This is a genomic window from Bacillus sp. EB106-07-01-XG149 (genome assembly GCF_058791555.1).
Genome location: NZ_JBYTDP010000007.1, coordinates 57,672 through 115,342 on the forward strand (window position 1 = coordinate 57,672; position 57,671 = coordinate 115,342).

At 34.8% G+C, this 57,671-nt stretch carries 53 protein-coding genes and 8 pseudogenes (2 of these 61 cut by a window edge); 45 read left to right on the top strand and 16 right to left on the bottom strand.

The genetic code is table 11. The features are described 5' to 3' along the window. On the bottom strand, positions 1-179 hold the 5' portion of the coding sequence (locus AC3WTA_RS23260) for an FtsX-like permease family protein (protein ID WP_000522535.1). The gene continues 1,792 nt to the left of window position 1, outside the view; the window shows 179 of its 1,971 coding nt (coding positions 1-179); the start codon lies at positions 177-179; its stop codon lies beyond the left edge, outside the window. Positions 180-202: 23 nt separating this feature from the next. Continuing rightward, positions 203-958 carry an ABC transporter ATP-binding protein gene (locus AC3WTA_RS23265; protein WP_078183324.1) on the bottom strand — a complete coding sequence of 252 codons (756 nt, stop codon included), beginning with the start codon at positions 956-958 and terminating at the stop codon, positions 203-205. A gap of 347 nt (positions 959-1,305) precedes the next feature. On the opposite strand from AC3WTA_RS23265, the gene AC3WTA_RS23270 reads away from it, so the two are divergent. Then, positions 1,306-2,313, top strand: a complete 1,008-nt coding sequence (locus AC3WTA_RS23270) for a CgeB family protein (protein WP_000654565.1) — start codon at positions 1,306-1,308, stop codon at positions 2,311-2,313. Next, positions 2,310-2,418: pseudogene (locus AC3WTA_RS23275) on the top strand (alpha/beta hydrolase); the annotation flags it as partial. The gene AC3WTA_RS23270 and the pseudogene AC3WTA_RS23275, both read left to right, overlap by 4 nt. A 289-nt stretch (positions 2,419-2,707) precedes the next feature. Here the strand turns inward: AC3WTA_RS23275 and AC3WTA_RS23280 are convergent. After that, entirely contained in the window at positions 2,708-4,063 is a 1,356-nt protein-coding gene (locus AC3WTA_RS23280; protein ID WP_000101439.1) for an RNA-guided endonuclease TnpB family protein, read from the bottom strand. 329 nt (positions 4,064-4,392) lie between these two features. Here AC3WTA_RS23280 and AC3WTA_RS23285 point away from each other — a divergent pair. From AC3WTA_RS23285 to AC3WTA_RS23295, 3 genes and pseudogenes are all read left to right on the top strand, one after another. Beyond that, positions 4,393-4,602, top strand: a pseudogene (locus AC3WTA_RS23285) (alpha/beta fold hydrolase); the annotation flags it as partial. 195 nt (positions 4,603-4,797) lie between these two features. Next, the gene (menA, locus tag AC3WTA_RS23290) at positions 4,798-5,709 is read left to right on the top strand and encodes a 1,4-dihydroxy-2-naphthoate polyprenyltransferase (RefSeq protein ID WP_000536390.1); all 912 of its coding nucleotides are present in this window, start codon (positions 4,798-4,800) and stop codon (positions 5,707-5,709) included. Positions 5,710-5,872: 163 nt separating this feature from the next. Then, a pseudogene (locus AC3WTA_RS23295) lies at positions 5,873-6,439 on the top strand (FMN-binding negative transcriptional regulator). A 180-nt stretch (positions 6,440-6,619) separates the two neighbouring features. Here AC3WTA_RS23295 and AC3WTA_RS23300 read toward each other — a convergent pair. Continuing rightward, positions 6,620-7,570, bottom strand: a complete 951-nt coding sequence (locus tag AC3WTA_RS23300) for a nucleoside hydrolase (protein WP_001170289.1) — start codon at positions 7,568-7,570, stop codon at positions 6,620-6,622. A gap of 228 nt (positions 7,571-7,798) precedes the next feature. On the opposite strand from AC3WTA_RS23300, the pseudogene AC3WTA_RS23305 reads away from it, so the two are divergent. The 5 genes and pseudogenes from AC3WTA_RS23305 to AC3WTA_RS23325 all read left to right on the top strand — a co-directional run. Beyond that, positions 7,799-8,747, top strand: a pseudogene (locus tag AC3WTA_RS23305) (MFS transporter); the annotation flags it as partial. A 421-nt stretch (positions 8,748-9,168) separates the two neighbouring features. After that, positions 9,169-10,761 (top strand): spore germination protein, encoded by a 1,593-nt coding sequence (locus AC3WTA_RS23310; protein WP_033657649.1) that lies wholly within the window; start codon positions 9,169-9,171, stop codon positions 10,759-10,761. Further along, the gene (locus AC3WTA_RS23315; protein ID WP_000052119.1) at positions 10,758-11,945 is read left to right on the top strand and encodes a Ger(x)C family spore germination protein; all 1,188 of its coding nucleotides are present in this window, start codon (positions 10,758-10,760) and stop codon (positions 11,943-11,945) included. Before AC3WTA_RS23310 ends, AC3WTA_RS23315 begins: the two co-directional genes overlap by 4 nt. Before the next feature lie 27 nt (positions 11,946-11,972). Continuing rightward, positions 11,973-13,061, top strand: a complete 1,089-nt coding sequence (locus AC3WTA_RS23320) for a GerAB/ArcD/ProY family transporter (protein ID WP_033659202.1) — start codon at positions 11,973-11,975, stop codon at positions 13,059-13,061. A 442-nt stretch (positions 13,062-13,503) separates the two neighbouring features. Then, entirely contained in the window at positions 13,504-14,214 is a 711-nt protein-coding gene (locus AC3WTA_RS23325) for an alpha/beta hydrolase (RefSeq protein WP_000758811.1), read from the top strand. Positions 14,215-14,317: 103 nt separating this feature from the next. Here AC3WTA_RS23325 and AC3WTA_RS23330 read toward each other — a convergent pair whose 3' ends face one another. Then, positions 14,318-14,683, bottom strand: a complete 366-nt coding sequence (locus tag AC3WTA_RS23330; RefSeq protein ID WP_000714942.1) for a YxeA family protein — start codon at positions 14,681-14,683, stop codon at positions 14,318-14,320. A gap of 394 nt (positions 14,684-15,077) precedes the next feature. Further along, a pseudogene (locus tag AC3WTA_RS23335) lies at positions 15,078-15,182 on the bottom strand (acyl dehydratase); the annotation flags it as partial. Positions 15,183-15,293: 111 nt separating this feature from the next. Here AC3WTA_RS23335 and AC3WTA_RS23340 point away from each other — a divergent pair. From AC3WTA_RS23340 to AC3WTA_RS23355, 4 genes are all read left to right on the top strand, one after another. Continuing rightward, on the top strand, positions 15,294-15,680 hold the full coding sequence (locus AC3WTA_RS23340) for a YflT domain-containing protein (protein ID WP_000549435.1): 387 nt from the start codon (positions 15,294-15,296) through the stop codon (positions 15,678-15,680). A gap of 85 nt (positions 15,681-15,765) precedes the next feature. Then, entirely contained in the window at positions 15,766-16,167 is a 402-nt protein-coding gene (locus AC3WTA_RS23345) for a hypothetical protein (RefSeq protein ID WP_000683229.1), read from the top strand. A gap of 35 nt (positions 16,168-16,202) precedes the next feature. Then, positions 16,203-17,228: a ParM/StbA family protein gene (locus tag AC3WTA_RS23350; protein ID WP_000839473.1), complete on the top strand. Its 1,026-nt coding sequence runs from the start codon at positions 16,203-16,205 to the stop codon at positions 17,226-17,228. A gap of 297 nt (positions 17,229-17,525) precedes the next feature. Continuing rightward, positions 17,526-18,476, top strand: a complete 951-nt coding sequence (locus tag AC3WTA_RS23355) for a magnesium transporter CorA family protein (protein WP_088107330.1) — start codon at positions 17,526-17,528, stop codon at positions 18,474-18,476. Positions 18,477-18,723: 247 nt separating this feature from the next. Here AC3WTA_RS23355 and AC3WTA_RS23360 read toward each other — a convergent pair whose 3' ends face one another. After that, positions 18,724-19,056: a DUF1904 family protein gene (locus AC3WTA_RS23360; RefSeq protein ID WP_001120967.1), complete on the bottom strand. Its 333-nt coding sequence runs from the start codon at positions 19,054-19,056 to the stop codon at positions 18,724-18,726. Between the two features lie 677 nt (positions 19,057-19,733). Between AC3WTA_RS23360 and AC3WTA_RS23365 the strand changes: the two genes are divergently transcribed. Together AC3WTA_RS23365 and AC3WTA_RS23370 are read left to right on the top strand one after the other, a co-directional pair. Continuing rightward, complete coding sequence (locus tag AC3WTA_RS23365) at positions 19,734-20,036, top strand: antibiotic biosynthesis monooxygenase family protein (protein ID WP_000599695.1); 303 nt, start codon at positions 19,734-19,736, stop codon at positions 20,034-20,036. 274 nt (positions 20,037-20,310) lie between these two features. After that, complete coding sequence (locus AC3WTA_RS23370) at positions 20,311-20,550, top strand: hypothetical protein (RefSeq protein WP_050822695.1); 240 nt, start codon at positions 20,311-20,313, stop codon at positions 20,548-20,550. A 101-nt stretch (positions 20,551-20,651) separates the two neighbouring features. Here AC3WTA_RS23370 and AC3WTA_RS23375 read toward each other — a convergent pair whose 3' ends face one another. The 4 genes from AC3WTA_RS23375 to AC3WTA_RS23390 all read right to left on the bottom strand — a co-directional run bounded on the left by AC3WTA_RS23375 (position 20,652) and on the right by AC3WTA_RS23390 (position 23,435). Continuing rightward, a complete protein-coding gene (locus AC3WTA_RS23375; RefSeq protein ID WP_000974756.1) occupies positions 20,652-21,092 on the bottom strand; it encodes a DMT family transporter in 441 nt (146 codons plus the stop codon). 168 nt (positions 21,093-21,260) lie between these two features. Continuing rightward, positions 21,261-21,974 (bottom strand): alanyl-tRNA editing protein, encoded by a 714-nt coding sequence (locus AC3WTA_RS23380; protein WP_078183329.1) that lies wholly within the window; start codon positions 21,972-21,974, stop codon positions 21,261-21,263. 15 nt (positions 21,975-21,989) lie between these two features. Next, positions 21,990-22,613: a LysE family transporter gene (locus AC3WTA_RS23385; RefSeq protein ID WP_078183330.1), complete on the bottom strand. Its 624-nt coding sequence runs from the start codon at positions 22,611-22,613 to the stop codon at positions 21,990-21,992. A 12-nt stretch (positions 22,614-22,625) separates the two neighbouring features. Then, positions 22,626-23,435: a TrmB family transcriptional regulator gene (locus AC3WTA_RS23390; protein ID WP_492333040.1), complete on the bottom strand. Its 810-nt coding sequence runs from the start codon at positions 23,433-23,435 to the stop codon at positions 22,626-22,628. Positions 23,436-23,830: 395 nt separating this feature from the next. Between AC3WTA_RS23390 and AC3WTA_RS23395 the strand changes: the two are divergent. The 7 genes and pseudogenes from AC3WTA_RS23395 to AC3WTA_RS23425 form a co-directional block, all read left to right on the top strand. Beyond that, positions 23,831-23,991, top strand: a pseudogene (locus tag AC3WTA_RS23395) (ribonuclease FAU-1 family protein); the annotation flags it as partial. Positions 23,992-24,102: 111 nt separating this feature from the next. Continuing rightward, the gene (locus AC3WTA_RS23400; protein ID WP_078183332.1) at positions 24,103-25,533 is read left to right on the top strand and encodes an IS4 family transposase; all 1,431 of its coding nucleotides are present in this window, start codon (positions 24,103-24,105) and stop codon (positions 25,531-25,533) included. A 374-nt stretch (positions 25,534-25,907) separates the two neighbouring features. Further along, positions 25,908-27,497: a bifunctional metallophosphatase/5'-nucleotidase gene (locus AC3WTA_RS23405; RefSeq protein ID WP_000913763.1), complete on the top strand. Its 1,590-nt coding sequence runs from the start codon at positions 25,908-25,910 to the stop codon at positions 27,495-27,497. Between the two features lie 438 nt (positions 27,498-27,935). After that, a complete protein-coding gene (locus AC3WTA_RS23410) occupies positions 27,936-29,267 on the top strand; it encodes an erythromycin esterase family protein (protein WP_000728375.1) in 1,332 nt (443 codons plus the stop codon). A gap of 498 nt (positions 29,268-29,765) precedes the next feature. Then, a complete protein-coding gene (locus tag AC3WTA_RS23415; protein ID WP_002096487.1) occupies positions 29,766-30,923 on the top strand; it encodes a serine hydrolase domain-containing protein in 1,158 nt (385 codons plus the stop codon). Between the two features lie 726 nt (positions 30,924-31,649). Further along, positions 31,650-32,915: a Y-family DNA polymerase gene (locus AC3WTA_RS23420; RefSeq protein ID WP_000272617.1), complete on the top strand. Its 1,266-nt coding sequence runs from the start codon at positions 31,650-31,652 to the stop codon at positions 32,913-32,915. Next, the gene (locus AC3WTA_RS23425) at positions 32,912-33,253 is read left to right on the top strand and encodes a YolD-like family protein (protein ID WP_001243173.1); all 342 of its coding nucleotides are present in this window, start codon (positions 32,912-32,914) and stop codon (positions 33,251-33,253) included. The genes AC3WTA_RS23420 and AC3WTA_RS23425 overlap by 4 nt, the downstream gene beginning before the upstream one ends. A gap of 463 nt (positions 33,254-33,716) precedes the next feature. On the opposite strand, the gene AC3WTA_RS23430 is transcribed toward AC3WTA_RS23425, so the two are convergent. Next, positions 33,717-34,370, bottom strand: coding sequence for a CPBP family intramembrane glutamic endopeptidase (locus tag AC3WTA_RS23430; RefSeq protein WP_000448284.1), 654 nt, complete (start codon positions 34,368-34,370; stop codon positions 33,717-33,719). Between the two features lie 188 nt (positions 34,371-34,558). Here AC3WTA_RS23430 and AC3WTA_RS23435 point away from each other — a divergent pair. Both AC3WTA_RS23435 and ppsA read left to right on the top strand, forming a co-directional pair. Next, a pseudogene (locus AC3WTA_RS23435) lies at positions 34,559-34,843 on the top strand (YolD-like family protein). A 122-nt stretch (positions 34,844-34,965) separates the two neighbouring features. Continuing rightward, positions 34,966-37,572, top strand: a complete 2,607-nt coding sequence (gene ppsA, locus AC3WTA_RS23440) for a phosphoenolpyruvate synthase (RefSeq protein ID WP_000094224.1) — start codon at positions 34,966-34,968, stop codon at positions 37,570-37,572. 55 nt (positions 37,573-37,627) lie between these two features. Here the strand turns inward: ppsA and AC3WTA_RS23445 are convergent, their stop codons facing one another. Beyond that, complete coding sequence (locus AC3WTA_RS23445) at positions 37,628-38,245, bottom strand: TetR/AcrR family transcriptional regulator (RefSeq protein ID WP_001205679.1); 618 nt, start codon at positions 38,243-38,245, stop codon at positions 37,628-37,630. Positions 38,246-38,415: 170 nt separating this feature from the next. Between AC3WTA_RS23445 and AC3WTA_RS23450 the strand changes: the two genes are divergently transcribed. The 8 genes from AC3WTA_RS23450 to AC3WTA_RS23485 all read left to right on the top strand — a co-directional run bounded on the left by AC3WTA_RS23450 (position 38,416) and on the right by AC3WTA_RS23485 (position 46,533). Then, a complete protein-coding gene (locus tag AC3WTA_RS23450; RefSeq protein ID WP_000475874.1) occupies positions 38,416-39,597 on the top strand; it encodes a YhgE/Pip domain-containing protein in 1,182 nt (393 codons plus the stop codon). Between the two features lie 181 nt (positions 39,598-39,778). Continuing rightward, positions 39,779-40,213, top strand: coding sequence for a ferritin-like domain-containing protein (locus AC3WTA_RS23455; RefSeq protein WP_492333041.1), 435 nt, complete (start codon positions 39,779-39,781; stop codon positions 40,211-40,213). A 166-nt stretch (positions 40,214-40,379) separates the two neighbouring features. Continuing rightward, positions 40,380-40,916 carry a GNAT family N-acetyltransferase gene (locus AC3WTA_RS23460; protein ID WP_000440848.1) on the top strand — a complete coding sequence of 179 codons (537 nt, stop codon included), beginning with the start codon at positions 40,380-40,382 and terminating at the stop codon, positions 40,914-40,916. After that, complete coding sequence (locus tag AC3WTA_RS23465; RefSeq protein WP_001071798.1) at positions 40,897-41,775, top strand: aminoglycoside phosphotransferase family protein; 879 nt, start codon at positions 40,897-40,899, stop codon at positions 41,773-41,775. Before AC3WTA_RS23460 ends, AC3WTA_RS23465 begins: the two co-directional genes overlap by 20 nt. A 112-nt stretch (positions 41,776-41,887) precedes the next feature. Beyond that, positions 41,888-43,216: a YjiH family protein gene (locus AC3WTA_RS23470; RefSeq protein ID WP_492333042.1), complete on the top strand. Its 1,329-nt coding sequence runs from the start codon at positions 41,888-41,890 to the stop codon at positions 43,214-43,216. Positions 43,217-43,678: 462 nt separating this feature from the next. Then, positions 43,679-44,266 carry a GNAT family N-acetyltransferase gene (locus AC3WTA_RS23475; RefSeq protein ID WP_098655023.1) on the top strand — a complete coding sequence of 196 codons (588 nt, stop codon included), beginning with the start codon at positions 43,679-43,681 and terminating at the stop codon, positions 44,264-44,266. A gap of 331 nt (positions 44,267-44,597) precedes the next feature. Then, positions 44,598-45,230, top strand: a complete 633-nt coding sequence (locus AC3WTA_RS23480; RefSeq protein ID WP_492333043.1) for a YdcF family protein — start codon at positions 44,598-44,600, stop codon at positions 45,228-45,230. Positions 45,231-45,384: 154 nt separating this feature from the next. Beyond that, on the top strand, positions 45,385-46,533 hold the full coding sequence (locus tag AC3WTA_RS23485; protein WP_001218346.1) for an acyl-CoA dehydrogenase family protein: 1,149 nt from the start codon (positions 45,385-45,387) through the stop codon (positions 46,531-46,533). A 136-nt stretch (positions 46,534-46,669) separates the two neighbouring features. On the opposite strand, the gene AC3WTA_RS23490 is transcribed toward AC3WTA_RS23485, so the two are convergent. Together AC3WTA_RS23490 and AC3WTA_RS23495 are read right to left on the bottom strand one after the other, a co-directional pair. Next, entirely contained in the window at positions 46,670-47,029 is a 360-nt protein-coding gene (locus tag AC3WTA_RS23490) for a nuclear transport factor 2 family protein (RefSeq protein WP_000716630.1), read from the bottom strand. 139 nt (positions 47,030-47,168) lie between these two features. Next, entirely contained in the window at positions 47,169-47,639 is a 471-nt protein-coding gene (locus AC3WTA_RS23495; protein ID WP_000991267.1) for a DinB family protein, read from the bottom strand. Positions 47,640-47,708: 69 nt separating this feature from the next. Between AC3WTA_RS23495 and AC3WTA_RS23500 the strand changes: the two genes are divergently transcribed. From AC3WTA_RS23500 to lepB, 4 genes are all read left to right on the top strand, one after another. Continuing rightward, positions 47,709-48,437, top strand: a complete 729-nt coding sequence (locus AC3WTA_RS23500; RefSeq protein WP_001103793.1) for an ArsR/SmtB family transcription factor — start codon at positions 47,709-47,711, stop codon at positions 48,435-48,437. Between the two features lie 218 nt (positions 48,438-48,655). Further along, positions 48,656-49,801, top strand: a complete 1,146-nt coding sequence (locus AC3WTA_RS23505) for a stage II sporulation protein P (RefSeq protein WP_098098134.1) — start codon at positions 48,656-48,658, stop codon at positions 49,799-49,801. 195 nt (positions 49,802-49,996) lie between these two features. After that, positions 49,997-50,674, top strand: a complete 678-nt coding sequence (locus AC3WTA_RS23510) for a copper homeostasis protein CutC (protein WP_078183334.1) — start codon at positions 49,997-49,999, stop codon at positions 50,672-50,674. A gap of 23 nt (positions 50,675-50,697) precedes the next feature. Continuing rightward, positions 50,698-51,249 (top strand): signal peptidase I, encoded by a 552-nt coding sequence (gene lepB / locus AC3WTA_RS23515; RefSeq protein ID WP_000662491.1) that lies wholly within the window; start codon positions 50,698-50,700, stop codon positions 51,247-51,249. Positions 51,250-51,298: 49 nt separating this feature from the next. Here the strand turns inward: lepB and AC3WTA_RS23520 are convergent. Next, positions 51,299-51,712 (bottom strand): annotated as a pseudogene (locus AC3WTA_RS23520) (hypothetical protein). A gap of 252 nt (positions 51,713-51,964) precedes the next feature. Between AC3WTA_RS23520 and AC3WTA_RS23525 the strand changes: the two are divergent. The 8 genes from AC3WTA_RS23525 to AC3WTA_RS23560 all read left to right on the top strand — a co-directional run. Next, positions 51,965-52,717, top strand: coding sequence for an IclR family transcriptional regulator (locus AC3WTA_RS23525; RefSeq protein ID WP_000026378.1), 753 nt, complete (start codon positions 51,965-51,967; stop codon positions 52,715-52,717). A gap of 14 nt (positions 52,718-52,731) precedes the next feature. Then, complete coding sequence (pxpB, locus tag AC3WTA_RS23530) at positions 52,732-53,445, top strand: 5-oxoprolinase subunit PxpB (protein WP_000672246.1); 714 nt, start codon at positions 52,732-52,734, stop codon at positions 53,443-53,445. Further along, positions 53,436-54,425, top strand: coding sequence for a 5-oxoprolinase subunit C family protein (locus tag AC3WTA_RS23535; RefSeq protein WP_000382206.1), 990 nt, complete (start codon positions 53,436-53,438; stop codon positions 54,423-54,425). The genes pxpB and AC3WTA_RS23535 overlap by 10 nt, the downstream gene beginning before the upstream one ends. An 18-nt stretch (positions 54,426-54,443) precedes the next feature. Continuing rightward, a complete protein-coding gene (gene pxpA, locus AC3WTA_RS23540; protein WP_000207347.1) occupies positions 54,444-55,205 on the top strand; it encodes a 5-oxoprolinase subunit PxpA in 762 nt (253 codons plus the stop codon). 21 nt (positions 55,206-55,226) lie between these two features. Then, positions 55,227-55,922 carry a DUF969 domain-containing protein gene (locus AC3WTA_RS23545; RefSeq protein ID WP_000593397.1) on the top strand — a complete coding sequence of 232 codons (696 nt, stop codon included), beginning with the start codon at positions 55,227-55,229 and terminating at the stop codon, positions 55,920-55,922. Position 55,923: 1 nt separating this feature from the next. After that, positions 55,924-56,886 carry a DUF979 domain-containing protein gene (locus tag AC3WTA_RS23550; RefSeq protein ID WP_001021676.1) on the top strand — a complete coding sequence of 321 codons (963 nt, stop codon included), beginning with the start codon at positions 55,924-55,926 and terminating at the stop codon, positions 56,884-56,886. 15 nt (positions 56,887-56,901) lie between these two features. Next, on the top strand, positions 56,902-57,549 hold the full coding sequence (pcp, locus tag AC3WTA_RS23555; RefSeq protein WP_000859718.1) for a pyroglutamyl-peptidase I: 648 nt from the start codon (positions 56,902-56,904) through the stop codon (positions 57,547-57,549). 75 nt (positions 57,550-57,624) lie between these two features. Continuing rightward, positions 57,625-57,671: the 5' portion of an NAD-dependent protein deacylase gene (locus tag AC3WTA_RS23560; protein WP_001183796.1), read on the top strand. Its footprint extends 682 nt past the window's final position; only the first 47 of its 729 coding nucleotides appear in the window; the start codon lies at positions 57,625-57,627; its stop codon lies off the right edge, out of view.

Genomic DNA, 57,671 nt, shown 5'->3' on the forward strand with positions numbered 1-57,671 from the left:
GTTTTTGACATTGTTTCTACTCTACCGTCAGACGAAATTTTTTCCATAACAATGTCGTTCATGGAAAAAGAGATAAAGGAGAAAAATACCATCAGTACAAAAGCTACTGAAATAAAATAGAATGAATAGAAGGAGAAGTTATTTTTTAAATTCTTTTTTGCGATTGTAAATAAGCCCACAGTTCAATCTTCCTTTCATATTTCTAGTTATATCGATGTTCATCAATTTTAGAGATTTCTTTTAATATTTCTTCAAAAAATTCTTTTCTATTTTGCTTATTTTTCTTTAATTCTTTTATAATGTTCCCGTCTTTGAATATTAAAATTCTACTAGAAAAACTAGCTGCATAGGCATCGTGAGTTACCATTAAAATTGTAGTTTGAAGCTCCTCGTTTACCTCTTTTAATTTTTGAAGTAGTTCTGTTGCAGAATTTGAATCTAATGCGCCTGTTGGCTCATCTGCAAATAAAATACTAGGTTGCTTCGCAAGGGCTCTTGCAGCTGCAACTCTTTGTTTTTGTCCACCCGACAGTTGACTAGGATACTTGTTTAATTGCTCAAATATACCAAAACGCCGTGCTAAACTTTCTATTGTTGATTCAATTTCCTTTGGTGATTTTTTTAACAGAGTAAGGGGAACCGCAATATTTTCCTTTACTGTTAAGCTATTAAGTAAAAAATACTCCTGAAAAATAAAACCTAAATAATCTTTCCTAAAATCAGCAGATTTATTATTGTTAAGCGTTTGGATATTGACCCCGTTTATAAAAACATCGCCATCTGTAGGTGTATCGATAGTGGATAAAATATTTAATAAAGTCGTTTTTCCAGATCCAGAGGCCCCCATGATACCTACAAATTCGCCCGCTTTAATATCAAATGAAACTTTATTAAGTCCAGGTAATTGGTTTTTGTTATAAATCTTTGTTACATCCCTTGCAGATACTAATGCATTCATTTGATTTACTCCTTTTCGTCTATTTATATATAAAGTGTATCTTTTGATATATATAGAAGCATGAGTAAAAAGCGCAACTTTGTATTACGAAATGGTGTAACTGATAATAAGTGGAGAAAAATAATTTTGTTTTGTCTTTTATGAAGTTGTATAAGTAATAAAAAATAATAGATACATCATGATAAGGATATGAATAAAAGAAGTATGGTCATTAGCCTGTGAAAAGAGGGAAGTGCAACATAATGGACATAAACGTTGCTTATACATGTAAAGTAAGATGTCATAAAAATGAATAAAGACTGCTAATTTTCCTGCACTTTGATTATGTAGAAATAGGGGGGGATGACATGAAAGACAATACGCCTAAGAAAATCTTATTTATTCAATCAGGCATTCCTTTTTATTATCCAATGATTGAAGAAGCAATTTTGAATAGTTTACAAAAGGTAAACAGTAATACAATTATGGTGAACCCAGAACGAGCGATAGAAACCGCATTAAAAATGAAACCGGATTTTATTTTGGTACTCAGTGGTTTAAGCGAGGGATTTATTAGTGTCATGCCAGTACTAAAGAGTGCCGGTTTTACTACTGGACTTTGGCTGACAGATGATCCGTATTATACGGATGTAACACAACATCTTGTGCCGTATTATGATTACATATTTACGCAAGATTTAAATTGTATCAAATTTTATAGAGGGTTAGGATGTAACAATGTATTTCATCTTCCGTTAGCAGCAAATCAAGATGTGTTTAAACCTTCTCATAAAGGGGATACATATAAGTATGATCTTAGTTTTATAGGTACAGCATTTGAAAATAGACTTACCTTTGTTGATTCTATTTCAGAGTATTTAGCAGAAAAAAACATAAAAATTGTGGGGTTCGGTTGGGAGAAATTAAAGAATTATGAGAGATTAAAGGATAAAATACAACTCTTGCCACTTGCGAAGTATGAAGATGCGTTACAATTTTACGTATCGACTAAAATTAATATAAATTTACACCGTTCACCAAATGATCAGGAATTGAATTGTAATGCTGCAAATATTCAAGCCTATTCAGTAAATAATAGGACATTTGAAATTAATGCCGTAGGTTCTTTTCAACTAACTGATATACGCCCAGATGTAGCAAAGCATTACATACCAGGCGTTGAAATAGAAACGTTTAATAGTGCACCGGAGTTTATACAAAAAGCGGAGTATTATTTGGAACATGTACAAGAGAGAAAACAAATAGCAAAAAATGGGCTGAATAGAACTTTGAAGAATCACACATATGATAGACGTATATTACAATTATTAAACTATATTAATTTCATAGGCGTGAAGATGCAGTCTAATCATTAATAGAACATGCGGTTTATGATTTAATGAGAGAAGAAGATAATTAAAGTGAAATGGCATGCTACTGACGATACCGATAGAAGTGTAATTAAGTTTCAATATACGGTGTGTCAACTACCCCCACTGAGATGAAACGTTTCAGTAGGGGCTTGAGTTCGAACGCTAGGTCTTTTCGTCTATCGCTAGACAGTCTGACGCTCTAACATTCATGCCACCTTACGGTAACACCCCAAGTATGTTTTTGGTTGGTACTGGCAACGAACGATTGTTTTCCCACTTGCACCACCCTTTCGAAAAAGAGCAGTTCTTCCTTCTGGAAGAAGCCACCACTCAGATGAATCCGGCGTGTGCTACAAGCCCCGACAAGTCGAGTACACATGGATGGTTGACGCACCCACTAAGCTATGCGCGAAGCAACAGCCTTACGTTTTTGAACTTCTAATAGAATCGGCGTTTTCACTTTGAGGTTGTCATCCAATTGTACAACTCTTGATTTTTGCAATGTATTCAATGCACCATTAATATCAGCATGGATACATGTTCCTGCCTTACTTTGGTACAGGCCACGAGTCATTCGTTTGCCACTAAAAAGATAATGCATCTTATCATCCTTAGACCAAACTGGAACCGGATCTTTATCCAGAAAACTAGCTTTTGAAGTATAGCTTTCTTCTTGTTTAAAAAATCGGATGCCTTCTTTTATACATTTATTTTCAATTGCTGCAATCAGTTTATAAAATGGGATTTGAACAAACTTTTGATTATTCTTTTTCCCCATATCAGATTTTTGTTTCCAACCAGCGTTATACCCTACGACAACCGTATCTATGCCAAATGCTTTCACTTTTTTAAACAACAGGCCTACCGTTTGTGAAATGTAACCATTTATTTGTCGTTCTCGTTTATGCCAAAGTGCAGCCATTTTATTCGTTACAACTCGTTTTGAAATTCCGTTTTCAACATTTTTCTGTTGTAGATTACGTATCATTTTATTGAAGTATTGGTTTATGGATTTTAATTTTTTCCCTTCAATTAAGAAAGTATCACCTGTATTTGTTGCGCAACTTACTAATCTATCTACACCTAAATCGCAACTCAAAGCGTTACTCGTAGTCGTGGATTGTTTCTTCATTTGAGAAACGTGCAGTTCATATGTGTAATGCACCTCAAAGAACCGACCTTTTTGCTTCGGTACAATCTCAATGTAGGAGATTTTTTTATTTCTTACGTTTTTAGGCATACGTATTTTAATGGAACCGAATTTTTTTCTGAATGCAACATTCATCGGAATCATCCAATACCCTTTCTCATCCACTTTAGGAACTTGATAGATTTCAATGATTCGTTTGTCAGTGGAACGAGAATAATTTGGAAACTTCGGACGCCCTGTGAACTTCTCAGGATTTTTCTTCCACTGTTTCAACGCTTTAAAAAAGCTCTTCACTTCTGTAAATAAGGCTCTACGAATCGCTTGGACAGAGTTTGATTGCATGCCCCAGTAATTCATATCGGCTTGCATGGCAGTGTCCACTTCTTTTACAGTAGCCATCTTGTTATGATCCAAGTAACTTTGTTTAATCATGTACAATCCAACATTTCGCAACGCTTTAGAACTATGTGACATGCGTTGCAGTAAGCGAAATTCTTTAGCCGTAAGGCAAGCTCGTCCGATATTCTGTTTCTGCGTGAATCGTTGCATGTTTTCTCGTTTCTTTTGTTTACGTAATACTTTCACTGCTTTCTTTCTAGCCATTGTTTTCACCACCGTTCTTAGAATGTTCATTACTTTTGATAATTCAATATTTGGAACGAAATGTAAAAAAAGTCTTCATCGTAATTCCTTTTGGTGCAAGTAACCGGATGATTATTATTATCCAATTTCGTTGTCTTACGATATATTCCCTCCTTATCTAAGAGCAGATTGTATCGTAAGACAAAAAGAAACAAATATTGGTCCCGGGAACATTGTTATGAACGAAACAAAAGAGTTCAGCCTACCTTCTGACGGCAATTCATCTCCACCTGAATTGTTGGGTTTCACCCGTAACACAAATCAGATGGAGTCTTCTTGCCGAAAAAGATAAAACGTTGCAATCTCATAAAATTAAAAGCGATATTTTATTGGTGTATTGCGATCTTCCAGATAATTATTTGAAAATAAGAGAATTACAAATTACGGAATTTAGAAAGCATATTGATATTACGACGAAGCTGTATACAGATACAGGGCACCTAATGCATTGGGATAGACCAGAAGAGATTGCCGAGGATGTTTTAAATTGGTTCATATAAAGAAGGTCCGTTGTTCGAATTTGAGCAACGGATTTTCTTTTGAAAAACTTAATTCAAGAGTGAAAGAAGGACAAGCAAGAGCATTACAGTTCTATCGCCAATTCTTTTTTTGATATAATAGATGCGTGGCAGAACATAGATAGAAAGATACTGCTAGTAATTTATACTTAAAATGTTGGGAGCTTGAACAGAGTTATGGGGACAGAAAAAGAAATTAGTTCCGCTAAATTAATATGGAAGATGACGCGCCCGCATACATTAACGGCGACGTTTTCTCCTGTAATTTTAGGAACAGTAGCATCACTGTATGTTACAGACATTCATTGGCTTTTATTTATTGCGATGATGGTTGCATGTTTAGCATTGCAAATAGCAACGAACTTATTTAATGAGTACTATGATTTCAAACGTGGATTAGATACCGCTGATTCTGTTGGCATCGGTGGTGGAATTGTCCGTCATGGATTGAAACCAAAAAATGTGTTAACAGTTGCGCTTTTATTGTATGTAGTAGCAGCAATTATTGGAGTTTATATTTGTATGAATAGCAGCTGGTGGTTAGTCGTTATTGGTTTAATTGGGATGGCGGTTGGCTACTTATATACAGGTGGTCCATTACCAATTGCGTACACTCCGTTTGGAGAATTAGTTTCTGGATTGTTAATGGGGACATGTTTTGTACTCATTGCTTTCTTTATTCAAACGAATACGATAACGATTGAAAGTGTATTGATTTCCATTCCAATTGGAATTTTAGTCGGTGCAATTAACATGTCTAATAACATCCGAGATATCGAAGAAGATATTAAAGGTGGAAGAAAGACATTAGTAATCCTCCTCGGGAGAGAAAAAGCAATAGTAACACTAGCTGTAGCCTTTTTCATTGCTTATTTATGGATCGCGGTGATTGTATTGATGGGTTATATAAGCCCTTGGGCATTAGTTATGTTCCTAGGTTTGAGAAAGCCAATCTCTGCTATTCAAAGCTTCCAAAAAGGAGCAAAAGATCCCGGGTATATGCGCATCGCAATGAAATCAACAGCGATGACAAATACGATTTTCGGCTTCTTATTATCAGCAGGATTATTAATTAGCTACTTGTTTTAAATAAAAAATCTTGTTAAATAACTTAACCCTAATTTCTCAATTTTAATGTAGAGAGATTGGGGTTTTTATTTTTGATTTCTTTAATGTTGTAAATTTGAGTTGTACTATAACACTAGAGATCACTTAATTATCTCCTTTAAATAACTTTGTTAAAAGGGGGGATATTCCAAAAAAATTTAAGATCAGAGATTTTGATGAGGTTTTTTAAAAAAACTCTTTTGGTACGATTGTCATAACAGAACAAGGGAAACCAATTGCCATTCATTTGCCTTTGGGGTTAAATAAAAAAGGTGATGATTACTATATTATTGGGCATATGGCCTATGGAAATAATCGGTTGGAAATATTCGGGGATCATGGAGATGTGCTTGTTGTGTTTCAAGGACCACACGCTTATATTTCCTCTTTTCGGTATAGAAAGGAAGAAGTTCCAACATGGAATTATCAGGCCATTCATGTATAGGGTACAGCAAGCATTTTAGAGATAGATAAATTAATAGAAGAACTAGCAATGATGCTAAAAAAGTATGAAGAAAATCGTGAAAATATAGTTTTATGGGATGAACTTTCTCCTTAGTTATTAGAACGAGAAGTAAAAGGAATTGTTGGATTTAAAATTAAAGTGCAAGAAGTTCAAGCTGCATATAATTTAAGCCAGAATCGTAAGGAGAAAGATTATTCTAATATCGTTGATAAATTGCAAGCGAAAAAAAATCCTGATTCTCAGTAAATGGCAAAGGTGATGACAAAGAGGGTTAAAATTATAAATCAGTGCTATAGGACACTTTATGATTTTTTAAGATATAGTTACTTTAATTGAATGAGAAATATAAAAAGTAGATTTCCTGTACGTTAAGTGAAGTGGCATTTCATTCACATAATCCGTATTATCTGAAGTTAATAAAGTCTATTACACTCTCTTCTTTAAGAACGTTTCCATAATATCCTTCTTGAATCTTTCATAATCAAACTGAAAAGCTACATTATGCGTTTTATAGCCTGGATTAGTAACAAAACGAAAGTCTGCAATACTTTGACCAAATCCTTCTCCTTGATCAGGAATTACTTTAATGGGTACTCTTGAAAGACCAACAGCCTCTTGATTCAGCAAATACCACACTGTTACAAAATCATGCATAGGGCTTCCACTTATACCAGGATTAGACTTGGAATAGAAATTATAATAATAGTCTAACATAGGTTTGAGGATGAGCCCTGCAAGATCCTGTGTATTTCGATGAAATGCATCGATTTGTTGGACCATTTCGGGTGTAACAATCGCATGTTGAGTCACATTTAAAGGGATAATTGTCAAGTTCTGTGCATGCTGCAGAATTAAGTTTGCTGCATAAGGGTCGGCGTAAAAGTTAGCTTCAGCTACAGCAGTTACGTTACCTGGATAGAAAAAAGCTCCCCCCATGCAAATGCATTCTCTTACGTTTCGCATTATTTCTAAATTCAATACAAAAGTCGTAGCTAGCGAAGAAAGTCTTCCTAAATTGATAATTGTAAGATCTTCCAAATTTGATTCTATAACTTGATAAATATCATTTAAAGGATAAACTGGATATGAAATTTCAGGTGGAATAATAGGCCCTAATCCAACTTTTCCATGTACCTCAGGGAAATACTGAATCAAGATACCTGTCAATGGTACAGAAGCACCAAGGAATACAGGTATCTCTTCTTTTCCCGCAATGTATTTCAAATAGTTAATATTTCTTATTACATTTTCTCTTGATACATTTCCATAATCGGCTACAATTCCTACAAGTTGAATATCTTTACGAAAAAAGGTGTACAGTATAGCAAACGCATCGTCAATCCCCAAATCTGTAAACAGGAGAACCTTTTTTTGCATAACTTTTCCTCCAAAATTTATATAATCCTACTTTCACTAATGATGAAGTAATCAGGCTAAGCTTGTGTATATATATTTTATGTATTCTGAAAGAGTACATTCTATTCACTTGAAATAGTCTTGCTCATCTAAATTTGATATTATGTTCAAACGTAAGCTTCCGTTCTTAAGTTGATAGTCATCTGGTACTATCCCAATATACGTAGCGAAATAGGATTTAAATGCTAGATAGTTATTTATTTAGCTCCATTTGTATTAATCGTCATTATTCTTGCACTGAAATATTTAATGAACGTTGCAGATACGACAAAAGCAAGATTGGATATTTGTAAGTGTCATTTTATCAACGATTGATTTTGGTTGTATTTTATTTGAATTTAGTAGTGCAGGAAGTAAGGGATGGGATCATCCGATTGTTATTACAACAATTATTACCGGGGTACTTGTTACACTTTATTTTGCTTACGCCAAATAAAGTGTAACGATCCACTATTAAATTTATCCGTATTTAAGTATAAAATTTTTACTCTTACATCAATGATAAACGTACTCATCACGATGATTATGTATGCTGATTTAATTCTTTTACCGATATACTTACAAAACGGAAGAGGCTTTACCGCATTTGAATCAGGTTTATTTCTATTATCTGGAGCTGTTATTAATGCATTCTTATCACCTATTACAGGTAAAATGTATGATAAATACGGAGCAAAACCACTCTTTATTACAGGGTTAATATATTATTTCGATGTGGGGTGTAATTGATTTAACTGAATCCACAACGTATATGTATGTAATGGTGCGCACTATTATTTTACGAATTGGGTTAAGCTTTATTTCGATGCCATTAAATACAGCAGGACTAAATGCTTTACCTAGAGAATTAGGTTCACATGGTTCAGCGGTAAATAATACGATTCGTCAATTAGCCGGTGCTATTGGAACAGCAGTTGTTATTACTATATATACGACTCAAGCAACTTCACATGCTGCAGAGTTATCTTTGGAAAAAGGAAACATTACAGCTATTCAACTAGCGAAATTATCTTCTATTTTCGGCTCAAGTGATGCGTAACTATTTATGTTATTCTTATCTTTCGTAGCATTAATCTTTGCATGTTTTATGCCTAAAAAAGTGGCAACTCAAAAATTTGAAAGTGAAGCACATAATTAGAATAGATTATAGAGTTGTTTAGAAAGTATATGATGAGAGAAAAAGCAAGTGATCTAATATGGAGGTCATTTGCTTTTTCTTTTTATTTGTTTAGGAATTTAACTTTATCTTGTAGAGATATCAAAGGAGAAATGAAAAATTACACCTACAACAATTAAAAGATTGATTATGCATGTAGAGCTCTTATTATTTGTCCTAATCTCATTTTAGAATAAATAACTTATAGAAAAAATTGAATAATTTTCATGTGGAGGGAGATTTTAAGAAGGATGTCGAGGGTATATTTTCCTGTTGTTTTTTAGATAAATGATTACTTAGCCAGAAACTACTTAGTGGAACGGTTTGTAAAGATTTTCTGTCAAGAAATCACTAACACTTAGCTCCAAGTATAAAACATAAACCATTCGATAAATGGGGTAGTGTGATGAAAAAACTTAGTAGAAAACATTTGAGAAAAGATATTCAGGAACTTGAGAATGCAAGTATGCAGATACACTCTAATCAAGATCGTGAGCTTGATCAGAGTGTATCTGCGAATGAAGAAGTTTTGAAACAAGTTTTTGACAATTGTTCCGATATTGTTTTTCGTCCAATATTTATAAATAGCCAAATTAAAATTCTTTTTATTTATATAGACGGATTGGTAAACACCGGTATTGTGGAACAAGTTGTTTTGAAACCAATGATGTTCGAGGGGATGCCTAGTGGACTAAAGGTTATGGATTCAGTAGGAGAAATTATACAAAATCAGCTTATTGCAGTTTCTCAAGTAAAGACGATTTCTAAAGTTCGTGAGGTTATAGAAGCAGTATTGAAAGCGAATATAGTCATTTTGACAGAAGGAGAGAGTCAAGCTCTGGTCGCTGACTTAAAAGGGTTTGAAAAACGGAGTATTGAAGAGCCAGCTGCCGAGATTTCTGTTCGTGGCCCTCGGGACGGGTTTACGGAAACTTTAAGGGTCAATACGAGCCTTATTCGCCGAAGAATTCGGAGCCAAAAACTAAAAATGGAACCTTATTCGATTGGGGAATTGTCACAGACAGATGTGGTGATTACCTATATTGAAGGAATTGCTCCCGATTCGGTTTTAGATGAAGTTCGCCAAAGGCTACAGCGAATTCAAATTGATGGGGTGTTAGAGTCAGCTTTTATTGAAGAGTTTATTGAGGACCAACCTTTTTCTCCTTTTCCACAAATTCAAAATACTGAGCGACCAGATGCGGTGTGTGCAAGTTTATTAGAAGGGAAAGTGGCAATTTTAGTGGATAACACACCTTTCGTTTTAATCGTTCCTATGACATTTTGGACTGGTCTCCAGGCAGCAGAGGATTATTATGAACGATTCATCTACACAACTTTTGTTAGATGGATACGTTTAATATTAATCAATATTTCATTATTTCTTCCTTCTCTCTATGTCGCTATTACAACCTTTCATCCGAAACTAATCCCAACAAATTTGCTTATTAGTATTGCAGCTGCAAGAGAAGGTATTCCTTTCCCAGCTGTTATAGAAGCGCTGATGATGGAATTTTTATTTGAAGGTTTGAGGGAAGCGGGCGTTCGGTTACCAAAACCAGTTGGATCAGCAGTTAGCATTGTAGGGGCACTTGTTATCGGACAAGCTGCGGTGCAAGCAGGTATTATTTCAGCACCATTGGTTATTGTTGTGGCGACAACTGGAATTGCTTCGTTTGCGTTCCCGCGCTATAACTTAGGAACAGCTTACCGGATGCTGCGCTTTCCGATGCTACTATTGGCAGGGATGCTTGGGCTGTATGGTATTGCTATAAGTACCCTTACGATTTTAATTCATTTAACAAACATACGTTCATTCGGCGTTCCGTACTTAAGTCCGGTTGCGCCTCAGACTCCGCGTGATTTAAAGGATGTTTTGCTTCGAACACCTCGTTGGAACATGACACATCGTCCTATAATGGTATCTGGTAAGGAGAAAGTCCGTTTTCCAGATGGACAACAACCAGGTGCAAAACGGGGAGGAGAAACAGAATGAGCCTACACAAGGCACTTTGTATGATACTAGTAGTTTCTTTATGTTTCTTGACGGGATGCTGGGATCGTACAGAGTTAAATGATCTGGCAATAGAATTAGGATGGGGACTTGATCAAGCGAAGAATAATAAGGTTGAAATTAGCGCCCAGTTTATTATCCCTTCAAAAATGGGAATGGGACAGAGCGGAAGAAGCAATGCAGGAAAATCAGTTTTTCTTGAATCAGGAACTGGAAAGGATACACATGAAGCTGTACAAATGATGCAAACAAAAATGTCGAGGGAAATCTTTCGAGGGCATCAGCGTGTAATACTAATTGGAGAAAAATTGGCTAAAAATGGTCTCGCTCCAGTTTTGGATGCATATAGTCGCGATCCTGATATTCGATTACGAGCAGATGCGTTAGTAGTAAAGGGAAATACTGCAAAAGAGTTTCTGAAAGCATCTATCCCTTTAGAGGCTATCCCGGCACTTGGGGCACTTAAAGAGCATATGCAAATAGAGGCATTGGGAGATACATCGTTATTAAATTTTCTTATTGCTGGTACGAGTGATGGAATCACCCCAATCTTGCCAGTTATTAAACTAAATATGTCTCATAAAAAAGGTGACGACGAGGTCAAAGGGTTTCAAATTGTAGGAGCTGCTATATTTAACAACAATCTTAAATTGGTAGGATACTTAAATATGCAGGAATGGTTAGCTACTCTTTGGATAGTGAATCGTTTAAGTAAACAGACGATTACAGCAACCGCCTCTAAAGGGAATGGTAGTGCGAGTTTATATATGACAAAAATCAAAAGAAAAATTATACCCACTATACAAGGGGCCACAATTAAGTGTGACGTTGTTTTTTCAGGTGAAGGAACGATTCAGGAGAACAATACGAATTTAGATCTTTCGCAGCCCAAAAATCTTACTTTTTTAGAACGTGTAATGGAAAAACAATCTGAAAAACAAGCTCTCCAAACTATTAAAAAGGTTCAAAAACAATACGGAACCGATATCTTTGGATTTGGAGAAGCCATTCATCAAAAATATCCATCCGAATGGAAAGGGCTAAAAAAGAATTGGAGTAAGCAGTTTCGAAAAGTGCAGGTTTCTGTTCATGCAAAGCTTACTATTCGGCGAGTAGGACTGACTGGACAGCCGTTGCAGTTAAAGAAAAATGAAATAAAAAAATAAGGAGGAATATAGTGTGTGAGAAATTCGATGAAAATCTCTGGCAGACAAATCTTTTGGATGATGTTCACATTTGAAGTGGGCCAATCACTCCTTCTAGTTATTCCAGCGACGATTCGCACTGCCAAACAAGATGCTTGGATCTCGCTCTTGATTGCAGGGTGTGCAGGGATTGCTCTTACTTTTTTGGCAACTACACTTGGCTCGCTTTATCCGAAGCAAACCCTAATTGAATTTAGTCAAACCATTCTTGGTAAATGGCTAGGAAAACTACTGATGATTCCTTACTTCTTTGGATGGTACATGATAATTTGGATAACGGTCCGTGAATTTGGTGAGTTCATTAGTATCGCTTTGTTTCATAATACACCTTTGTGGATTATTGTTTTTACTGCTATGTTATTGCTCATTTTTATCATTTATCAAGGTGGGGTGGAAGGTATTGGGCGCTTAAGTGAAATCATTGGTCCAATGGTACTTTTAATGATAACGTTTGTAATCATTTTGAATGTTGGTAATATGAATTTGGATTATATGCTTCCTATTTATCATGATTCTGGATGGTTTCCCATCCTTAAAGGTTCCTATACTCCTGTAGCCGCGTTTTTTGGAGAGTCTGTTATGATGACAATGTTCGTTTTCTTTATGGACAAACCCGAACAAGCGCCATCACGGGCGATGTGGGGAGTAGGACTGGCTGTTTTTATGGTAACGATTGGAACATTAGCGGTCATTTTAACATTTGGTCCGAATTTGCCTTCAAGTTTTTTGTATCCGGTTTACGATTTGAGCCGGTACATATCCGTCATGGAATTCATTCAAAATGTAGATATTCTGATTGTTATTATTTGGTTTTTTAGTATTTTTGTGAAATTGGCGTTATACATGTTCATAGCTTGTTATGGAACAGCACAAATTTTTCATTTGAAGGATTGGCGAAAAGTAGCTTTGATTCTTGCTCCTATTTCGTTCATCATAGCTGTGTCGGTTAAAAATATCCAGACATTTACTCATTATTACTACATACTTTTCGTAATTCCCATTGCATTTCCTATCTATGAACTAGGAATTCCCTTACTGTTATTGGTGGTTGGCAAAATTCGAAGGAAATATGCATAAACCCAATCGGTAATATGTTCGAATGAAGGTATGCTTCGTTTTTTGACTAAAATAAAAGGAGAAATAGCCTGCTCACAAGCGTAGGCTATTTCGTTATTTATGCATTGAAAGAACATGCGAATCATATAGAGTTTCTAAGACTTTCTATTGAAAAAAGGGAGTGTTTATGAAAAATCCAGTTTCATAGTATGTTTTATGTTTGGAGTAATTCATTCCCTATTGATCGTATTTAGTAGGATGCGTTAGAAAAACGGTCTTGGAAACCTTCTAGTATGACAATCAGAATTATATGGGCTGTATTTGTTACGTACTTATCCTAGAAAATATAGTATAAATTAAAGACGTAAATGAAAACTTGAGCATAATAAAAATGCTCGAGTTTTTATGTTGATTAATGATAATCTAAAATATAGAATATACACATCTTAGGGAGGTCATACATATGAAGAAATGGATAAAAATTATTTTGTACTCTTTATTAGGTATTTTACTTATGGGAAGCATTACTTTTTTTACTTGGTCCCAATTTACTTACAAACCAACGAAAGAGGCTTTGTCGTTAGTAGATGATAAAAAAGATGAAGATAATATAGTATTTGGACAGAAGGATGCTAAGGTAGGGATTATTTTTTATCAAGGAGCTAAAGTAGAAGCTGAGGCTTATAGTTACTTAGGAGAAGCTCTTGCAAAAGATGGGCATTTTGTAGTAATGCCTAAGTTACCATTAAACTTAGCGATACTTGGAATAAATGTAGTAGACAGTGTAATTGAACAGTATCCTGAAGTTCAAAAATGGTATGTTGCGGGGCATTCAATGGGCGGAGCTATGATTTCTAAGTATGCCTTTCAGAATGAAGATAAGGTAGACGGGATCATTTTCTTAGGCTCGTATCCTGCAGATGATTTCTCTACAAAATCGATTCCAATGTTATCTATTTATGGAGAAGTAGATGCTTTAGCAACTGTAGAAAAAATAGAGAACAATAAAAAGTTAATGTCAAAGAATACAACTATGCACATGATAAAAGGCGGAAACCATGCTCATTTTGGCATGTATGGTGAGCAAAAAGGTGATAATGCGAGCTTAATTACATCAAAAGCACAACGAGATGAAACAGTGAAAGTAATTGAACAATGGTTAGTGAAACAATGATAAGGAATTTAATAAATTTACTGAAAGAATTCTTCTTCCTTAAGATAGCCCAATGGTAGGTGGGAGAGGTGATCAAGAGCCAGCTCATACGAGTAGGCTCTTTTTATTTATCTGCTATCTCCAATTGTCCCTTTACTTTCCCTGGTATATCTTTTTCTGAAATAACGTCGTAAGAATACACATACTTTCCTTTTACATGAATTTTCAAGTAAGTTTTTCTTATAAAATCATTAGGAGTGCTAGTTCCTACTGTATATTCCTTCTCATTCCTTGATTCATCAACACCTTTTAGGGAGTACATAGCTCGTCCTTTATGATGATAATCTGGAACACCATATCCTTTCGCAATGGCATATACATTTTTTTCTTCAGCAATCGGATTAAATCTATCCAAATCCCCGCGTAATATGAAAGGTAATAAATATATCGGTAGGCCTAATCCTATTATGCAAAGTACAAATTTCTTCATGATTGTTTCTCCTCTTATTGTATTTACATTTTTGAGTATAGAAAAAAATTCTTATAAATATAGAGGGGAATTTCTTAAGGTTTTCTTAATAAAGTTTAACCGTGTGAAAAAAGATTAACTTGAGTATTAAGCTTACGGAATGAATAGCCAAATAACCTGTTTTCTTTATTTTTTGATGGTAGGTTATTTGGTTTTATATTGGTATGAGTGAATTGAGAAATAAGTGAGATTTAGGAACTAGAATAAATGTATCTTACAGTAATAAGAGAATTATCTAAATAAATTATAGTGAGAACAATTAAAGAAAGCATCTAGTGGGGTGCTTTTTCTTTTGGAATAGAGAATCCAATGGGGCAGTTACATGTAATGCAGCGCTGTGCTTCTATGTCATTGGAAAACCCAATGATAAAAAAGAGGCTTGCCTTCCAAACAAATTGTTATTTGTAACACTGTTATCAAAGCAAAGTTCTCATGACATCTCTTTGATATTCAAAAATATTAATAACCTATTGCATGAAGTTTTTTGAAAATTTAGGTTTAACATCTTTAAAATAGGTGTATTACATATTACATAACAACTAAATAAAAAATCTAAAGGAGGAAAAATACAATGCATAAGAATGAAAGAAAACCGGTGGTTCATGAATATCAAAATGAACAGGAAGTAGTTATGAAAGTAAAAGAGCTAGAATTGCAAGGGATTCGCCAAGATGACATTTATGTCTTGGCACATGAAAAACATCTAACAAAAAAGATTGCGGATGATACAAACATAAATACGATTGGAGTAAAAGAACAAGGAATGGGCACAAGTATTATCAACTTTTTCTCCAAAAAAGGGGACGAACTTCGAAATCAAATGGAGGAAATGGGGTTGTCGAAGGAGGAAGCTAACTTATATGAAGAAAAATTAGATCAAGGGAGAATTTTACTCCTAGTAACAGCTGAAACACCAACGGCGAGTGATAGGCAGCCACAAAATTATCATTCTCTCTAATAGATTGCAACATCTGATAAATAGATAAGTTAATTATTTTAGGTTGTAGCATGGAAGAAAATAAAAGTAGAGAAGGGTGAGAAAAATGAAACATACAATATTTAAATATGCTGTGATTGGGATTACGACCGGAGTTATGGTCTCTCTATTAAAAAAAGAAAATCGGAAAGCTATACAAACAAAAGGAAAAAGCGTAAAAGACAAACTACAAGAAGGAAGCATAAAGGAAACATTGGGGAAGGTAACTGAGACAAGTAAACAATTCTCTGTAACTGCAGCTAATGTTGCAAAACAAACATTACCACAACTGCTTACAGCCACACCAGTTGTCATTTCTACTATTAAAGATTTAACAGAAAATGAAAATGACAAAAAGAAAAAAGATGAAAAGAATTACGAAATCAATCAAAATAGTAAGGACATAGACGGTGAAAAAAAGAAAAATGAAAAGAAATATATGAAAGAAGGGAAAGAAGAGAGTGCTTAGATTTAATTCTAAAAAGAGAAAGTGAGGAAAAAAGTATGAAATCTCTGTATGCAATTGATGTAGGAATTGGCTTTACCAAACGGGCATATCGACAGGATGTAGATTCTGAGGTGACGATTAAGAGTGAAGCTTCCACACTAGCCCGTGTACCTAATCATGCTGAAAGTGAAGATTTAACAAAGGTAAGTTTTATAGACTTAGACTTTGCATACTACATGGGAAATGAAGCACATCAATCTGACGCTTCATTTCTTCCTCCATTTGACGAAGAAATAGAAAATTATTATGAAAGCGAACAGTTTAAACAACAAATATTTGGTTGCATTGCAAAGGATTATAAAGAAAATGTCGTGTTACCTTTAGTTGTTACCGGGCTTCCCGTTACTTGTTTTGGTAGTCAGCATGAGCAATTACAAAATGCATTAAAAAAAGAAACTTCCGTGCAAATTGATGGGAAATTTATTAATATTACGGTGGAAAATGCTTTGATTCTTCAGCAACCGGTCGCTTTACATGCCTATTTCTTAAAAGAGGGAATCATTCAGGAACAAGATCGTATCTTAATTATTGATGGTGGATTTCGTACATTAGAAATGACAGATATGAAACAGAATGTCATTTTAAATCATTATGAGACGGAACTAGGATGTAGCAAGCCTTTGAAAAATATTAAGAATATCCTGCAGAATCATGCGGGGGAAAGTAATCACTTGCATATTAACGACATGCCAAAAATATTAGAAAAAGGATATGGAGGTCGAGAAGAAAATCCTCAGACAAGTCAGGTTGATACTTTGATTCAAAAAGAGTTGGATACACACTTCCAAGACGTTATGCGTGTATTACAAGAACAATTTAAGTTAGACCAGTATGAAACTATTATTTGGACAGGAGGAATAGTAGATATCCACAAAAAACGAATTGAAAAAATGCAAGGTGAAATTTCTTCTTTCCGTATGGTAGACGCTTCGAAAGAGGCTGCACTTCATGGATACTATATGATTGGAAGTCAAGTATTTGACGACATCACCAATCAATCTGCATATGAATCCAAATTGTAATAACGACCGAAATGGAGTTCGTTGAATAGACGTGCCAAATTATGTGGTTTCTTTTCCACATATAAATAAGAAAAGATAAAAAGTGCTTGTATAGAGGAAATGTTTAAAATTGAGAATAAAAATAACTAATATATAGGGGGTCTTCCTTGTAACAGAAGAAGACCTCCTGTGCCATTTAGTTTTTGTAATTTAGAGGATCTAAAAACTTTTCCTCTAAGACATGAATACCTACATACAAATTTCATATTACGGATATTATTCGATCAAACATAAAACTATTCAGAAAGGAAGAATAATATGGAATGCATAAAAATGCCGAAATGGAATTGGTATCATGTGAAAACTAGTGAGCTTGAAAAACTTTCTTCTATAATCCCTCGTGATGTAACATCTTATTTCTCTCAATCTGTAAAGAAGATAAGTTCTCCTTGTGAAAATGGATTATATGTTTATACGTTATCACCAAGTCAAACTTGCGTATATGGTTCGTTTTTATATGATCAAAATAAAAAAGACGCCAAAATTCAAAAATTTCTTCATTATTTCGTAGCTCATGGAATACTGATAACGGTCCAAGAAAAAGAGGAAGAGGATTTTCAAGAATTAATACATAATTTCCCTATGGATATAAAAAATTTTAATAGTTCCGCTGAAGGACTATGTGCTATCTTATCAATATTTATATCTCACTATTTACGAAAGGTTGACTATTTTGAAAACAATTTCAGAAATGTGTTATGGGATTTTTATCATCATAATAACATAGCAGTTTTAGAAAGAATTTATCATATTCGTCATGAATTATTTATGAACACACATGTGTTTCGCTTAATACAAGAAGTGTTACAAGGCTTGGAGGAAGCTTGGTTAGAAAACCTAACAAACACCCTTTGTTATAAACAAACACACGTAAAATTAGAGCGTGGATTACAACTTGTTAAAGAGTACCAAGAAGAATTAGACACGATGATTCATTTACAAGAAGTTGTTTCTTCTCATCGTGGGAATGAAATTATGAAAGCTCTTACTGTATTAACTGCTGTAAGTACGCCTTTGACAGCCTTAGGAGCATTGTGGGGGATGAATTTTAAATACATGCCTGAACTAGAATGGAAATATAGCTATTTAATCGCTCTCCTATTTATTATTTTCACAACAGGGGGTATGTATTTGTATATGCGGGTCAAAGGATGGACAGGTGATTTATTACGAGTAAAGAAAAAGAAATCTTTTTTTAAATCTAATTAGTCCTGTTTTTAAAAATATGATAGATATTAACTAGAAATATGGTTAGTAATATTTATTAATAGGGGTAGTGCCACAACACCATCAAGCTAATATTTTGATGTCCCCAAAAACAAAAAGTTTATCTCTTCACAGTTAGTTGTCTATGAGAATTGAGTTCATTATTTTGTTTTTGGATATTTACTTTTCTTAGCTTGATGGCAATGTGGTTCTACCTCTTATAAATGTTACAAAAATCTTTCAAATAGCTCTAACTTGCACAATGCTTCCCGTTAATATAATACGCTGATTCTGTGAAAACCGTAAATACAACCTCTACTTCTGGAAGTCCAAAATCCATTACATATGTAGTAATGGCCTTGGCAAATCGATCACGAATTTCCTGTCCACGCTCGAACCATTTCACTTCAATAAGAGGAAACGCTTCTATTTCTTCTCCATTGAATACAAACGTAGAACTTGGTAGTTCCAACGTAAAATTATCCGTACCACACTCACAGATCTCTGCGAGTTCTTCTACTAATGGCTTGCTTATGCGTTTTAATTGTTCAGTAGTAATTCCACGAAACACAACATGCGGCATGTGAATCCCTCCGTTAGATAGCTTTATATTTGCTCACATCATAACACAATTTATTTTGCTGTACTAACATCTATTGGTACATTTCAATGACATTCTTAAGAATAATCATATGTTATTGAAGCAATACATGTATTGTAACTATTTAAAATATTTGAGAGCTCGGTAATTGGGTAAATAAAAAAGCCTTATCATTCTCCCTGTAAGGAGGCATGAGGGGGGCCTCTATTAGGAAAGGGATGGTGCGCTTATATATTTTAAAAAGAAAAGACACCCTAAGATGCCTTCCTCCGACTTGATAACCACTTTAATTTTAATAACATTGGATTCCCATCCGAATACTATTTTACCACGTTAAGTAATGTTGGTCATTGAGAAAGTCAAATACGTAGCGTTCATATATAGTGACCCCTAGGAGTATGCAAGATTTAATACAGTTTTTTTGTTGATCCAACAACAAAAAAGAACCATAAAACCGTGCCAGGATAGGAATGTATAAAAAATGCATAGCTCGATAGAAAAAGAAAGGAGGTTCCCTTGTAAGGGGAAGATTCCTCCTTGTCCTTACTACTGATAATGAGACGTTATGTTAACTTTACATGTATATGTTATACATCAAAACTTCTCATACAGCGTTCCCCCCCACATGGTACAATTAGGAAAAGGAGGAGGACTTCAAAATGATTTTAGAAGCAGTCATGTTGCAAGTAAAAGACGGTATGGAGACGGAGTATGAATCGGTATTTAAGCAAGCATCCTCAATCATCTCTTCCATGCAAGGATACATAAATCATGAATTACAACGCTGTATGGAGCGGAAAGGAAAATATTTGCTCCTTGTGCAATGGGAAACTTTAGAAGATCACACGATAGGATTTCGACAATCTGAACAATATCAAGAGTGGAAAGCATTATTGCATCACTTTTATGATCCATTTCCAACAGTTGAACACTTTGAGCGTGTAGAGTTATCACGAAACTGAACTTGACCGTCTATTAATACTTGAAAAGTATCTTCCAATAACGAAAATTATGTAAATAAGCTGTTCATATGGACAGCTTATTTTATTTTTCCGCATAGCGTAGGTTGTTTTGCAAAATACTGACAGTATCCCATGGAACATAAAAAAGTAACAAAATACTAAACTTTAGAAGTCAAATAAAGAATAATTGGGGTCTCGCCACATACCCATCAAGCTAAGAAAAGCAAATACCCCAAAACGAGAAATTTTGGGATATCACAAAGTTTTTAAATCGATGGCTAAGTATTGGAAATCAAATCATAATCCAGTCTTCCCAAAATTATTCAAAATATATGGCATAAAAATTAAAAAGAAGCCTAATATTACCATCAAAGAATTTAATGAAAATAAAGTAGATTGTTTAGCCCAAGCTGATCCAAAAATAATTACAAAAGTTACATCAGCTCCACGTAAAATAGACTTACAAATACATCGAGAACACTTAGAATTTGTTAAATTTTTTGAGGTTATTTAAAATGTAGATATGTTCCTTCCAAATGGAGGATTTCATATGTCCTCTCTAAAGAAAAGAGTTTACCGGCATTGGTAAACTCTTTTCTTTAGAGAATTATTGTTTTAAAATTTTTGAACTATAATAACTCCACTAATAACCAAAATGGCACCTAATAGTCTAGGGATATTCAGATGGTGTGTAGTAGCACCTATTAATCCAAAGTGGTCAATAAGAATGGAGATTATTATTTGTCCTGTAAGAATATAACCAACAGTAGCAGCAGAACCTATTCTAGGCATAAGTATAGTAGTCGCTAGTACATAAAAGGCACCTAATAATCCTCCAGTCCACATCCACCAAGGTGCTTCAAACCACTCCTTCTTTACCTGTATCCCATTCCCAAATAGCGATACAATAAATAAAACTAGAGCCCCCACAGTAAATGAAATAAATGAAGCTATTATAGGGGAACCAACTATAGTTCTCAATTGAGCGTTAACACTAAATTGAGTGGGAAGAGCCATTCCAGCTATTATAGCAAATAAAACTAAAATGATAGCCATTGAATAATTACCTCCTAATATATTACATTAAACTATCTCTTCAAGGTTAAAGTAGTTTTGAATTGGTTAATGTAATAATAAATTTGACAATAATTTAAGCAAAAATGTAATCCGTTACATTATGTCTAAATATTATAATTAAAATTGTAACGAAATCAGAAGTTCACCTTAGTGAAGTTCAATTTTAATCCTTTTTTTCTTAGCACCTTTGTTTTGGATTTTAAGGATCGAAAAATTCCCGATTTCAGTTGTGTTGTTAACGTGCGTTCCTCCACAAGCCTGTTCATCAATGTCATTTATTTGAACGAGTCGAATTTTATTAAGCGATGATGGAAGTAAGCTGATAACTGTTTTAATGATTCCATCTCTTTGCTCTGCTTCTTCTCTATCAATTATTTTCGTGTAAACATCATGCGATATCGTTAATAAATTCTTTAAAGATTGTTCTAGTTCCTCAAAGGGTATATCTTCTATAATTTCTGGTGAAAACGCTAACTCTAATCTTGCATGATCCCTTTCGATTTGACTACTAGTAGCTAAAGCATTGTAATGTTTATATAAATACCCTGAAATTACATGTAATAATGTATGATAACGCATATTTTGAAAACGCCAATCCCAATCGATTTGTAGTGTAACTCCTTGTTGTGAATCGAGTAGTGGACGATCAAGTTCATGTATGATTTCATTTTCTACTTTTTTTACTTTTAATACTTCATATATTTCGTTTCCTTGCTGAATTTTCCCAAAGTCACAAGGTTGTCCACCACCACCTGGATAAAAAATGGTTTGATTTAATACAATAAATCTTCCATCAATTGATATAATTTCTGCTTCGCATTCTTTTAAATAACTATTCTCTTCATATAGTAATATTGTCATTTTATTTAACTCCTTTTAGATTGAAAATGCAGTAATTCCAATAGTAAACGCAAATATAATTAAGATAATTCCTAAGCCACGATCAAACCAATGCATATTTTTTTGATAGATTTTTTTAAAGTAATTATTTGAAATTAATATCGCTAATAAAGTAAACCAAATTCCCACTACAATTATAATTTCACCACCATATATCCAACGCACCCAATTTGGTGTGTTAGTTCCAATGAATTGTGAAAATACACTTAAAAAGAATAATGGAGCTTTGGGATTTAATAGATTACACAAAAATCCTTCACGGAATCCCTGACCTAAAGAGCGTTTTGAACTTTGTTCAACATGTATTTCATTAGAACCTTCTGGATCTGCTTTCGAACGAATACCTTTCCAACCTAACCATAATAAATAGATGGCACCTAAAAGCTTAATAAAGTTAAAGATAACTGGCCATTTTTCTAATATGATGGTAAAGCCTAAAACTGTATAGGCTATATGAATAATTAATGCACTGGCAATACCAAGTGCTGTAGCTATACCGTGCTTTCTACCTATTCCTAAACTATTTTTCATAACTATTACAAAATCAGGTCCTGGTGATAAAGCAATTAGTATCCCAAGAAAAAAAACCTCTACATACATAATAAACTAACCTCATTTCTTTACATTTTGAACAATATAAGTCAATAAGTCATTACCTTGCCATAACGAATCAATCTGGTCTTTACCAAAATGATCTCCAACAACTTTCATCATCATATCGTGTCGAATATATTCCTTAGCTAGTAAAACCAACATTGGATCAGTAGTTTGAATAGCAAGTGGAATTTGACCATCAATAAAGCTTGCTATTAAAACTTCTTGATTATCCTGAATAACAATTGTTAATCTTTGTCCCATTCTCTGTTCTTCAATAGCACCGGCATAGTGGCGATGATAAAAAGCATTCCCGAAAGATGGTGTTTCTTGTTCCATAAATAACAATGAATACATTTGAATTCCCTTTTCTCGCTGTAATTCAGCAGAAGGACGTAATTCACCTAATTCCTCCTCCCATGCAGATAACCAAACTTCTTCATTTGCTTCCTCTATTAATTTTTGCATTGCACTAATGATATGCATACGCTCTTCAATATGCTTAATAACATTAACTTCCACTGGTTTTTCTATAGCTTGTAATTCATTTTCTAAAAGGCTAAGTGTTTCCTCTGTTTGCTTTTTTTTATTAATAATCAGCTTTTTTACAGACAATGGAATATAGGTTGGCGGTTCGGTTCGTAACTCTGTGATTGCTCCCTTAGTTACTAATTTTGAGATAACTGCATAAACCATTGAACGTGGTACACCACTTTTTTTGCTAATTTCATATCCATTTATAGATGGTTCCTTCAATAAAGTCATATACACTTTTGCTTCATTTTTTGAAAAACCAATTTCTTCAAATGTATTAATTAAATGTTCCATGTTAACCTCCCATAATAGTTGTAATATGTATTACTACTATAATTCAAAAGAAAATTGCAGTCAATAAAAATATATTGAGATAGAATTCTCACTATTAACAACAAATGATTTACTACATTACAAAGTGCTTCTTAGAATACATTTGAAACTCACCAGTAAAAATAATATATAAATTATTCCCAAAATCATAAGCTTTATTGGTGTTTTTAATAAATATAACTTTTTCATGCATATAAAATATGGTTAAGATATTTACACTGTAAAATTAAGTGATTTCAAGTGGGTTTTAATCGGATATTTTATAAAACAGAAAACTTTTTAAATAGAATAGAATCCATCTTGATTAACTTTTTTCAAAACAAATTCATCCCACTTAACGTAAAATGCGGATTTTGAAATATTTTGGGTCAAACTTTATTACAAACCGACAAGTATCTTTCGAAGATTTAATTATAGATGGTTTGATGTGTTCTAATGGGGAATACTTTATACTGAATGAAGATGAGTTACTGATGCCTTGCATGAATTTGAGAATGGCTGTGTTCACCAATCTCTTCAAACTTGGGTGCCACCCCATGCCCCATCAAGCGAAGTTAAAATCATACCCTCAAAATAAAAAAACGCTATACTTATCGTAAGAAATTTATGAGAAAGGATGGTGTTTTTAATGAATCCTATTATTTCAAATGAACTGAATCTTTTCGCACAAGAGCTACATTACTTTTTATCTCCAGTAGTCCTACAAGATATCGCCAAACAAGTTGGCTTTGTACAAAGATCTAGTAAGTATCAAGCAAACGAACTCATTGCCCTTTGCGTATGGCTTAGTCAAGAAATTGCTAGCACATCACTTGCACAATTGTGTGGTCAGTTAGAAGTTTCCACTGGGGTACTTATAAGCCCAGAAGGACTGAATCAACGCTTTAATCCAGCAGCCATCGCATTTCTTCGAGAAGTCTTTACTTCTCTTCTCACACAAAAACTCTGTTCAAATCACTCACTTTCTGCACACGTGATCTCTACTTTTAATCGTATCCGTATTTTAGATGCAACAGTGTTTCAACTGCCTGACCATTTCGCCACTGACTATCAAGGTTCAGGTGGTAGTAGTAATACCGCAGGCGTGAAAATCCAATTGGAATATGATTTACTTAGTGGTCAATTTCTTAACGTGCAGCTTGGACCAGGAAAGAATAATGATAAAACATACGGTACTATCTGCCTTGAAACCGTAGAAGCGGGCGATTTGTGTTTACGTGATCTTGGTTACTTCGATTTAGGAGACTTACAAACCATTCATGATAAAAAGGCCTATTATATCTCGAGGTTGAAGTTGAATACACGCATTTATATCAAGAACCCTGAACCAGAATACTTCAACAATGGTACGTTAAAAAAGCAGACAGAATACATCCATCTTGATATGACACAAATGATGTCTGGTCTAATCCCTGGTGAAACGATAGAAATCCCCGAGGCATACATTGGCCAAAATCAGAAACTTCCATCACGTGTTATTATCCATCGTTTAACCGATGAGCCAACGCAAACACGTCTGAAAAACCAAGCGATACGTGAAAAGAAGAAAGGTATTGTCATGAAGGATAAAAGTAAACGTTTAATGGGCATGAATGTATATATCACGAACACGTCGCTAGAAGAAGTACCGAAGAATTACGTGCATTCATTATATTCACTTCGTTGGCAGGTTGAAATTTTGTTTAAAACGTGGAAGTCATTCTTTGAGATTGATGAATGTAAAAAAATTAAAAGAGAACGCCTAGAGTGTCATTTATATGGACAACTCATCGGCATTCTCCTCTGTTCTTCTACGATGTTTCAAATGCGACAGTTTCTGCTTGAAAAGAAAAAGCAGGAGCTGAGTGAATACAAAGCGATTTATATGATTAAAGATTACTTTCCTTTACTGTTTCAAGCGATTGCCGTTGGCGCAGAAGAACTTTTAAAAATTCTGCATCGCCTTTATCAGCTGCTCAAAAAGAACGGTCGTAAATGTCATCGGTATAAGAAGATGACCGTCTTTGATATTCTAGGGATTGTGTATAAAACGACAGTGAAGCATAGACAAGCTGCCTAGCGAAAAAATCGCGTTTTAATAGGCTTCTTTAGCATGCCTACTTTTTTATCACTTGCTAGTTTTGAAACAAGAATCATTTCGCATCTAGTAATTTACTTGGTTAGCTTGATGGGTATGGGGTCTCGCCAACATAACGCGAATTTCGTACGCTAAAGAATTACTAAGTTAAAAACTGTTTTTTTCGGTACGTTAACAAAGTTCCATTTAAAATTGTCGTTTTACACCTTCACATTTTTGAGGAAGAATTTTTTTGTCAGAAAACAATAAAATTTTATTAATTTTTATAATTAGTTGAATTTTTATAGAAATAATTCTCTTAATATATTAAAATAACATCGTATTATGTCAGATTTTAATTAGGGGAGAGAAATTTTATGTTGAAAAAAATTATTCCAGTTGCTTTAGCACTAAGTACAGTTACTTTTACTAGTGTATTTGCTGCGCCTTCAGCCCAAGCAAATACAGGACCAAACCGCTACATAGATGTGCAAATGCTCGGTATTAACGATTTTCATGGGCAACTAGACACTGTAAAAAAAATTAACAATAAAGATGCAGGGGGAATTGAGTACTTAGGGGCTTATTTACGTGATCGTGAAAAACAAAATCCGAATACATTAAAGGTACATGCTGGCGATGTTGTTGGAGCAAGTACTCCTGTTTCAGCATTATTACAAGACGAACCTACGATTGAATTTCTAAATGATTTGAAATTCGATGTTGGAACTATAGGGAATCATGAATTTGATGAAGGTGTTGCGGAAATGAACCGCCTTATTTATGGTGGGTACCATGAGAAAACAGGGAATTTTAAAGGAGCAAAATTCCCATATGTTGCTGCAAATTTCTATAATAAATCCACCGGTCGTTTATTTTTACCACCATTCACTATAAAAAAGGTACAGGGAGTTCCTGTTGGATTTATAGGAGTCGTAACAACGGATGTTCCTAACCTTGTTATGCCTACTATGCTAAAGAATGTAGAAATTACAGATGAAGTTGAAGCTATTAACAAATCCGTAAAGCAATTACAAAAACTAGGCGTTAAATCTATCGTTGTTCTTGCACATAACGGAGGTACAACAGATGGGAACGGCGTAACAAATGGTGATATCGTCCGATTAGCAAATGAGACTGATCCAGAAGTCGATGTTATTTTTGGTGGGCATAGCCACACTTATGTAAATGGAACTGTTAATAATAAACTTGTCGTACAAGCAAATTCTTATGGTATGGCTTTTGCTGATGTTGATGTAAAGATTGATCGTAAAACACAAGATATTGTTGAGAAAAAAGCAGAAATTGTTACAACTTACCATGAAGGCATGGAGCCTGATAAAAAAATAAAGAAGAAGATGGAGAAATATCAAGCGAAAATCGCACCTCTTGTCAATGAAGTTGTAGGTAAGTCTATTGCTCCACTAGATCGTAAACTCAATACGGCTGGTGAATCTACTCTCGGAAATTTAGTTGCTGATGCCCAGCGTGCAACAATGCAATCCCAAATTGCACTTATGAATCCTGGTGGTATTCGTAATGACTTAGATGCTGGTGATATTACATGGGGAGAGATATATGGTATTCAACCATTCGGAAATCAATTAATAAAAGTAAATTTAACAGGTCAAGACATTCGTGATATTTTAAATCAACAATGGCAAAAAGACATAACAAGAATGCTTCAAATTTCAGGGATCCAATACACTTGGGATGCGAACAAACCTAATGGAGAAAAAGTAACAAGTATTTGCTTAACAAATGGAGAAGAAATTATTCCTTCTAAAACTTACAGCGTTGTTGCGAACGCATTTCTAGCTTCAGGTGGAGATGGATTTGTATCCTTTAAAAACGGTAAAGATGCTGAAACAGGACCAACTGATTTTGAAGCATTAGTAGATTATATAAAAAAATCAAAAGAACCAATTCAGTCTATTATTGATGGAAGAATTCAAAAAATAAATTAGTTTTTTATTAATCTCAAAAACAAATAGATTACCTGTACACTATACTTTTTAGTGTGCAGGTAATCTATTTGTTGTGGATTTGGAATAAAGTCTTACTGTGGCCAATGGGTATACCGTCTAGATGCAGAGTGCCGAAAAAAATGAAGTAAACAAAAAATCACCCCTAAACTAACCCTATGATAAAGAGAATACATTGCAAAAAAACAAAATTTGGAACTTCCTATTAGCCCAATATTAACTACACTACAATGGATTGAAGCTCATGTAGTTTTATATTCGTATGAGTGAATTAAGGATTTCTTAAGAACCTATTAAGAAACAAGTGAGTTTTAGGAACTAGAATAAATGTATCTTAACAGTAATAAGGGAGTTAATGGTTTTAACGGAAGTCCTTATATTATGTTGAAAATTAATAAAGATGTATTTCAGGAGGTTTTTATGAAAAAGAAAATGATTATTGCAATTGTTGCTTCTGCTATAACTTTCACTAATTTTGTAGGAAGTACTTATGCAGATTCGAAAACAGAAGTTTCTGTTACAGCTCCATACAATACAAATCAAATAGCGGAATGGTTAGAAGCACATGCAAAGCCTTTAAAAACAACTAATCCAACTGCATCTCTTAATGATTTAAAACCACTTAAGAATATGGTAGGTTCAGCTTCAATCGTAGGTTTAGGTGAAGCTACGCATGGGGCTCATGAAGTTTTTATGATGAAACACCGTATTGTTAATTACTTAGTATCTGAAAAGGGCTTTACTAATTTAGTTTTAGAAGAGGGATGGGACAGAGCTTTGGAACTTGATAGATATGTTCTTACTGGTAAGGGAAACCCAATCCAACATCTATCACCTACATTTAAAACGAAAGAAATGTTGGATTTACTTGATTGGATTCGGCAATATAATGCTAATCCAAAACATAAATCTAAAGTGCGTGTCATCGGGATGGATATTCAATCAGTAAATGAGAATGTTTATAATAATATAATAGAATATGTAAAGAGAAACAATTCAGATCTTGTGCCTAGAGTAGAAGAGAAGGTAGAAGGTCTTATTCCTGTAACGAAGGATATGGATACCTTTGGCAGTCTTACGAAAGAAGAAAAGGAAAAGTATATTTCAGACGCTAAACAAATCATTGCTTTATTAGAAAAAAATAAAAGTTATTTAAATGGAAAATCGACAGAATTCGCATGGATAAAGCAAAATGCTCGTATTATTGAACAATTTACTACAATGTTAGCGTCATATCCTGATAAACCATCGGACTTTTATTTGAAACATGATATTGCAATGTATGAAAATGCGAAGTGGACTGAAGAACATTTAGGAAAAACTATTGTATGGGGACATAATGGACACGTTTCGAAAACAAATCTGATTCCTTTTATATACCCTAAAGTAGCTGGGCAGCATTTAGCAGAATACTATGGGAAACGGTATGTATCTATTGGAACATCAGTTTATGAAGGACAATATAATGTTTATAATAGTGACGGTGAATTTGGCCCTTATGGAACATTAAAATCAGATGATCCAAACAGTTATAACTACATCTTCGGACAAGTTAAAAAAGATCAATTTTTTATTGATTTACGTAAGGCGAACGGAGTGACAAAAACTTGGTTAAACGAACAACATCCAATTTTCGCTGGAATAACTAGGGAAGGTCCTGATATACCAAAAACTGTTGATATATCATTAGGTAAATCATTTGATATACTTGTTCAAATTCAAAAAGTGAGTCCATCTCAACTGCATCAATAAAATTAGAATAATGTGCCTAAATGAAAACGTGAGAAGTGTTTCATATAACACTATGAAATTTGTGTTAATAGAACAAGGAGAATAATCGTATTAGAAAAAATGGAAATTTAACCTGTTAAGACTAAAATGAATCTTCAATATTTAAAGCGCAAAAAAACACCGAAGCGACATCGGTGTTTTTTTGCGCTTTCGGGCACAGATGCTACTTCAATCCTATCATTATAGAAACGATTTCGAATGTAAGGAATTCGTAAGGGATAGGTAAGGAAAAAGAGATTTTCATTGTGTAGGATAAAAATATAAGGAGGCGTGAAGGGGGATAAGTACGGCCTACATATAAAACAATCAGTAACAAGAGTGTTTTGTGAAAATAATGAGTATAATGATTCCAAATGCATTGTTGCCTTTTCATCATTGGGAGAATGGATAGCTGTGTGGTTCGCATATGACACAGCTATCAACTATCTATACAATTTTAATAGAAGAGAGGAATTCTTTATGAAAACACGCAGTAAAATTACATGTGCAAGTCTAGCACTTTTAATAGCTGGAAGTTCCCTGTTATACATAACACCAGCCTCAATTGTAAAAGCAGAGCCCACGCAAAATGTATCTAGTTCGTTACAAACAAGTACTCAAAGCGATCGTACTTCCGTTAAGAAAGCAATGCGGGATACACTGCAACTAGGATACCCGGGAATACTCGCTCAAATTTCTAAGGGGGGTAAAACTTGGAGTTATACCGCTGGGGTAGCAGATCTGAGAACTAAGAAACCAATGAAAGCAGATTTTCGCTTTCGTATTGGCAGTGTAACGAAAACGTTCATTGCAACAGTTCTACTTCAATTAGCTGGAGAGAACCGCTTAAATCTAGACGACTCCATTGAAAAATGGATGCCTGGTGTCATTCAAGGAAACGGATATGATGGTAACCAGATTACTATCCGGCAGATATTGAATCATACAAGTGGTATTGCTGACTATATAAATTCAAAAGACTTTGATATTATGGATACAAAAAAATCGTATACGGCTGAAGAATTCGTAAAGATGGGGATTTCTCTTCCCCCAGACTTTGCCCCAGGAAAGGGTTGGTCTTATTCAAACACAGGATACGTAGTACTGGGGATCCTTATTGAAAAAGTAACTGGAAACAGCTATGCGGAAGAGGTTGAAAATCGGATTATTGAACCGCTTGATTTGTCAAATACATTCTTACCCGGCAATTCAAGCGTTATTCCAGGCACCAAGCATGCCCGTGGCTATATCCAACTAGACGGAGCAAGTGAGCTAAAAGACGTTACTTATATTAACCCAGGTAGCTCGGATGGAGATATGATTTCTACTGCTGACGACTTAAACAAATTCTTCTCTTACTTACTCAGTGGCAAATTACTGAAGGAACAGCAATTAAAACAAATGCTTACTACAGTTCCTACAGAAAGAGAAGGAACCGGATATGGTCTTGGAATCTTTGAAACTAAGCTTCCAAACGGTGTCTCGGTATGGGGACACAGAGGTGGCGTTCTAGGGTTTTCCACTTTTGCTGGTGGAACAATTGGAGGCAAACATACATTTGCTATCAATTCGAACAGTTTAAACATTAATAATCCGGAATTTTTTAAAAACATTTTACTTGCTGAATTTAGCAAGTAGGCAAAAAGGAAAAACGGATAAATTTTGTTATTTGTAATTAGTATAGAGGGGATTAAGTATGTAGAAACAATCAAACCAATCATGAGAGATGGGTAAGTAAAAGGATTGGTTTATACATTGGCCGATTAAAAGAGCAACAGATATAATGAGTGATTATTGTGTATATACTATTGTATTTGTATGGGTATTGTAAGTAATTGTAAAATTTGTATAAAGTGCGAAGTCTAATTTAAGACTTCGTACTTTTGCTGTTTAACAGCTTTTATTGTGAAGCTATTAACGATAGAAAAAAGGAGAATGTAACTAGTTATGCGGATGAATCTTGGTACATGCGCTATGTAGGAGATTTTGCTGAAAAAATATACAAGAAAAAATCAAATTTAGAAGAATATATGTATTAGAGACAAGAAAGCTGAAGTAAATTAAAAATCTTTGCTTTTTTTGTTTTGGGAATAGTATTTTATTATCTTCACACATATAAGAAACAAAGGAATTTATATAAATTATGTTTTGATAATAAGGGTTTAATTGGTTTGTTTTGGTAGTTTTATGCTTATGAGTTATTTGGAATTCTAGCGGTTTTGTATACATAGTTTTTCTTGCCTTAATTGATAGCGCACAGATATAGCGGTTATTTTAACCAAAATTTTCATAAAAATACCTTCAAAAAGAACATAAGTTCGTGTATAATGAGAACAAACGTTCTTTCATTGGAGGGTGATAACCTTGTATGATTATTCTCTTTTACCGAATCGTATTATTCTTTGTGTAGATCTTCGTAGCTTTTATGCAAGCGTATCATGTATAAAAAAAGGACTTGATCCACGATATACAAAATTAGCTGTAGTAGGAGATATAAACCGCAGTGGATCAATCGTATTAGCAGCAACACCGCCACTAAAAGCATTAGGAATTAAGAAAATGGCACGGTTGTACGAAATACCGAAGCGGCCAGATATTATTATTGTGAATCCAATTATGCATACGTATATGAAATGTTCAACTTACATAACCGGTTTAGCTTTACAGTATGTTGCACCGGAAGATTTTCATCAATATAGTATCGATGAGTTTTTCATGGATATGACTGCAAGTATTCATTTGTTTGCGAGTAATCCGTGTGAGTTTGCATTAAAGTTCAAGCGAGAAATATATGAACGTACACGGATCGAAAGTACGATTGGTATTGGGCCAAATTTATTATTGAGTAAAGTAGCGATGGATGTAGAAGCGAAAAAGAATAGAGATGGAATAGCGCAGTGGACATATGACGATATACCCGAGAAGTTATGGAGTATTAGACCGCTCAGTAAATTTTGGGGTATATCGTATAAAACGGAAATGAAATTGAATCGAAAAGGTATACATACGATTGGGGATTTAGCGCAGTACCCGTTGAAGTATTTAAAGCAATCATTTGGTGTAATAGGAGAAGAATTACATTTACATAGTAACGGGATTGATTTTAGCAGAATAGCAGAGAAATATGTTCCAGCAACAAAGTCTATAGCGAAAAGCCAAATATTATTTCGTGATTATTCAATAGAAGAATTCATCGTTATTTTGTTAGAGCATGTAGAAGAAGTTTGTTACAGATTGAGAAGAGAAAAGAAATACGCGCAAACGATTCATTTTTCAGTTGGATATAGTAGGGAATATGGGGGAGGAATAAAAAAAGCACATACGTTAAACAGAGCAACAAATTTAACGATGGACATTTACAACGTTTGTATATATTTTTTATACGAACGGCATACAGGAGAGCCGATTCGGTCGATAAGTCTTTCCTTAACAAATTTAATACGGGAAGGAGAAGAGCAAATTTCGCTTTTCGATAACATTATACAAAGAGAAAAAGAAATGAGATTAACGAAGGTTATGGACGAAATTCGAACACGATTTGGTAAGAACAGTATTTTACGTGGGATTTCTTACACAAGCGTCGCAACAGCAAGATATAGAAACACATTATTAGGAGGGCACAAATCGTGAGAAATGCTAATATGCCAAAAGGAAGAGGAATGGTAAAGTGGCAACCGTTTGCTAGTATGCCAGAGCAGTTCGCCTGTATTAAAGAAATGATACAGGGGCAAACAAAAGTCACGCGTCCCATCTTAACGCAAGATGCAAAAGAAATGATTGAAAACAAGCTGTTAATCTCATATTTAGGTGAGGAAGAGATTTTACTTACATATTATAGAGGTGGATACTTATATAAAAATTACATAACTGTAGTTGATATAAATCCCTTGAATGGGTTGATTACTTGCACGGATGCTTTTTGTAATAAGAAGATTTTTAAGTTTGGTGATGTAATTGAAATTGATTAGAACTTTTTAGCTGATGTATTTTTGTACTATTTACAAAGAAATGCTCATTTACTTCAAGTGTTATTTCTATTTTTATGCAAAACCCAAAGTTACAAAAGAAGTTCATAATATAAAGTGTAAGTACCATGGGTTTTCAAGTTATAAAACACGTACTTCCGACTAATATATTAAAACTTAAAGAACCTAAAAAATAAGAATGATCACTACTAAATAGGCATTCAAAATACGAATTCATATTTTGAATGCCTATTTGAAAATTTTCGAAGTCAATATAGTTTGTGTCAAACATTGAAGAATCCTTTTATAGGTGTAAAAATATATATATTTCTCATGTATCTGTCCCTGAAATGAATGGGTATTTCATCTATATTCTAAGTAATATTTTCTGTTAAGTAAAAAAGAACCCTAAGGTTCTTTTTGTTTTTATGTTATTGTTTGTTACTTATAAGTACAATGTAATTTTTTATTTAAAAAGCATTGGTAAAAATCCAATAATGTCGAAAGCAAGGTGGCAAATCCAACTTACCCAAACACTCTTTGAATTTTTCCATATATAATTCAGTAATAACCTAACAGGGACTATAGTTATCAATAATTGCATTGGCACGAAACCATAAGCAGGAATATGCCACAAGGCAAACAGAACGCTACATATTATTGATGCTGTACCAAATTTTAATCCTAATTTTTGTAATGCGATGATTATGTTAGTACATAGCAATTCTTCACCCATTAACATGAATGGTACACGGGTCAAAATCATCGAAACGCTTATTACTTGAGCAACAGAATTTGTAGTTGGAGGTTCAAAAATATAGTTATATAGTGTGCCTGAACCCATGCCCACTATGATTGTTAAAGGTAAACCCCAGAGTAATGTTTTAAATTTAAAATGTTTGAATTGCTCTAAAGATATTTTCCCTAAAAAATAGTATCCTATAATTCCACATAATACAAGATTCCATGAAGCTTCAAGAATCATTTCTAATAATTCAGGTATATTACCTACTATAAGTGCAATACATTGATATACAATTCCTGAAATAATTAATAATCCTAAAGCCAAAAGAGATTTTGAATCAATTTTCTTTTTTGTTTCTATAATCTTTGTTTCCACAACAACCCCTTCTTTCTTATTATTTCATTAATTACAAATATATAATAACATATATTATCCCTAATTAATGGTAATTCAGAAGGGTGCCATAACTTTTGTATAATAGCGTTGTATAAATGCAGTAAAGCGATTTTTTAAACAAACTTAATAGGCTTATTTAGCATGCCTACTTTTTTATCGTTGCTAGTATGCCAGAGCAGTTCGCCTGTATTAAAGAAATGATACATGAGCAAACGAAAGTCCCGCGTCCAATCTTAACGCAAGATGCAAAAGAAATGATTGAAAATAAGCTGTTAATTTTGTATTTAGGTGAGGAGAAGGTTTTACAATACATAGTATAGTGGTGGCTACTTATATAAAAATTACATAACTGTAGTTGATATAAATCCATTAAATGAGTCGATTACTTGTACACGGATGCTTTTCATAATCAAAGAATGTTTAAGTTTTGTGATGTAGTTGAAGTGAATTAGAGGGGGAGGAATATCTCTTCCTAACTTAATTATATCATGTAAATCAAGTTCGAAATAGACTGTTTATTCGTATTGACTCCTGCTACAATCAAGTACACATGCAAAGTAAGGAGAGATGTTACATGAGTTCTTTCGTTCTCGATTTTCAGGAAATAGGAAAAACGCAGCTTTCACTCGTTGGTGGAAAAGGTTTGAATTTAGGGAAGTTATCTAACATTCAAGGGATACAAGTGCCAGAAGGATTTTGTATTACAACGGTAGGGTATGAAAAGGCTATCGAGCAAAATGAAGAGCTTCATACTTTGTTGCAGCAACTAACAAAGTTAAAAATGGAAGAGCGCGCTCAAATTGGTGAAATTAGTAAGAAGATCAGAGAAGTCATTATGGCAGTAGAAATCCCTTCTGATGTAGTGGAAGCGGTAGCTCATTATCTCTCACGTTTTGGAAATGAACATGCGTATGCCGTGCGTTCTAGTGCTACGGCTGAAGATTTACCGTATGCCTCGTTTGCTGGTCAACAAGATACGTATTTAAATATTATTGGAGAAGAAGCGGTTTTGCAGCATGTAAGAAAGTGCTGGGCTTCTTTATTTACAGAGCGAGCAGTTATGTACCGCATGCAAAATGAATTTGAACATAATCAAGTTTCTATATGTGTTGTCGTTCAAAAAATGGTTTTCCCTGAGGCTTCGGGAATTTTATTTACTGCTGATCCGGTTACTTCTAACCGAAAGGTAGTATCAATTGATGCCAGTTTTGGACTTGGTGAGGCATTAGTATCAGGACTGGTTTCTGCTGATAATTATAAAGTAAAAGAAGGCGAAATTACTGAAACGATAATAGCGACTAAAAAAGTAGCTATTTATGCATTAAAAGAGGGCGGAACGGAGACGAAACAGATTGATCCAGCTCAGCAAAAGCTTCAAACTTTGTCTGAACAACAAATTTTACAACTAGCAAGTATCGGAAGACAAATTGAAGCTTATTTTGGTTGTCCGCAAGATATTGAATGGTGTTTAGTAGATGATACATTTTATATTGTCCAAAGTCGCCCAATCACGACTTTATATCCAATACCAGAAGTAAATGATGAGGAAAATCATGTGTATGTATCGGTTGGTCACCAGCAAATGATGACTGATCCTTTGAAGCCATTAGGAATGTCTTTATTCCAGTTAACATCTTTTGGACAGAGGTTTCAAGCTGGAGGAAGGTTGTTTGTTGATGTTGCACAAAGATTGGCTTCGCCTACTAGTAGAGAACTTTTATTAAATATGATAGGGAATTCGGAACCGCTTATTAAAGATGCATTGACGACTGTAGTCGAGCGAGATGATTGTATTACATTGTTACCAGAGGATGAAAAAGAGAAGAGCGTTGGTAAAAGTGGTCCACCTGCAAGTTCGCAGCCACAAATCGAAAACAATCCAGCAATCGTTACGGATTTAATAAAGAAGAATCAATCATCAATCGAAGAGTTAAAACGAAACATGCAAATGAAATCAGGGGTGGATGTACTTGATTTTATTTTGGAAGATATTCAGCAATTAAAGAAAATATTATTTGATCCGCAAAGTATGGCTGTCATTATGGCAGGTATGGATGCTTCAACATGGATCAATGAAAAGATGGAGCAATGGCTAGGCGAAAAGAATGCAGCAGACGCGCTTTCTCAATCGGTACAAAATAATATTACGTCTGAAATGGGGCTAGTATTACTAGACGTTGCAGATGTAATTCGTCCGTACCCAAAAATTATTGCGTATTTACAACATGTAGAAAATGATAACTTTTTAGATGAATTAGTTCAATTTAAAGGCGGAGAAAAAGCTCGAGATGCCATCTCTGCTTTTCTAAATAAATACGGAATGAGATGCAGCGGAGAAATCGACATTACGAAAACGCGCTGGAGTGAAAAGCCAACAACCATTGTCCCAATGATTTTAAATAATATAAGAGACTTTGAAGCTGGCGCTAGTAAACGGAAGTTTGAAGAAGGACTACAGGAAGCTTTGAAAAAAGAAGAGGAGTTAGTAGATCGATTGCAGCATTTGCCGGAAGGTAAACAAAAAGTAGAAGAAACGAAGCGAATGATTCGCAACATCCGTAATTGTATCGGTTATCGTGAATATCCAAAATACGGCATGATTAATCGTTATTTCATATATAAGCAGGCATTATTGAAAGAAGCTGAGCAACTTGTGCAGAGCGGGGTCATTCATGAAGTCGATGATATATACTACCTAACTTTTGAAGAACTTCACGAAGTCGTCCGCACAAATAAACTAGATTACGAGCTTATTCATCAACAAAAAAATGAGTACAAATTATATGAAAAACTAACGCCTCCCCGCGTTATGACGTCTGATGGAGAAATTATTACAGGTAAGTATAAACGAGAAAATCTTCCAGTTGACGCGATTGTAGGTCTGCCTGTTTCTTCAGGAGTTATAGAGGGGAGAGCTCGCGTTATTTTAAACATGGAAGAAGCGAATTTAGAAGAGGGAGATATATTAGTTACTGCTTTTACTGACCCTGGCTGGACACCGTTATTTGTTTCTATAAAAGGGTTAGTTACCGAAGTTGGCGGACTTATGACTCACGGAGCAGTAATTGCACGTGAATATGGATTACCAGCAGTTGTTGGGGTAGAGAATGCTACGAAATTAATAAAAGATGGGCAACGAATTCGGGTACATGGAACAGAAGGGTATATTGAAGTGTTGTAATGAAACAAAAGATCATCCGCTATTATAGTGGATGATCTTTTGTTATATAGCGGACTTATTTCTTCAAGCCAGCCGCATAAAAAGGCCCATGAACGGCGATTGTTGATAAAATGCGAGCAATTTCCTCAGGTGTTTCTTTTTGCCCGTTATTTAACCATTGCTGAATAACACCTATATGAGCAGATGCCATATAAGAAGTTAAGTATTGGCTTGGGACGAGTAAATTCTCCTTATTAATGAGAGCACCATTCGTATCTTCAAATAATGTTTTCCACATAAAGTCTTTCAGTTTTGTTTGGAAAGATAAATCTCCTTTTGGGCTAAGTACAGCTTTCATAAAATCACTATTTTCATTTAGAAATTCAAGAATAGAAGTAATAAGCATAAACGGCATTGTTGGGGAAGGATTTGACCCAAGATCAGCAATAACTTCAGGCAATCTCTGTTTTGCAATGCTAGAAAACTCATACATAATTTCTTCTTGGCATTTCGTCATTAAATCAAATTTATCTTGATAATGCGCATAGAAAGTACCGCGATTCATGTTTGCTTTCGTTGTAATATCTTTCACTGTAATGGCGTCAAAACCTTTTTCTTCAATTAATTCGACCAATGCATTTCGTATCGCAGTTTTCGTACGAATAACGCGTAAATCTAAATTACTATCACGCAAAGTATGTCCCTCCTTCATTTTAGCCAACACATTTCAAGGATGTGTCTTATAACCGACACATTCACGATTTTTGATTATTGTATAAGGTTCAACTCGAACATATAATTCAAATATAAATAAACAACACGTTGTTGGTTATTATAAATCAAATTATAGGAGGAGAAAAGAAAATGTTTAAAAATAAACTTTTATTATTATCACCGGTTATTGCACTACTTGTAGTTTTTATTTTTTCATTAACGTTATTTCCAACCGTTCAACCTCAGCCGAAAAATTTGCCAATCGCAATTGTAAATGAGGATCAAGGAGTAGGAATTCCGAATCAACCGAAGATGAATATGGGGCAAACGATTGTTGATAATATGAAAAAGACATCAAAATCAGAGGAAGAACCTGCGGTGAAGTGGGTAGAAGTGAAAAATAAAGAAGCAGTTCAAAAAGGCTTAAATAATCAAGAGTATTACGCAGCATTAGTTATTCCGAAAGACTTTAGCACAAAACAAGCATCATTACGAACACCACAGCCATCTTCGCCAGAGGTAGAAATATTCATAAATCAAGGAATGAATACAGCGGCATCAACGATGGCAGGACAAATGTTAAATACGATCGTTGATAATATGAACAATACTGTTCGTACACAACTATTAGAAGGATTGAAAGCAAAAGGAACTACGTTAACAGCAGATCAAGTTTCAAATGTAGTCACACCGATTGCAAAGAAAGTGACAAATGTGAATGAAGTCGGCAAAAATAGTGCGAACGGTAACTCGCCAATGTCTTTATTCCAGCCGTTATGGATTGCAAGTTTAGCGAGCTCAGCAATTATCTTTATTGCGATAAGTAAAATGCCAGTAGGTACAAGAAAAGAAAACTTCGTATTAAAACTAAAACAAATAATAACAGGAGCTGTCGCGGCACTTGTAATTGGATTTGGCCTCACATGGATCGCGGATGGTATGGTAGGTTTAAATATTTCGAATTTCACGGATACGGCACTGTTTTTATCTATTACGTCCTTTAGCTTCTTCTTAATGATATCAGCAGTACTTTCACTAGTTGGACTAAAAGGAATTGGTGTATTCGCACTCTTACTTTTCTTTGGGGCACCGTTATTATCGTTAGCACCGGAAATGTTGTCAACATTTTATCAAGACTGGGTGTACGCATGGTTGCCAATGCGATTTATGATTGAAGGACTTAGAGAAATATTCTTCTTTGGAAAAGGGTTAAGCTGGAGTACACCCCTTACTGTGCTCGTTTGGATTGGTGTGGTAAGTATGATGATTATTTTAGCGACTGCTTTCAAACGTAGTGTAGTGAAGGAACATAAAACGGAAGTAAATGCGTAAAATCAAACAACGTTTCACTAGGAGTGAAGCGTTGTTTAATTTTTATAAACTTATAGGGAAATCAAGTAGGACAGGTTTTTCTATATTTTATAGGGAATAGAAGATGCGGTATCATTTTATATACATGCTCCTGCTATTTCAAATTGCATAAAATATTATGCGAAATAATGGAGGGGATACGATGTATAATTCGAATTATTATGATTCGTATAGGCAAAATGATAAGTTGATTCGTGATATTGAGAAAGCAATTAATGGAGAGTTTAGTGCTATAAATTGCTATGCGAAATTAGCGAACATGGATCCAAATGCGGCGGAACGAAATCAAATTCTTGAAATTCGTAACGATGAAATAAAGCATTTTCATCATTTTGTACAAATCTATACAAATTTAACTGGTCAGCAGCCTAAACCACAAATCATGGAAGAATGCCCGAATACGTACTTACAAGGATTAGAATTCGCTATACAAGATGAACAAAAGACTGTAGATTTTTACTTAGAAATTGCAGATGAAACATCGGATGCACATATGAAAGAGTTGTTACGCAGAATAGCTGCAGATGAACAAAATCATGCGGTGTGGTTTTTATATTATTTTGTGAAGTCGAAGTGAATGCTTAAGGAATTAAAACCGTTTCACTAGTAGTGGGCGGTTTTTTTGATGGAATACAAGTTGTAAAATAGATATCTTTGAAGGTGTAGTGGTTAATCTTGGTATATAATGTATAAAACGAAAATTAATAAAGAGAGAAGTAAGCATATGAAAGGAGAACAGAAATATGGAGAGAAATACAGTTAAAGAATATACAATTCGAATTGCTACTGAAAATGAAAGCGATAGCATCATCACTCTATTAAAAGAAGTAGCACAGTGGTTACAACATAAAGAAGTGGATCAGTGGCAGTATTTGTTAGGCAGAGAAGCTACGGCTGAAATACTAGAAGGTATAAGAGAGCAATATACATATGTGGTTATGAAAGAAGATGAAATAATCGGTACAGTTACAGTATCTCCTAAACAAAGTGAATGGGATGAGCGTATTTTTGGTAAAGAGAAAGTTTTCGATTCTTTATATATTCATAGATTTGCGGTAAAACGGAAGTATAAGGGGAATGGAATCGGAGAAGGGATTTTACAGTGGGTATACGAAAATGTACAACATGATAAAGAGTACTTGAAGCTAGACTGCGTCGGGCATAATCGTACGTTGAATGACTTTTATAAGAAAAATGGTTTTGAATATGTTGGGAGTACAGATGGACTTAGTAAGTTTCAAAAGAGAAGGGGGCAAGTGAATGAATCAAATTCATACTGATTTAGTTAAAAGGTTGATAGGGGAACAGTTTCCTGAATGGGCATATTTAGACGTGAAGCCTGTAAAGTTTAGTGGGCATGATAATAGAACGTTTCACCTAGGGGATGAGATGAGTGTCAGATTACCAAGTGATGCAGCATATGCACCGCAAGTAGAGAAAGAAAATAAGTGGCTACCTATATTAAGTAAGGAGCTTTCTTTACCGATTTCTACACCAGTTGCGAAAGGTAATCCATCTGAATCGTATCCATGGCCATGGTCTGTTAATAAATGGATAGAGGGAGAAACCGTTACGAAACAAAATGTTCGTGATTTAAATGAATTTGCAACGGACTTAGGATCATTTTTAGTAGAATTGCAATCCATTGATGCGAGTAACGGACCGATCGCTGGAGCGCATAATTTTTACCGAGGTGGGCTTATATCTGTATATGACGAAGAGGCGAGAGGTGCTATCGAAAATAATAAGGACGTTTTTGATGAAACAGTATTAAAGCATCTTTGGGATTTAGCACTTAAATCAACGTGGGAGCGCAAGCCAGTTTGGGTTCATGGGGATGTTGCACCAGGAAATTTACTCGTTAAGGACGGAAAGCTTTGCGCCGTAATTGATTTTGGTATTTTAGGAGTAGGAGATCCGGCTTGTGATGCAGCGATGGCATGGACATTTTTTGATAAGAATAGCAGAAACATATTTAAAGACGTATTGCGCATAGATGAAGAAACGTGGAATAGAGCAAGAGGATGGGCACTTTGGAAAGCGTTAATTACATATGATGCAAATAAGACTAGTAATAAAATAGTGGCAGAGGAATCGTATCGTGTTATTCAAGTGATTGTGGATGATTATGAGAGATAGTAGAAAAAGCCTATTTTAAAATAGGCTTTTTCATATGATGAAATATTAGAAATGGAAAGAAGGAATCCAACATAATTATACAGAATATTTAGATAATAGGAGGTGTCGAATTTTGAGTGAAATTGAATTAAAAAGGAATGTAATTAAGACTGGGAGTGAGAAGGGGGGTATTCTCCGGTTTATACTCGCTAGTCTAGTTGGGGTGTTTATGTTTTTCGTACCAGTTACGATAAACGGTGCTTCGTCCATTATGATTGATCATATCGTATCATGGATCAGGACTTCTGTTCCGAGCGTCGTACCTTATTATGCACTACTCGTTATGATAATAGGTGCGATTTATCCGTTTTATACGAAAAAGTGGAATGCATCTATCGTAGACATTTGTTTTTCGATTTTAAAAGTAGTTGGTGTTGTCTTTGGCGTATTGTATTGCTTGAAAGTAGGGCCAGCTTGGTTCTTTGCGCCAGATGTAGGGCCGTTTTTGTATGAAAAACTAGTCATATCGGTAAGTTTACTCGTGCCAATTGGCTCGGCTTTTTTAGCGTTATTAGTCGGGTACGGATTACTTGAATTTATCGGTACGTTTTGCCGTCCCATTATGAGACCGTTATGGAATACACCAGGACGATCAGCAATCGATGCGGTTGCATCCTTTGTAGGGAGTTATTCACTCGCTTTATTAATTACGAATCGCGTGTATAAAGAAGGAAAGTATACGACAAAAGAAGCAGCGATCATCGCTACAGGTTTTTCTACAGTATCCGCAACATTTATGATCATCATCGCAAAAACATTAGACATTATGCATTTATGGAATGTTTATTTTTGGACTACTCTCGTTGTAACATTCATCGTAACTGCTATCACCGTAAGAATCCCACCACTTAGTAGAAAACCAGATACATATGTAACAAAAGAAGGGTTCCCAGAGCCCGTTTATAAAGAAAAAATGTTAGAACGTGCTTGGGAAGATGCGTTAGAAGTATCGAAATCTGCACCGAGTATTATGAAAAACATTGCAGTAAATTTAAAAGATGGATTTATTATGACGATGGGAATTTTACCATCTATTATGTCAGTAGGATTAATTGGTATCGTCTTGGCGAAATTCACGCCAATATTCGATTGGATCAGTTATATTTTCTATCCATTTACATGGCTATTACAATTACCAGAAGCAGAACTAGCTGCTAAAGCCGCATCCGTTGGTATCGCAGAAATGTTTTTACCTTCTCTTTTAGTTGTAAGTGCACCACTTGTGACAAAGTTTGTCATTGCGGTTGTTTCGGTATCATCTATATTGTTCTTCTCAGCTTCCATTCCTTGTATTTTATCGACAGACATTCCGTTAAAAGTATCGGAACTTATTATTCTCTATGTACAAAGAACGATATTAACGTTACTGATTATTACGCCGATTGCTTATTTGTTGCTTTAAAGTTTTTAACAGATAAAGCTATAAATAAAGAAGCTTTTTTACAGAAGGCTTCTTTTGTTTAAAAGCGGGCTACTCCCACATTACTATCAAGCTAAGAAAATCAAATATCCCCAGACGTGAAAATATACAACTATCACGTCTGGGGATATTTTTATTTATCTTTCGTATATGACGTAATGCTTCTTAAGAAGATTCCTAGTCCTGCAAAAAAGAAACCTAAGCATAATAAGCTGCCTGGCGTTCCCCAAGTAATTTGATCTAGTATTTTTATCCCCTCCCTTTTATCATCATATAGAATTTATTGAAAATTATCAAAATTTTCTTTTTAAAATATTATTGATGATCCTTCCTACCTTATACGAGAAGATTATATTTGAAAAGGAATTCTTTTAAAAATATTCTATTATTCTTATAAAACGTTTTCATTTCATATGATATAGTAACAACAAAGGGGGCTTTCAAATGGAAATAACTCATGAAAGAGCAAAGTTACGGTTAATAGATAGTGATGATGTCGAAACTTTGTTTTCGATTGTAGAAGGAAATCGGGATATTTGGGCGTATTTAATTTCTAAAATGGATAATGTGCAAGATATGCAGCAATACGTTCAAAAAGCGATACAGGGTTATGGAAAGGGTACTCAAATACCTTTCGTTGTAGTGGATCAACAGACGAATACGATTGTAGGAAGTACACGTCTATATAATATTTCAGTAGAAGATAAAACAGTCGAGTTAGGACAAACGTGGTATCATCCAAGTGTGCAACGTACGAGTATCAATACAGAGTGTAAGTATATGCTTCTCCAGTATGCTTTTGAAAAATTGCGTATGCTGAGGGTACAAATTAAGACGGATGCAAGAAACGAAAAGGCACAACGAGCAATTGAAAGGTTAGGTGCAGTAAAAGAGGGTTTGCTTAGAAATGAAAGAAAATTGCCAAGTGGTCATGTGAGAGATGCGGTTGTGTATAGTATTATCGCAAGCGAATGGCCGGTTGTGAAGGCACGTTTATTAGAAAATTTAGAATTGTATAAAGAAAAGTTATAATTCGTGTTTTGAAAGGTATATTGTTCGCGATGTATGAAAAATATACCTTTTTTCTTACAAAATGCTACTTTATTTTAATTCCTTTTGTTTCATCGTTCCCTTCTGAGAAAAAATTCGTTACAATGTAGTTGTATGGTAATAAACTTATGAATTTAAAACATGTAATGAAAACCGCAAATAAAAAATGAATTGATAATCCTCAATTTTAAATGAAAACCCTTTTATACATAAATAACAAGTAAAGTTCCTTCTTTTAAATAAACTCAAACGAAACGATTTGATATAAATGTATTTTTATAGAAGTATGGATGATGTACGGAGGCAATTACAAATGAAAGAAAATAAGAAGAGTAAGAAAAAACGAATCTTTCAAGTATTTTTACTAATGATTTGTTCTGCTATTTTATATGTAAGTTATGCAGCTTACGATATTTGGAGTTATCGTTTTAAAACAAATGATGGCGTGAAAACGGATGCTGGTATCGTACTAGGAGCAGCTTCATGGAACGGAAAACCATCTCCTGTATTTAAAGAAAGAATTAATCATGCGATTTCTTTATATAAGAACGGAGATATTAAAAAGATTATTTTTACAGGTGGTACAAAGTTCGAGGCAGAACTTGAGGAAGCGCGTACTGCAAGAGTATATGCAATGAAACAAGGTGTAAAAGAGGAAGATATTTTAATTGAAACAAAATCCCTTTTCACAGAAGAAAACTTAAAGAATGCGAAGGAAGTTGGAATAGAGAACGGAATACGCACATACACGATTGTAAGTGATCCACTTCATATGAAACGCGCAATGAGAATCGCAAAACATATTAATATTGAAGCGTATGCTTCACCCACGCCGACATCAGCATATAAAACGTTAGACACAGAAATTCCATTCTTCTTTAAAGAATTATTCTCGTATATTGGATATGTAACCTCTTTGCCGTTAAAGGCATTGAAGGGAGACTAATATAAGAAAAGAACCTATCTTTAAATAGGAACTTTTCTTATTAATCAAAAACATTGTATTTTTATCGGAATAGTGAAACAATAGAGAGGTAGCTTCATATAATCATAAGGAAAAAGTGAGCGGTTGATGAATCGAGCATAAAGGAGATTATAGTATGGCACTCTCATTTGTTGAAACAGAAGAACAATCTTTCATTATTGCACAAATAAATAAATTGCTTCCAAAGTTCATGGAAAGGGAGCATCAACTAAGTGAATTAGGATCATTTCCGTATGAAAATATAAGTGATTTGAAAGATATCGGATATACGAAATTAACGTTACCGAAGGAATTTGGTGGTAGTGCGATTTCTTTATATGACTTCGTTTTATTTCAAGAGAAAATCGCGGAAGGCTGCGGAGCTACTGCATTATCGATTGGCTGGCATCTTGGCATTGTGAAAGAGCTAGCGGAAAATCACTCTTGGAATGATGAGATGTTCAAATGGTTTTGCGAAGAAGTGCGTAACGGTGCACTCTTTAACCGAGCAGCAACAGAACCAAAAACAGGGAGTCCGACGCGTGGCGGTAAACCAGAAACAATAGCGGTTCAACAAGGCGAGAAGTGGATTATAAATGGAAGAAAAACTTTTACAACGATGGCTCCAATACTTGATTATTTTATTATTTCAGCGAGTATGGAAGGCCGAGAAGAAGTTGGAGAGTTTGTCATTCCGAGAAATACGCTCGGTGTATCCATTGAAGAAACGTGGGATAGCGTTGCTATGCGAGGGACTGCTAGTCACGACCTTGTCTTACAAAATGTAGAGATAGAAAACCGCTTTTTTACAGATGTAAAGGGCGGGAAAGTGAAACAAAAGGGTATTGGCTGGTTGCTACATATACCAGCATGTTATTTAGGAATTGCACAAGCAGCAAGAAATTATGCAGTTCAGTTTGCGGGATCATACAAGCCAAATAGTTTAAATCATTCTATTAGTTTATTGCCGAATGTTAGAAGATTAGTTGGAGAATTAGAACTTGAGCTTATGCAAGCTCGCGTCTTTTTATATCAAATTGCGAAAAAGTACGATGAAGCAGAGGATAAACTATCATTGCAAGCCGAATTAGCAGCAGTGAAATATGCTGTAACAAATGCGGCAATATCTATTGTAGATAAAGCAATGCGCATCGTAGGGGCAAAAAGTTTATCAGAAAAAAATCCGCTTCATCGTTACTATTTAAACGTCAGAGCAGGATTGCACAATCCGCCGATGGATGATGCAACACTATCTATGTTAGCGGATGCGGCGTTTCGGTCGTAGTTTTTTTAACTTACATTTTATTGTTTATGGGCAATGTAGTTGTTTTGAAAGCACGTGTTTGATTAGTAATCGAACACGTGCTTTTTATGTGTACGACGTACCAAATTGAGATGTAGATTTTTAGTATAAATGGTTATCATGATTTTGTAAGTGTTCCTTGATGGAAAAACATTTGCCATTTTCCATCTATCAGTTTCCAAATGGAACTTCGCAAAGTATTCTGCATTCTAGTTTCATCTCTTACAAGATATGTCGCCAACACAGTATCCTTCGATAAAGGGTATATTTCAAAATTAGAAAGAGTCATTTCTCTCACACTAAGTCCGTCTCCACCAACAGAATCCTTCTTATACCAAACGTTTCCCGAACTTCCAAACTCAAAAAAGTCGTCTGCAAGTAATTTGTCCAGTTCTGCTGGATTTGTACGAGTTTTAGGTTCTAATAGTTTTTCCTCCAGTTCACATAAATGCTTTTTTAATTCAGAGTGCTTTTTCACGTGATCATCCCCATATATTAATTATCGTACAACAACTAAATTGCTCTTTTTAACTAACGGAAAGAATTTTGACTAGTTAGATAATTGGTTGCGTATTATTATAATGCCAGTTTGAAAGCTTTGTAAACATTTGTTATATTTAATCCCAAATTAAAGGTCTTTCCAAGTTTATAATTCGTAAATATTGTAAAAATTGACCAGCATGGACCGCATCATGATAGGCAATTCGTAATAGCATGTCGCCTAAATATCTTTGATAGCCAACATCGCTTCGATCAATAAGGGTTGAATCTAGCTCAGCTATGCTTATGGATTGAACATATTCTATAAAGTCAGTAAAGTACGATTGTGCCAATTCAATTTCCTTTTTTACACAAGTAATTGGCTCGTCATCATACGGGAAATGTATATCATTTATTGAGCCGTTGTTTTTTAAAATCATATGATAGTAAAAAGTTGAGCTCCATACATGACGAATCATCTCACCAAAGGACATAGCTTCATGATCAGGCTTCCAATTAAGAAAATTATCGGGAAGAGAATTCCATAATTTTTCTGAGCGCCTTCTCGTTTCTTTCAAATTTAATATACTAAGATCAATTGCATTCATAATACATTCTCCTTTACTATTAAACTTAAAATAATTGTATCAGTTTAATAGTTAGGGTATCATCGAAATATGAATGTATATCCGAATATCTCATATATAGCTAAACTAATTGCTGAACCTACAAGAGCAATTATCTTAGATTGTCTAATGAATAATCAGGCACTACCTGCTAGCGAATTGGCTTATAAGGCAAAAGTGTCACATCCAACGATTAGTTCCCATCTTTCTAAATTAGTAGAGGGGAATCTACTTACAGTTGAACAACATGGTAGACATCGTTACTATCGACTTGCTAATCAAGAGGTAGCAGAAGTTCTTGAAAAGTTAGGAACAATCGCACCAACAGTCCAAGTTCGTTCTTTAAAACAATCGGATCAACTAAAACAAGTTCGTTATGCTCGAACTTGCTATGATCATCTTGCAGGCAAACTCGGTGTAGATATAACTGAAAAATTATTAGATAAGGAATTTATAATTTTAGAGAAAGGAGAATACATTGTAACGGAACAAGGTAAGCAGTGGTTTCTGAATTTTGGAATAAATATTGAAACGGCAGAGATAAAAAGGAGAGTATTTGCAAAACCTTGTCTTGATTGGAGTGAACGACGCTATCATATTTCTGGTTGGTTAGGATCTGCAATAGCAAAACTATTTTTTGAACAGGAATTGATTACAAAAACGGATAAGAGTCGGGCTGTCCATCTTACAAAAAAAGGTGTGAAGCTATTGAAAGATCAATTAGACATTGACATGGAAAATAAAAAAGTCAATCAAAATGCAATGCCTCCGGTCAAATAGATAGTATTAAATAACCTGAGTTCTATATTTATATAGACTCAGGTTATTTAATTTCTTTTAAAACCTTTGATGATATTTGCGTACAGCAACTTTAAGCTCATTCACTTTACGGAAAGAGGTTAAATGAAAACATAGTAGTTGAGGCTGTTCTATTAAATTAGTAATCATATTACTTAAAAATTATGCGTAAGAATATAGTAAATGAAGGGAGATATAAAATGAATAAAGTGAAACTGAAAGTATTAAATTTAAGGTATATAGTGATATGTATTTTATTCACTATTATATGTATCCTCACTTCATTCTTCATTTCTAGTAATTCAAGCGTATTTAAATCATTTTATATAAATCAGTTATTAGGAACGAATTCTACTAAAGGACTTATGTATATGATAGGAAGTGAAAATCGTTATTTTGCAGAAGAATTTCATAAAGAAAAAGGACGAGCGTCTTTGGAATCTTTTTTACTGTCACTTTCTACAAATATTAATGTAAATGATCTGCGAAGTTTATTAACTCGAGAACTTCCTAATATGAATCAATTTTATTCGGAAATATTAATTGCTGGGGAAGGAACAGATTATACGAACATTCCCGAAGAATCCAGTATTCCTTTAGATAACATTAAAGATAAAGGTACTGCTATTGAACACCCAAAGAATGAAAAAGAAAACAATTCTACGGGTGAAAATTCAAATACACAAAATAACGGTGAAAATAAAGTTTTTATTTATCATACACATAGTTGGGAAGCGTTTATTCCTCTTATTCCAGGTGCTACGATACCCGATGATGCTTCCAGTACAAATAATGAAGTGAATATTACGTTTGTTGGAAACTATTTAAAACAAAAGTTAGAAGAAAAAGGAATAGGTGTTTCACATGATACGACAAATATGAGGGATTTTCTGCGCAATAAAAATTTAAATTGGGCCCAATCTTACAAAGGATCCCGTCAAATATTACAAGATAAATTAGCACAAGATAAAAATATTATGTTCCCAATGGACCTTCATAGAGATGATGCACGAAAAAATATTACAACAAAAAATATTAACGGAAAGAATTATGCACGGCTCTATTTTATTTTAGGACGAGAAAATCCTAACTATGAAAAAAATAAAACAATAGTAACGGCAATAAATTCATATTTAGATGAGAAGTATTACGGTTTAAGCCGAGGGATTTTTATTAAAGATCGTAAAAGCGGGAACGGAGTATATAATCAAGACCTTTCTCCAAATGCATTACTTATTGAAATGGGAGGGGTAGATAATACACCAGAAGAACTATACGCTTCCGTTGACGCATTAGTAGAAGCGTTTAGCCACTATTATAATGAGGTAACAAAGAAAAATAACTAAAATAAAAAGGAGTGATACCTAGTCAGAAGTGCTAGGGATTACTCCTTTTTTAGTAGAATATAATATTAACAATGAAGGCAATCAATAAAAAAATCTTTCTTTTCATTCTTCTTTTTACAGTTTTATAGGAGAAAGCTAGGTTTCTTATTTTTACTAATGTTATAATAAGAAAAAAGCACGAAAAGAGGTCATCTCATGCTAGAGGTTATTGCAACATGTTTAGAAGATGTGAAACGAATTGAACGAGCTGGCGGGAAGCGAATTGAATTAATTACATCTTATACAGAAGGCGGTTTAACGCCGAGTTATGCATTTATTAAAAAAGCGGTAGAAGCAGTACATATACCGATTCACGTTATGATTCGTCCGCATGCGAAGTCTTTTACATATACGGAAGAAGAAATTGAAATGATGAAGGAAGATATTGTCATTGCGCAGAAGTTAGGTGCAGCTGGTGTTGTATTAGGCGTATTAAACGAACGAAATGAAGTGGATGAAGAGAAATTAGCGGATTTACTATATGTTGTAGATGGAATAAATGTAACGTACCACCGTGCAATAGATGATATAGAAAATCCAGTAGAAGCGATGGAAACTTTAAAGAAGTTTCATAAAGTGACTCACGTTTTAACTTCAGGTGGACATGGAAATATAGTAGAGAATATACCGGTGCTTACAGAAATGCAAAAGGTAAGCGATGGTCAAATTCAGCTTGTAGTTGGAGCTGGCGTGACGAAAGAAAATATAAAGCAATTGCTAGATGAAACTGGAATCACGCAAGCTCATGTCGGTACAGCGGTAAGAGAAGGGAAATCATGTTTTTCTGAAATTGATCCTAATTTAGTACAAGAATTAGTTCAAATAATAAAATAAGCACATAAGAAAGAGGAGAAACGATGAAGGAAAATACGAAGAAAGAATTATTCTCATGGGCTAAAACGATAGGATTTACCCTTGTCCTAATTGCTATTATTCGCGGTGTTTTATTTACACCCTCATTAGTACAAGGTGAATCGATGATGCCCACTTTAGAAAATAACGAACGAGTTCTTGTGAATAAGATCGGTTATAGTATAAGTGGATTAGATCGCTTTGATATTATCGTCTTCCACGGTAAAGAAGGGTACGATCTGGTAAAACGAGTAATTGGTTTACCAGGCGATACCGTTGAGTATAAAAACGATGTTTTATATGTAAACGGAAAAGCGATGAAAGAACCATATTTAAAAGAGTTTAAAGAAAAAGCAGCAGGCCGTGTTTTAACTCCAGACTTTACGTTAGAACAAATCACAGGAAAAACGAAAGTGCCAGAAGGCCAAGTGTTTGTTTTAGGAGATAATCGTGAAGTTTCGAAAGACGGTCGTATGTTTGGATTCATTTCAGAAGATGAGATTGTCGGAAAAGGACAAGCTGTTTTCTGGCCGTTGAAACAAGTAAGAGCGTTATAAAACAAAAAGTATGGAAGAAATATTCTTCCATACTTTTTTTGTGCCTTATTTATATGTTTGGTTTTGCTATAACTTGAGCCTTTGAAAGAGAACCGTCATTATTTCTAAATTTTATCTTGTATTCACCTTCAGGAAGCCAATCACTCCAATTTATACTAAATTCACTTATTGCTTGCTCCCCAGGTTTTAAAGTTCAGTCAATCATCCAAGAACCTTTAGCGTTATATAAAGTGTAACTAAAAGGAGAATCTCCTATATTTTTTACAAGAACGCTTAAGTCATCCCCGTGAGAATAGTTAAAGCTAGAGATACTTGATCCGAAATAATGAATTTCTTCGTTCGCTATTTTATGATTTTGGGCAACTTTAGCGGTTGAATAAGTATCTTCATTTGTCGCAAAAGTCTCATTATAACCTATACAAAAAGATAACATAATAGCAGGAATTACTAGCAGCTTTTTCAAAAGAAACACTCCTTATATGTTGTTTTACATATATCATAATAATTTAAATATATTGGAAATGTAATGATTTGATGTGGAAATTTACAAATACATTTAATTATTTACGTTTTTTAAACTACTGACAAATATATCGGTTCATGAGATTGAAAAAAATATTGATAGAATTGAAAGAATATTTTATAATTTTAAATTATATGTTTGTTTCGAAAAACGGAATTTAAGTTCCGAAATTCGGAACAAGAGGGAGATAGAATGAGTATAAATAAAACGGCAGTTAAGACAATGGATATTTTAGAGTTGTTTTATGAGCATGAAGAGCTAAGTTTAACAGAGATGGTTCAGCTTACGAGTATGCCGAAAACATCTGTTTATCGTTTAATTGGCTCGTTAGAAGAAATGGAGTTTTTACAAAAAAACGAGAAGGGGAAATATCATCTCGGAGTCGTTTTTTTACGCTTCGGACAACTTGTTTCACAAAGATTATCCGTAAGAAATATTGCGATTCCATATATGAAAGAGCTTAGAGATAGTTTAGGGCAGGCAGTTAATTTAATTATTCAAGATGGTAATGACGCAATTTATGTTGAAAAGATGGAAGGTGCTCAGCCTGTACGCGTGTATACAGCGGTTGGTAGAAGAGCTCCACTTTATGCGGGTGCATGTCCGAGAATTTTACTATCGTATTTCTCTGAGGAAGAGAAGCAGAAATACATAGAGGAAACGGATTTAAAACAGTTTGCGGATGGAACAATTGTGGATAAGGAACAATTGCTAGAAGTGTTACAAATGGCGAAAAAGGAAGGACACACAATTAGCTACTCTGAGTTAGAAAATCATACAGCCGCTATAGCAGCGCCCATTTTTGCAAGTGATGGAACGGTTGTAGCGGGGATTAGTATTTCGGGATTAGCAATTGAGTATAACGAAAGTAACATTGCATATTTTATTGCGAAGGTGAAGGAAACCGCACATCGCATTTCGAAAGAACTCGGCTTTTTGGCATAGAAAGAGGGAGAGGGATGAAATTTTCTGCGTTAGGGGATCAAGCAATTATTGTTACATTTGGTGAAGAAATTGGGATGGATACATACGAAAAAGTGCAACGATTGTTTCAAGCGTTGAGACGGCATCCGTTTACAGGAATGGTTGAGTGTGTGCCATCATTTACTTCATTAGCGGTCTACTACAATGTATACGAAGTATGGAAGCGAAATGGGAGAAGTGAAGGGCCATATCAATACGTTTGCCAATATATAAAAGAGCTGTGTAATTCGTATAAAGAAGAATTGAATCAGGATGTGAAACATATTTCTATACCAGTTTGCTACGGTGGAGAATATGGACCTGATTTAGAAGAAGTCGCGCAGTGTAGAGGATTACGAGCGGAAGATGTCATTCGCATACATAGTGAAACAACATATTTTGTGTATATGTTAGGTTTTACACCAGGATTCCCGTATTTAGGAGGACTATCAAAAGAACTAGAAACACCTAGAAAAGAAACACCACGGTTACAAATACCTGCTGGTTCAGTAGGTATTGGCGGAAATCAAACAGGTATATATCCGCTTGAAACACCAGGAGGATGGAATATTATCGGCCGCACTCCTATTTCATTATTTAATCCAGAAGAAGAAACACCAACCTATATTCAAAGCGGTATGTATTTACGATTTATCCCAATAACAAAAGAAGAGTACGTATCACTTGAGGGGGCTAAAGAATGGATGTAGAAGTTTTGCATGCAGGAATGTTTACAACAGTCCAAGATTTAGGGCGATTTCATTATCAACAGTACGGTGTACCAGTTGGCGGGGCTATGGATCAAAGTGCACTCCGGATGATCAATAGGTTAGTAGGAAATGAAGAGAATGAAGCAGGACTCGAAATGACGATCATGGGGCCTAAATTGTTAATAAAGAAAACGACTTTACTTGCGATTGGCGGAGCGGATATGGAACCGTTATTAAATGGAGAGCGTATTCCATTATGGCGTCCCATTTTAGCAGAAGAAGGTAGCATGCTTTGCTTTGGAAAAGTGAAAAGCGGCTGCAGAGCGTATGTGACTTTTGCTGGTGGTATACATATTGATCGTACGATGGGAAGTAAAAGTACGTACATACGTGCTGCGATTGGTGGTATTGAAGGAAGAATGCTGAAAAAGGGAGATTATTTTCAAATTGGAACGCACACAGAAATGGCCAGTCATTGCATTCAAAACTTACAAAACGATGAGCGAAACAAAACGAAATGGGCAATTAGCAGCAGCGTACTACCAAAGTATAAGAAATATCCTAAGCTTCGTGTCATAACTGATTTTGAATATGATCAATTTACAGAAGAAAGTATACAGGCATTTTTTACGAAAGAGTATAAAGTATCTAATTACGCTGACCGTATGGGCTATAGGGTTGAGGGAGAAGTTTTAAATAGGGTGGAAGAAAAAGAGAATTTATCGAGTCCTGTTACATTCGGGACCATTCAAGTGCCAAATGGTGGACAGCCGATTATATTAATGGCAGATAGGCAAACGACGGGTGGCTATCCGAGAATGGGAAATATTATTTCAGTAGATTTACCTCTTCTTGCCCAGCTAAAACCGGGGGACTATGTTTCATTTGAGAAAACTACGCTTGAAGAAGCGGAACAATTGTACATAGAACAAGAAGTAAATATGAATCTATTAAAGAAATTCATCGCTTTACGAAGTTGAAATTAGGAGGAATACATTGTGACGACAATCGATTTAAACTGTGATTTAGGAGAAAGTTTTGGAGCTTATAAAATGGGGAATGATGATGAAATTCTTCCGTTCGTTTCATCAATAAACGTTGCTTGTGGTTTTCATGCGGGTGATCCGACTGTAATGAGAAAAACGGTCGAGAAAGCACTGCAACATAATGTAGCAATAGGTGCGCATCCTGGTTTTCCGGATTTAATTGGATTTGGAAGAAGAAATATGAATGTGTCAGAGAGTGAAGTATATGATTATGTATTGTATCAAATTGGCGCATTAGACGCATTTGTGAAAGCGGCAGGCGGGAAAATGCAGCATGTAAAGCCGCACGGTGCTCTATATAATATGGCGGCGACTAATTCGGAAATTGCAGATGCAATCGCGAAGGCAATTTATTATATGAATCCCGATCTATTACTTTACGGATTAGCAAATAGCGAGGCGTTTATACAGGCTGCGGAAAAATACAATATAACTCTCGTACAAGAAGCTTTTGCAGATCGTACGTATCAACAAGATGGGACATTAACAAGTCGTACGGAAGAAAATGCACTAATAAAAAAAGAAGACGAAGCGATAAAGCAAGTGCTTCAAATGGTGAAAGAAGGCTACGTAAACGCGGTGAACGGAGAGAACGTAGCAGTTCACGCGAAAACAATTTGTTTACATGGTGATGGAGAGAAAGCAGTGCAATTTGCGAAAAAAATATACAGAACATTCGAACTTAATGGTATTTCTGTTTGTGCACCGAAATAAAAAATAGGGGGAAGTGCTGGGATGATTAAATTAATCGGGATACTACTTGTTGCAGTGGGCTTTTTATTTAGATTAAATACACTTTTAGTAGTTATGGTTGCAGGTATTGTTACTGGTATGGTTTCAGGATTAAGCTTTTATGATGTGATTAGCATGTTCGGTAAATTTTTCATAGAAAATAGATATATGTCTATGCCAATTATATTAACTTTACCGGTAATCGGAATTTTAGAGCGTTACGGTTTAAAAGAAAGAGCAGAAGCACTTATAACGAAATCAAAAGGAGCAACAACTGGAAGAGTGTTAATGTCATATTTTACGATAAGAGAATCATCAGCAGCACTTGGACTGAACATTGGTGGACATGCACAAACAGTAAGACCGCTCGTTGCGCCAATGGCAGAGGGAGCTGCGCAAGGAAGATATGGTAAACTTCCTGAAAAGTTGAGAGAAAAGATTAAAGCAAATGCAGCAGCCGCGGAAAATACAGCTTGGTTTTTCGGAGAGGATATATTTATCGCGACTGGAGCTATTTTATTAATGAAAGGGTTCTTCGATTCAGTAGGTATGCATGTCGGTGTATGGGATATGGCGCTTTGGGGTATTCCAACTGCAATATCAGCACTTATCGTAAGCTGGATCAGATTTAGAAGATTTGATAAATATATAGCGAAAACGATGGAATTAAAAGAAAAAGAAGAGAAGGAGGCAATATAAAATGAACATCATCACAATGGATACAATCTATTACGTATTAGGTATAATCGTTGCCTTTATCGCTGTTCGTATTGCATTTGATCGTGAACATCCAAATCGATGGGGATCTAGCTTGTTTTGGGCGTTATTTGCAGTTACGTTTTTATTCGGAAATATAATCCCTTCGTTTTACGTTGGTTGTATTGTGCTGGCTATGGTCGTGTTAGCTTCACTAAACAAAGTAACAAAATCAGAGGAGAAAGAAGTACCAGTGCAAGAACGTGTGAAACATGCGGAGAAATTAAAAAATAAAGTTTTTATGCCCGCACTATTAATCCCTATTTTTACAATTATCGGTACGTTAACGTTAGGAAAAATCAAATGGGGAAATGTTTCTCTTGTTGATCCAGATAAAGTAACGCTAGTTGCATTAGCGTTAGGTGCATTACTTGCATTCGTTGCGGCGATGCGTATTACAAAATCGAAAATAACAACGCCTGTGCAAGAAGGAAGCAGACTATTACAAGCTGTCGGTTGGGCTGTTATTTTACCACAAATGTTAGCGGCACTTGGCGGTATTTTTGCAAAATCTGGCGTTGGACAAGTCGTTTCTGATTTAGTCGGACAAGTATTACCGACAGAGTATCCGTTCGTTGCTGTTATGGCGTATTGTTTAGGAATGATGCTTTTCACAGTCGTAATGGGAAATGCATTCGCAGCGTTTGCCGTTATTACTGGCGGAATTGGTTTACCTTTAATTGTCCAAATGCACGGCGGGAACCCAGCGATTATGGCAGCGCTCGGCATGTTTGCTGGATATTGCGGAACGTTACTTACTCCAATGGCAGCAAACTTTAATATCGTTCCGGCGATGCTTTTAGAGCTAAAAGATAAAAATGCCGTTATTAAAGCACAAGTACCAATAGCTCTTTCAATCTTTATTATCAATATGTTTATTATGTACGGCCTTGTATATCGTTTCTAATTAGGAGGGAAAACTATGAAAACAGTATTACTAACAGGATTTGATCCGTTCGGCGGAGAAAGCATCAACCCAGCTTGGGAAGTAGCAAAAAGTTTACATGAAAAAACAATTGGAGAGTACAAGATTATTAGCAAACAAGTCCCAACGGTATTTCATAAATCAATAAAAGTATTAAAAGAGTATATAGAAGAACTAAACCCTGAAATGATTATATGTATTGGACAAGCTGGAGGTAGACCAGATATTACGATAGAGCGTGTCGCAATTAACGTTGATGATGCAAGAATTGCTGACAATGAAGGGAATCAGCCGATAGATGTACCGGTTGTGGAAGAAGGCCCGGCTGCATATTGGTCTACGCTTCCGATGAAAGCAATTGTAAAAAAACTACAAGAAGAAGGCATACCAGCTTCCGTTTCACAATCAGCAGGTACATTCGTTTGTAATCATTTATTCTATGGTCTCATGCATGAACTAGAGCAACATGATCAGAAAATAAAAGGCGGATTTATTCATATTCCGTTTTTACCAGAGCAAGCGAGTAACTATCCAGGTCAACCAAGTATGTCACTTTCTACTATTAGTAAGGGGATAGAATTGGCAGTTGAAGTAACGATGACAGTTGAGGTGGATATTGTTGAAATTGGGGGTACGACGCATTAAACAAAACGAATCGTACGACACTTCCTGTAAACAACTGGTATAATAAGTATAGCAATATACATAGAGGTGATTTTTGTGCAACAATTTGAAGAAGTACGTTCAATTTTAGAAAAAGCGAAGAA

Bases quoted from the DNA above. Each gene is read 5' to 3' on its own strand.
- AC3WTA_RS23480 (WP_492333043.1), top strand. From the start codon at position 44,598: ATGAAAGAAAATAAGAAGAGTAAGAAAAAACGAATCTTTCAAGTATTT.
- AC3WTA_RS23460 (WP_000440848.1), top strand. From the start codon at position 40,380: ATGGAGAGAAATACAGTTAAAGAATATACAATTCGAATTGCTACTGAA.
- AC3WTA_RS23455 (WP_492333041.1), top strand. From the start codon at position 39,779: ATGTATAATTCGAATTATTATGATTCGTATAGGCAAAATGATAAGTTG.
- AC3WTA_RS23495 (WP_000991267.1), bottom strand. From the start codon at position 47,639: ATGAATGCAATTGATCTTAGTATATTAAATTTGAAAGAAACGAGAAGG.
- lepB (WP_000662491.1), top strand. From the start codon at position 50,698: ATGAAGGAAAATACGAAGAAAGAATTATTCTCATGGGCTAAAACGATA.
- AC3WTA_RS23385 (WP_078183330.1), bottom strand. From the start codon at position 22,613: ATGTATGTAGAGGTTTTTTTTCTTGGGATACTAATTGCTTTATCACCA.
- AC3WTA_RS23325 (WP_000758811.1), top strand. From the start codon at position 13,504: ATGAAGAAATGGATAAAAATTATTTTGTACTCTTTATTAGGTATTTTA.
- AC3WTA_RS23360 (WP_001120967.1), bottom strand. From the start codon at position 19,056: ATGCCGCATGTTGTGTTTCGTGGAATTACTACTGAACAATTAAAACGC.
- AC3WTA_RS23485 (WP_001218346.1), top strand. From the start codon at position 45,385: ATGGCACTCTCATTTGTTGAAACAGAAGAACAATCTTTCATTATTGCA.
- AC3WTA_RS23315 (WP_000052119.1), top strand. From the start codon at position 10,758: ATGAGCCTACACAAGGCACTTTGTATGATACTAGTAGTTTCTTTATGT.
- AC3WTA_RS23345 (WP_000683229.1), top strand. From the start codon at position 15,766: ATGAAACATACAATATTTAAATATGCTGTGATTGGGATTACGACCGGA.
- AC3WTA_RS23300 (WP_001170289.1), bottom strand. From the start codon at position 7,570: ATGCAAAAAAAGGTTCTCCTGTTTACAGATTTGGGGATTGACGATGCG.
- AC3WTA_RS23550 (WP_001021676.1), top strand. From the start codon at position 55,924: ATGAACATCATCACAATGGATACAATCTATTACGTATTAGGTATAATC.
- AC3WTA_RS23390 (WP_492333040.1), bottom strand. From the start codon at position 23,435: ATGGAACATTTAATTAATACATTTGAAGAAATTGGTTTTTCAAAAAAT.
- AC3WTA_RS23500 (WP_001103793.1), top strand. From the start codon at position 47,709: ATGAATGTATATCCGAATATCTCATATATAGCTAAACTAATTGCTGAA.
- AC3WTA_RS23270 (WP_000654565.1), top strand. From the start codon at position 1,306: ATGAAAGACAATACGCCTAAGAAAATCTTATTTATTCAATCAGGCATT.
- AC3WTA_RS23265 (WP_078183324.1), bottom strand. From the start codon at position 958: ATGAATGCATTAGTATCTGCAAGGGATGTAACAAAGATTTATAACAAA.
- AC3WTA_RS23535 (WP_000382206.1), top strand. From the start codon at position 53,436: ATGGATGTAGAAGTTTTGCATGCAGGAATGTTTACAACAGTCCAAGAT.
- AC3WTA_RS23465 (WP_001071798.1), top strand. From the start codon at position 40,897: ATGAATCAAATTCATACTGATTTAGTTAAAAGGTTGATAGGGGAACAG.
- AC3WTA_RS23400 (WP_078183332.1), top strand. From the start codon at position 24,103: ATGAATCCTATTATTTCAAATGAACTGAATCTTTTCGCACAAGAGCTA.
- pcp (WP_000859718.1), top strand. From the start codon at position 56,902: ATGAAAACAGTATTACTAACAGGATTTGATCCGTTCGGCGGAGAAAGC.
- AC3WTA_RS23280 (WP_000101439.1), bottom strand. From the start codon at position 4,063: ATGGCTAGAAAGAAAGCAGTGAAAGTATTACGTAAACAAAAGAAACGA.
- AC3WTA_RS23320 (WP_033659202.1), top strand. From the start codon at position 11,973: ATGAAAATCTCTGGCAGACAAATCTTTTGGATGATGTTCACATTTGAA.
- AC3WTA_RS23505 (WP_098098134.1), top strand. From the start codon at position 48,656: ATGAATAAAGTGAAACTGAAAGTATTAAATTTAAGGTATATAGTGATA.
- AC3WTA_RS23340 (WP_000549435.1), top strand. From the start codon at position 15,294: ATGCATAAGAATGAAAGAAAACCGGTGGTTCATGAATATCAAAATGAA.
- AC3WTA_RS23330 (WP_000714942.1), bottom strand. From the start codon at position 14,683: ATGAAGAAATTTGTACTTTGCATAATAGGATTAGGCCTACCGATATAT.
- AC3WTA_RS23545 (WP_000593397.1), top strand. From the start codon at position 55,227: ATGATTAAATTAATCGGGATACTACTTGTTGCAGTGGGCTTTTTATTT.
- AC3WTA_RS23525 (WP_000026378.1), top strand. From the start codon at position 51,965: ATGAGTATAAATAAAACGGCAGTTAAGACAATGGATATTTTAGAGTTG.
- AC3WTA_RS23405 (WP_000913763.1), top strand. From the start codon at position 25,908: ATGTTGAAAAAAATTATTCCAGTTGCTTTAGCACTAAGTACAGTTACT.
- AC3WTA_RS23380 (WP_078183329.1), bottom strand. From the start codon at position 21,974: ATGACAATATTACTATATGAAGAGAATAGTTATTTAAAAGAATGCGAA.
- AC3WTA_RS23375 (WP_000974756.1), bottom strand. From the start codon at position 21,092: ATGGCTATCATTTTAGTTTTATTTGCTATAATAGCTGGAATGGCTCTT.
- AC3WTA_RS23355 (WP_088107330.1), top strand. From the start codon at position 17,526: ATGGAATGCATAAAAATGCCGAAATGGAATTGGTATCATGTGAAAACT.
- AC3WTA_RS23510 (WP_078183334.1), top strand. From the start codon at position 49,997: ATGCTAGAGGTTATTGCAACATGTTTAGAAGATGTGAAACGAATTGAA.
- AC3WTA_RS23370 (WP_050822695.1), top strand. From the start codon at position 20,311: ATGGCTAAGTATTGGAAATCAAATCATAATCCAGTCTTCCCAAAATTA.
- AC3WTA_RS23475 (WP_098655023.1), top strand. From the start codon at position 43,679: ATGGAAATAACTCATGAAAGAGCAAAGTTACGGTTAATAGATAGTGAT.
- AC3WTA_RS23365 (WP_000599695.1), top strand. From the start codon at position 19,734: ATGATTTTAGAAGCAGTCATGTTGCAAGTAAAAGACGGTATGGAGACG.
- AC3WTA_RS23350 (WP_000839473.1), top strand. From the start codon at position 16,203: ATGAAATCTCTGTATGCAATTGATGTAGGAATTGGCTTTACCAAACGG.
- AC3WTA_RS23410 (WP_000728375.1), top strand. From the start codon at position 27,936: ATGAAAAAGAAAATGATTATTGCAATTGTTGCTTCTGCTATAACTTTC.
- menA (WP_000536390.1), top strand. From the start codon at position 4,798: ATGGGGACAGAAAAAGAAATTAGTTCCGCTAAATTAATATGGAAGATG.
- AC3WTA_RS23450 (WP_000475874.1), top strand. From the start codon at position 38,416: ATGTTTAAAAATAAACTTTTATTATTATCACCGGTTATTGCACTACTT.
- pxpB (WP_000672246.1), top strand. From the start codon at position 52,732: ATGAAATTTTCTGCGTTAGGGGATCAAGCAATTATTGTTACATTTGGT.
- ppsA (WP_000094224.1), top strand. From the start codon at position 34,966: ATGAGTTCTTTCGTTCTCGATTTTCAGGAAATAGGAAAAACGCAGCTT.
- AC3WTA_RS23415 (WP_002096487.1), top strand. From the start codon at position 29,766: ATGAAAACACGCAGTAAAATTACATGTGCAAGTCTAGCACTTTTAATA.